The following is a 50,618-nucleotide window of genomic DNA, read 5'->3' as shown; positions in this document are numbered from 1 at the left end:
CGAGTACCATGCTGGCAGCATGCAGCTTGAACTCGCGGGTATAGACCTTTCTATCGTTCATGGAACCTCCAAGTTGGCGAAATCATATCGCCCTTAAGAGGTGTCCGGAATTATTAGACCAGTTCAGCTTGCTCGCGATGGACGTTAACGATAACGGGGACTGCCTGCATACACGCGGTGCCTGTGCGTCCATCGCGAGCAAGCTCGCTCCTACAAGGGGGGGCGAATTTGCTCTTACCAGGTCAGCACCGCCCCCACTGCAAAGGTATCGGTGTCTTCATTTTGCGCACTGGTGTCGTGACCGTTGATTTCGAACTGGTTGTACTCGGCCACCAGCTTGAGGTTGCTGTTGACGTCATGGAACAGCGCAATACCGCGGGTCTCGTAATCCGCGCCGCTGCCGACCACGCCATTGCCGTCGTCCTGGGTCTTGCCATAGGACAGCGCCAGGCGGTTCTTGCCGAGTTTGTAAGAGCCCTGCAGCAGGTAACCGTCGCTGTCGACGTTGCGCAACGTCGGCTCCCCGGCGTTGTTGGTAAAGAAAGGGTTGATGCCCTTGGCCTGGAAGCCGGAACCGGTCAGCGACAAGCCACCCATCTTCGCCTGCACACCGTAACCAACGCCCTTGGAGGTCACGGACTCGACGCTTGGGTCAGTGTTGTCCGAGGTCTGGTAGCTGCCGTTGACCCAGCTGTAGATCTGCGCACCGGCCAGGTCGAACTGGTAGGTGATCTCGCTCTCGGTTCGCGGGTTCTCCTGGTAGGCCTTGCCCGTCGGACTGCTGTCGTTGGTGTCCACCGGATCCATGATCCCCACCGCCACCCGCAAACCGTCCATCACCGGCGTACGGTAGGTGATCTGCGAAGTGGGGAACGGGTACGGATAACCACTGCCGATATTGCCGAACGACACGCCGCCTCCGTCCACCAGGCCCAGGGTATCGCTGACCTGGCCGTAACCGGCGAGCAGTTCGTCGAGCAGGATGTTGGAGCGGGCAAACAGGCCGAAGTCCTTGCCGATCAGCACCTCGCCCCATTCGGGATTGGCGACCGTGCCGTAGAACTGGCGGACGTCGATGGCCGTATCGGTGCCATTGGTTTGACTGTCGTTGATGGTTACCCAGAACGAGGCGCGCGCACCGAGCTTCAGGTCATCGATCTGCTTGCCCATGTTGAAGCCCAGGTAATTGGGCAGGAAGCCCATCTTGACCCGCGACTGGCGCCGGTCGTACTGCTCGCCCTCGCGGTCCACATCACTGTTGACGTAAAAGGCATTGATGTAACCGTCGGTGGAAAAAGTCGTCTGGTCCTTGTCGTACAGCACGATCTCGGCTTGGGCCATCGGGCTCAAGCCCAGGGCCGACAGGCTGGCGATCAAGGCAGGCAAATAACGATGCTTGAAGTTCTTATTGTTGTGCATGACGCGCTCCGCAGCGGGGACTGGATGTCGGAGGCGATTATCGAAAGTGCACCGGCGGCGTCATACGCTGCCTTTGGGGCGATCAGCAGGTGCTTTGGACTGGCTGGCGTGAGGCGGCAAGTTGGGCGTAAGACCGGCCCGCGCCTGGGCCCGCCACTTAGGGTGTAAGACGCTCAGACGCTTGCGCGCAGCAACATACAGGCCGCGATGACCAGGCACAGGCTGGCGAACCCGACCTGCAGGGCCCGGGCCGGGACCCGCGTACAGAATCGCCGGCCGATGATCATGCCGACGATGCTGGCGATAATGAAGCCCACGCCCAGGCCTTCGATGCGCACTCCCGCGTGGAATGCGCCGATCACACCGATGGCCGAGATCAGGCTGATCACCATCAGGGAAGTGGCGACGATGCCGCGCATCTGCACGTCGGTCAGTTGCTTGAACGCCGGGACGATCAGGAACCCGCCGCCAACCCCGAGCAAGCCGGACACCACTCCCGTGACTGCGCCTAACGCGGCCAGGGTCGCGGTGCATTTGGCGGTCCAGGAAAAGCGCCCGGTCTGCTGGTCGAGCATGCAGTTTTTCTGGCCCCAGTTGGCATGGCCGTGGTCGCTCGGCCCCTCGCCCTGGCGCTCGCGACGCAGCATGCGCCAGGCGACCATGATCATCAGCAGGCTGAACAGCATCATCAGGGCCTTTTCCGGAAGCTGATGAGCGAAAAAAATCCCCACCGGCGAAAAGATCGCCCCCAGCAGCGCAATGAGCAACGCTGCGCGATAACGCACCAGCCCGTGGCGCAGACCGTCGATGGCGCCCACTGCGGCCGCACTGCCCACGGCAAATAAGGCAATGGGCGCTGCCTGGGTCATGCTCAGGCCGAGCCCCAATACCAGCGCCGGCACCGCCAGAATGCCGCCCCCAGCCCCGGTCAACCCAAGGACCAGGCCCATCACCCAACCAAAAAAAATTGCCAGTAGCATAAAAAATCTTAATCCATGAAAAACCGGGAACGCCCAGTATCGATGGTGTACAGGATAGAGCCAGGGCGCGATTTTTCCTTCCCCCAATTGCCAGGGGCTGGCCAATCCGGGGCAAATGAATCTACGCTGACCGCTTGTTCAACGAAGAACCGGCCAACATGCCTGCCCTGATTGAAGCTTTTCTTGACCCTGCCTCATCGACCTGGAGCTACGTGATCCACGAGGGCGATGGCAGTGCCTGCGCCATCGTCGACCCGGTGCTGGATTACGACGCCGCGGCCGGTCGCACCGGTACGGTCCAGGCCGATCGCATCAGTGCATTTGTGCGTACTCACCAATTGCAGGTGCAGTGGTTGCTGGAAACCCACGCCCATGCCGATCACCTGTCAGCGGCGCCCTACCTGCGTCGCGAACTGGGCGGCAAGATCGCGATTGGCCAGTCGATCAGCAAGGTCCAGGACGTATTCAAGCGCCTGTTCAACCTGGAGCCCGGGTTTGCCGTCGATGGCTCGCAGTTCGATCACCTGTTTGCACCGGACGAGTCATTCATGATCGGCAATCTCAAGGCGACAGCCTTGCACGTGCCCGGGCACACCCCGGCGGACATGGCCTATCTGGTCGACAGCACGCTGATTCTGGCGGGCGATACGCTGTTCATGCCGGACGTAGGCACCGCCCGCTGCGACTTTCCAGGGGGAAACGCGAACCAGATGTTCGCTTCCATCCAGAAGCTCCTGGCGTTTCCGGCCGGCGTAAATTTGTACGTCTGCCACGATTACCCGCCAGAGGGCCGCGAGCCCAGCTGCGTGACCACGGTTGGTGAGCAGCGCCGAAGCAATATTCATGTGCGTGACGGCGTCGACGAAAGCGAGTTTGTGGTCATGCGCAACCAGCGCGATGCCGGTTTGGGCATGCCGAACCTCTTACTGCCGGCGATTCAGGTGAATGTGCGGGCGGGGAATTTGCCGCCGGCTGAAGACAATGGCGTGAGTTACCTGAAAATCCCGCTGAATACATTTTGACTGCGAAAGATCGCAGCCTCGTTTCTCTCGACAGCTCCTACGGGATTGAGGCGGCGCATAGGCTCAATGTAGGAGCTGGCGCAGCCTGCGATCTTTTGATCTTCAGGTAGCCAGCGTCAACCCATTCGCCGGCAACGGCAGCGCGGTCTTATAGCGCACCTGCTTGAGCGCAAAGCTGGAGCGGATGTTCGCCACCCCGGGCACCTTGGTCAGAAAATCCATCATGAAACGCTCCAGCGACTGAATGGTCGGCACCAGCACCCGGATCAAATAGTCCGGGTCGCCGGCCATCAGGTAGCACTCCATCACTTCCGGGCGATCGGAAATTGCCTCCTCGAAATGCTGCAACGCCTCCTCCACCTGTTTTTCCAGGCTGACGTGAATGAACACGTTGACGTGCAACCCCAGCAGCTCGGCGTCCAGCAGCGTGACCTGCTCGCGAATCAGGCCCAATTCTTCCATCGCCTTGACCCGGTTAAAGCACGGGGTGGGCGACAGGTTGACCGAGCGCGCGAGGTCGGCGTTGGTGATGCGCGCATTCTCCTGAAGGCTGTTGAGAATGCCGATGTCGGTACGGTCCAGTTTGCGCATGAGACAAAATCACCTGTTTTTTATGTTTATGCAGGTTTTTTATCCTCAAATGATCTTCGGCGCAACGAAACAGAGAGAAATATTCTTCTTGAGCCGGCCTATGATTGTTGTAGGACAAGATTTCTTCCACAGAAGAATGACCGTCAGCTCACTACAAGAAATTCACAAGATCGAGCGTAGAAGCCATGAATCAAGCGTACGAACCGCTGCGCCTGCACGTGCCCGAACCTTCGGGTCGCCCAGGCTGTAAAACCGACTTCTCCTACCTGCGTCTGACCGATGCCGGCACGGTGCGCAAACCCCCAATCGACGTTGAACCGGCCGACACCGCAGACCTGGCCAAGGGCCTGATTCGCGTGCTCGACGACCAGGGCAATGCCCTGGGTCCATGGGCTGAAGGCGTACCGGCAGAGATCCTGCGCACAGGCATGCGCGCCATGCTCAAGACGCGCATCTATGACAACCGCATGGTGGTTGCCCAGCGTCAAAAGAAAATGTCGTTCTACATGCAAAGCCTTGGCGAAGAAGCCATCGGCAGCGGCCAGGCCCTGGCGCTGAATGTCGATGACATGTGCTTCCCGACGTATCGCCAGCAGAGCATTCTGATGGCGCGCAACGTGCCGCTGGTGGACCTGATCTGCCAGCTGCTGTCCAACGAGCGCGACCCGCTCAAGGGACGCCAACTGCCGATCATGTACTCGGTCAAGGATTACGGCTTCTTCACCATTTCCGGCAACCTCGCCACCCAGTTCGTACAGGGCGTGGGTTGGGGCATGGCCTCGGCGATCAAGGGCGACACCAAAATCGCCTCGGCGTGGATCGGCGACGGCGCCACCGCTGAGTCGGACTTCCACACCGCCCTCACCTTCGCCCACGTCTACCGTGCACCGGTCATCCTCAACGTGGTCAACAACCAGTGGGCGATCTCGACTTTCCAGGCGATTGCCGGTGGTGAAGCCACGACATTCGCCGGTCGTGGCGTAGGTTGCGGCATTGCCTCCCTGCGGGTCGATGGCAACGATTTCGTCGCGGTCTACGCGGCTTCTGCCTGGGCCGCCGAACGCGCCCGCCGCAACCTTGGCCCAACCATGATCGAATGGGTCACCTACCGCGCCGGCCCGCACTCCACCTCCGATGATCCATCCAAATACCGACCTGCCGACGACTGGAGCTGCTTCCCGTTGGGCGACCCGATTGCGCGCCTCAAACAGCACCTGATCAAGATCGGCCAGTGGTCCGAAGAGGAACACGTCGCCGTCAGCGCCGAACTGGAAGCCGAAGTCATTGCCGCGCAGAAAGAAGCCGAGAAGTACGGCACCCTCGCCGGAGGCCAGATTCCGAGCGCCGCGACCATGTTCGAGGATGTCTACAAAGAGATGCCGGAGCACTTGAAGCGCCAGCGTCAGGAGTTGGGGATCTGACATGAACGATCACAACAACAATATCGAGCTGGAAACCGCCATGACCACGACCACCATGACCATGATCCAGGCCCTGCGCTCGGCCATGGATGTGATGCTTGAACGTGATGACAACGTCGTGGTCTTCGGCCAGGACGTGGGCTACTTCGGCGGCGTGTTCCGTTGCACCGAAGGCCTGCAAACCAAATACGGCACCTCGCGGGTGTTCGACGCGCCGATTTCCGAAAGTGGCATCGTCGGCGTAGCCGTTGGCATGGGTGCCTATGGCCTGCGCCCGGTGGCAGAAATCCAGTTTGCCGATTACGTTTACCCGGCCTCCGACCAGATCATTTCCGAAGCGGCGCGCCTGCGCTATCGCTCGGCGGGCGAATTCACCGCTCCGATGACCCTGCGCATGCCTTGCGGCGGTGGCATCTACGGTGGCCAGACTCACAGCCAGAGCATCGAAGCGATGTTCACCCAGGTCTGCGGCTTGCGCACGGTGATGCCGTCCAACCCCTACGACGCCAAGGGCCTGCTGATCGCGTCAATCGAGAACGATGACCCGGTGATCTTCCTGGAGCCTAAGCGCCTGTACAACGGCCCGTTCGACGGGCATCACGACCGCCCCGTAACCCCTTGGTCGAAACACCCGTCGGCGCAAGTGCCGGATGGCTACTACACCGTACCGCTGGACGTGGCCGCGATTGCGCGTCCGGGCAAGGATGTGACCATCCTGACCTACGGCACCACGGTCTATGTGTCGCAAGTTGCCGCGGAAGAAACCGGCATCGACGCTGAAGTCATCGACCTGCGCAGCCTGTGGCCGCTGGACCTGGAAACCATCGTCAAATCGGTGAAGAAGACCGGACGTTGCGTGATCGTTCACGAAGCGACCCGCACTTGCGGTTTCGGCGCCGAACTGGCCGCCCTGGTGCAGGAACACTGCTTCCACTACCTGGAAGCGCCCATCGAGCGCGTCACCGGTTGGGACACCCCCTACCCGCACGCGCAAGAGTGGGCGTATTTCCCTGGCCCGACCCGAGTGGGCGCGGCTTTGCATCGGGTTATGGAGGTCTGAATGGGCACGCACGTTATCAAGATGCCGGACATTGGCGAAGGCATTGCAGAAGTGGAATTGTCGGTATGGCACGTCAAGGTCGGTGACCTGGTCGTCGAGGACCAGGTGCTGGCCGATGTCATGACCGACAAGGCGATGGTTGATATTCCATCGCCGGTTCATGGCAAGGTGATTTCACTGGGCGGCGTGCCCGGGGAAGTCATGGCGGTCGGCAGCGTCCTGATCAGCATTGAGGTCGAAGGTGCCGGCAACGTCAAAGAGTCGGCCCAGCCGGTGGTTGCCGCTGTAAAAGAAGCACCGGCACCGAAAGTCGAAGCCGCTGTAGCACACAAACCGGTCGCCGCTGCGCCGCCACGAGCAGCTGTTTGCCAGGGCCCGATAGTCGCTCGCGAGGCCGATGAACGCCCGCTGGCCTCTCCGGCCGTGCGCAAACATGCGCTTGATCTGGGCATCCAGCTGCGTCTGGTGCGTGGCACCGGCCCTGCCGGTCGGGTGCTGCACGAAGACCTCGACGCCTACCTGGCGCAAGGTCAGTCGAGCGCATCGAGCGCCACCGCCGCGTACGCGCCGCGTAACGACGAAGAGCAAATCCCGGTGATCGGCATGCGCCGCAAGATTGCCCAGCGCATGCAGGACGCCACCCAGCGCGCCGCCCATTTCAGTTATGTCGAGGAAATCGACGTCACGGCCGTGGAAGAACTTCGCGTGCACCTGAACGAAAAACACGGCGCGACCCGCGGCAAGCTGACCCTGCTGCCGTTCCTGGTCCGCGCCCTGGTGGTTGCCCTGCGTGATTTCCCCCAGATCAACGCCCGCTACGACGACGAAGCCCAGGTCATCACCCGCCTTGGTGCCGTGCATGTCGGCATCGCCACCCAGGCCGACATCGGCTTGATGGTGCCGGTGGTGCGTCACGCCGAAGCCCGCAGCCTGTGGGACAACGCCGCAGAAATCTCGCGCCTGGCCAGCGCTGCACGTAATGGCAAGGCCAGCCGCGACGAGCTGTCCGGCTCGAGCATTACCCTGACCAGCCTTGGCGCGTTGGGCGGTATCGTCAGCACGCCGGTGCTGAACCTGCCGGAAGTGGCCATTGTCGGCGTGAACAAAATTGTCGAGCGCCCGATGGTCGTCAAAGGCCAGATCGTGATCCGCAAGATGATGAACCTCTCCAGCTCCTTCGATCACCGCGTGGTCGATGGCATGGACGCGGCGCAGTTTATCCAGGCCGTTCGCGGCTTGCTCGAACAACCCGCCACCCTGTTTGTGGAGTAGGTCATGCATCAGACTTTGAACACCACGCTGCTGATCATCGGCGGCGGCCCTGGCGGTTACGTGACCGCGATCCGTGCCGGCCAGTTGGGCATCCCGACCATCCTGGTGGAAGGCCAATCCCTGGGCGGCACCTGCCTGAACATTGGCTGCATTCCGTCCAAGGCACTGATTCACGTCGCCGAGCAGTTTCACCAGACTCGCCACCACAGCCAGCACTCGGCCTTGGGGATCAGCGTGGCGGCCCCCACCCTGGACATCGGCAAGAGCGTCGAGTGGAAGGACGGTATCGTTGATCGCCTGACCACTGGCGTTGCCGCGTTGCTGAAAAAGCACAAGGTCCAGGTCATTCAGGGCTGGGCCAAGGTCATCGACGGCAAAACCGTCGAGGTCGGCGACACGCGAATCCAGTGCGAGCATCTGGTGCTGGCCACCGGCTCCACAACCGTGAACCTGCCGATGCTGCCGATTGGCGGTCCGATCATCAGCTCGACTGAAGCCCTGGCGCCGACCTCGGTGCCCAAGCGCCTGATCGTCGTTGGCGGAGGTTATATCGGCCTGGAGCTGGGGATTGCCTATCGCAAACTGGGCGCTGACGTGAGCGTGGTCGAGGCGCAGGAGCGCATTCTGCCAGCTTACGATGCCGAGCTGACCCAGCCTGTGCATGAAGAGCTGAAAAAGCTGGGCGTGAAGCTTTACTTGAAGCATAGCGTCCAAGGCTTTGATTCTTCTAGCAATACCCTCCAGGTTCTTGAGCCGGGGGGCGACACGCTGAATCTGGAAATGGATCAGGTGCTGGTGGCCGTCGGTCGCAAACCCAACACCCAGGGCTGGAACCTTGAGGCCCTGAACCTGGACATGAACGGTGCAGCGATCAAAATCGACGGCCGCTGCCAGACCAGCATGCGCAACGTGTACGCCATTGGCGACCTGAGTGGCGAACCGATGCTCGCGCACCGCGCCATGGCCCAGGGCGAAATGGTCGCCGAGCTGATCAGCGGCAAATCCCGCGAGTTCAACCCGACCGCCATTGCTGCCGTGTGCTTCACCGACCCGGAGCTGGTGGTGGTCGGCAAGACCCCGGACGACGCCAAGGCTGCCGGGCTGGACTGTATCGTTTCCAGCTTCCCGTTCGCGGCCAATGGCCGGGCAATGACACTGGAATCGAAAAGCGGCTTCGTGCGGGTCGTGGCGCGTCGGGACAATCATGTGATTGTCGGCTGGCAGGCGGTCGGCGTCGGGGTTTCGGAGTTATCGACAGCGTTCGGCCAGAGCCTGGAAATGGGCGCTCGCCTGGAAGACATTGCCGGCACCATCCATGCGCACCCGACCTTGGGAGAGGCGGTGCAGGAAGCGGCGTTGCGTGCTCTGGGGCATGCGTTGCATCTGTAGTTCAGAACAATGGATGGCGGCAGAAATGGCCCCATCGCCAACAAGCTAGCTCCCACATTTGGAATGCGTTCTCCTGTGGAAGCTAGCCCGCTGGCGATTTCTTGAGGCCAACTCGATTTATCTGCCTGTCATCCGATAGTCCGGGCTGCGAAACAGGCCCGGAATGAAGTATTGTTGTCCCCATCCAAAAAACGTCAGAAGCCTTGAACCGCTTTGGCGGTTGTTCAGTGATAGAGGGTGTCATGGGTAACGAAAGCATCAATTGGGACAAGCTGGGTTTTGATTACATCAAGACAGACAAGCGCTATCTCTCGTACTGGCGTAACGGCGAGTGGGACAAAGGCACCCTGACCGAAGACAACGTGCTGCACATCAGCGAAGGCTCCACGGCACTTCACTATGGCCAGCAATGCTTCGAAGGCATGAAGGCCTATCGTTGCAAGGATGGCTCGATCAACCTGTTCCGCCCTGACCAGAATGCCCTGCGCATGCAACGCAGCTGTGCGCGCCTGCTGATGCCGTTCGTCGAAACCGAGCAGTTCATCGAAGCCTGCAAGGAAGTGGTTCGTGCCAACGAGCGTTTCATCCCGCCTTACGGTACCGGTGGCGCGCTGTACCTGCGCCCGTTCGTGATCGGCGTAGGTGACAACATCGGCGTGCGTACTGCGCCGGAGTTCATCTTCTCGATTTTCTGCATTCCGGTCGGTGCCTACTTCAAGGGTGGCCTGACGCCGCATAACTTCCTGATCTCCAGCTATGACCGCGCGGCCCCACAAGGCACCGGTGCGGCCAAGGTCGGTGGCAACTACGCGGCCAGCCTGATGCCAGGTTCCCAGGCGAAGAAAGCCCACTTCGCCGACTGCATCTACCTGGATCCGATGACCCACACGAAAATCGAAGAAGTCGGCTCGGCCAACTTCTTCGGGATCACCCACGACAACAAGTTCGTCACGCCGAACTCGCCGTCGGTGCTGCCGGGCATCACCCGTCTGTCGCTGATCGAACTGGCCAAATCGCGCTTGGGCATGGAAGTGATTGAAGGCGACGTGTTGATCGACAAGCTGTCGGACTTCAAGGAAGCCGGCGCTTGCGGTACTGCGGCGGTCATCACGCCGATCGGCGGCATCAGCTACAACGATCATCTGCATGTATTCCACAGCGAAACCGAGGTTGGTCCGGTTACCCAGAAGCTCTACAAGGAGCTGACGGGTGTACAAACCGGCGATATCGAAGCGCCCGCTGGCTGGATCGTCAAGGTCTGACCTGACGCTCGCGACACCCCGGCCCCCCATTGCTGGCGCAATGGGGGGCTTTTTTTGCCTGGGCTCCTACAGATTTGGATAGATCTGTAGAAGCTGCCGTAGGAGCTGACGAGTGAAACGAGGCTGCGATCTTTTGATCTGGCTTTTTCAGAAAACAAGATCAAAAGATCGCAGCCTCGTTTCACTCCGCAGCTCCTACGGGGCTCATGCGGGGTTCATAGGGGTTCATAGGGGTTCCACGGGACGACTCCATCTTGGTTTGACCAATCCGCTTGCCCTGGCGCCCCTTGATCCCGCTGGCCTGGCCATCCTGCTGCTTGCCCGTACGGGCCTGGGTGATCAACCCCGGGATCAACGCCCCCTCCGGCAGATTCTTCCAGAATCGGGCGGGCAAGTGCCCTTCCATGACCTTGGGGTTCAACCGCGCCGGGTTGAAAATATGGCTGTAGTAGGTCAGCCACATGTCACCGTGCGGATCGTCTACGTTCTGCGCCATCTGCTGCCATTGCACCGGGCATTGACGCAGGTAGTTCAACTGCTCGCCATCGTAATAGACCCCATCCCTGGGCGTGGCAATCATCCAGCGATGGCGCCCCATGCGGCCAATGAAATGTTCGCTGGCACTGTGCAGAATGTCGTGGGCGGGCTCATGCCAGGCGACATACTGCGGCCCGACGCAGTCGGGCAATTCAACGAACCGCACAAATGCATGTAAATGATGAGACTCACGCTGTACCTGTTTGATTCTTCTCTGTAATTCACTGCCCAGCTTGTCCCCGGACATCATTGCAGTGCGATCCCCATGACTGACTCGCCACAGCACCTCATACAACAGGCTCCAGCGCTGGTCACCGCGATAACGGGCGGCTTGTTCGAGGGTGTCGAGCAGCGTTCGCGGAATGCGCGCCAGGAACGGCCCCTGTGATTCGGGCAGCGCGTGATCGCTAGCGAACAGGTCCTGCACGCCTTCGCTGGCCCACGCCACCAGGCTTGGATCAACCTCATGGCTCAGGAGCCAGCGCGCTTGCAGGCGCCAGGTCTCGAACAAGTCGTCGCAATCGAGATTGATCATCCCCACAACCCCATTTGCTGCGGCTGCGGGCGGTCGCGCAGTTGTTGATACAGCAGATGGCTGGTGACTTCCGCTTGCTGCGGATGGTAGTCGCTGGTGATGAAGAACGGCTTGGCCTTGGCCAGCACACAGCGCATGCGCGCCAGGTCTTCGTAACGGATGCGACGCTGACGACGCAGTTCCACCAGACGCTCGGTCGTGCGCAGGCCAATGCCGGGAATGCGCGAGATCAGGGACGCCTCGGCACGATTGAGGTCCAGTGGGAAAATATCCCGATTCTCCAGCGCCCAAGCCAATTTAGGGTCGATGTCCAACGCCAGGTGGCCCGGGCCTTTGAACAGCTCCCCGGCGGTGTAGCCATAACTTCGCAGCAGGAAGTCAGCCTGGTACAACCGGTGCTCGCGCATCAAAGGCGGCGCGGCCAGGGGCACGCTTTTCGGACTGTCGGGGATCGGACTGAACGCCGAATAATAGACCCGGCGCAATTTGAAGTTGCCGTACAGCGACTGGGCGCTGTGGAGAATGGTGCTGTCATCGGTGTCATCGGCGCCCACGATCATCTGCGTGCTCTGACCGGCTGGCGCAAACCTCGGCGCTCGCGGCTCGTTGAGAACGGTTTGAACGCCCGTGTAGATCGTCTGCATCGCGCCTTTGATCGAGCCGATGTGTTTTTCCGGTGCCAGGGTTTGCAAGCTGGCGTCCGTGGGCAACTCGATATTGACGCTCAGCCGGTCGGCATAGCGCCCCGCTTGCTCGATCAGCGCCGGATCGGCCTCGGGAATCGTCTTGAGATGGATATACCCGCGAAACTCATGCTCTTCACGCAACAGCCGCGCCACCCGAATCAACTGCTCCATGGTGTAATCCGCCGAACGAATGATCCCGGAGCTCAGGAACAACCCACTGACGCAGTTACGACGATAGAAGTCCATAGTCAGCGTCACTACTTCTTCCGGCGTGAACCGCGCCCTTGGCACGTCGCTGGAGCGGCGGTTGACGCAGTACTGGCAGTCATAGAGGCAGAAGTTGGTCAGCAGGATCTTCAGCAACGACACACAGCGCCCGTCGGGGGTATAGCTGTGACAGATGCCCATGCCATTGCTAGCCCCGAGGCCGCTTTTGCCCTCGGAACTGCGCTTGGGCGCACCGCTGCTGGCGCAGGACGCATCGTATTTGGCGGCGTCGGCGAGAATGCTGAGTTTGTCGATGAGTTCCATGGGGGGCACGCCGCTGACTGTTTGGATATACAGTATAGGGTCGCTGGTCGGGGTTCAAGTTGTTAAACAGCCCTTGGTCCGATTTTTGGAGGGATCAGAGAAGGTCAAAAAATCGCAGCCTCGTTGCACTCGGCAGCTCCTACAGAGTTGAACACGCGGCCAGCGCTCAATCGTCCCGGGTCAGTACTTCCAGCAATTCGATCTCGAAAATCAGGTTCGAATTCGGCGTAATCGCGCCCATGGTCCGCTCGCCATAAGCCAGATGCGCCGGCACCAGCAATTTACGCTTGCCGCCCACCTGCATGCCGAGGATTCCCTGATCCCAGCCCTTGATGACTCGACCCGTGCCAATCACGCACTGAAACGGTTTGCCCCGGCTGTAGGATGAATCAAACTCCGTGCCGTCTTCCAGCCAGCCGCGGTATTGAGTGGTGATCAGGGCGCCCTTGACCGCCGCCTTGCCGTCGCCTGGCAACAGGTCAATGATCTGTAATTCGTCGTTCATGAATCTTGCTCGCTAGCGGTTAATCAGGGCGTTGTCGCAGAATTCGGCGTGGTTGGCAATCCATGGAACTGAAACGGCAACCGTCCGTCCACATGAGTATCGACTCCGTACTCAGGAAAGGACGCTCTGATGACCGACTCACCGCACAGTTTCATTCCGCCCTATATCCTCAACCGCATCATCGCCCGCGGCTCCGAGCGGCAGCGTTCCAGTGCGCAGAGCACCCTCACCCACGTGCGTACGCTGCGCCACACTCCTCGCCCGCCAACGCGCCCGCCTGCGACCACCTTGCTGCCACCGTCCACTCGGCCCGGCTTGGCCGAGCGCAGTATCCATGACGCCCAGGGCAAGATGCTCCTGCCGGGGATGCCGGTGCGCGTTGAGGGCCAGCCGGCGACAGGTGACCCAGCGGTCGACGAAGCCTATGACGCCTTGGGGGCGAGCTATGATTTCTTCTGGAAAGTGCATGGCCGCGACTCGATCGACAATCAGGGTTTTGCCCTGATTGGCACCGTGCATTACGGGCAGGAGTACGAGAATGCGTTCTGGAACGGTGCGCAGATGGTGTTCGGCGACGGCGATGGCGAAATCTTCGAGCGCTTCACTCGCTCCCTGGATGTGATCGGCCACGAATTGACCCACGGCGTGATCGAAAGTGAAGCCGGGCTCCTTTACGCCGATCAGTCCGGGGCGCTCAATGAATCGATATCGGACGTGTTCGGTGTATTGATCAAGCAGCATGTACTGGGCCAGACCGCCGAAGAGGCTGACTGGTTGATCGGCGCCGACCTGCTCGCGCCACAGATCAAAGGCGACGGCCTGCGCTCAATGGCCCACCCCGGCACCGCTTATGACGACCCGCTGCTCGGCAAAGACCCGCAACCCGGGCACATGCGCAATTTTGTCGTCACCGAGGAAGACAATGGCGGCGTGCACATCAATTCCGGCATCCCCAACCGGGCGTTTTACCTGGCGGCCCAGGCGCTGGGCGGATTCGCCTGGCAGAAAGCCGGCCATATCTGGTACGACACGTTGTGCGACCCGCGTCTGGGCACGCAAGCGTCATTCAGTGAGTTTGCCGCGCTGACCATTGAGCAGGCGCTCAAGCGCTTTGGCCCGGACGAACAGTTCGCGGTGGCGCAAGCCTGGGCTGATGTGGGTGTAGAACCGAATCGGGAGTCATTATGAAAACCCTGCCAACCTTGGGCGATGATGCCGTCGTCCACCTTTCCCGCCAGGGCGGCGTCGCCGCCATCCATGCCCTGACACGCCCGCGCAGCATCGAATTCGCGCAATGCGACATCGAGCAGCGCTCGCGCATCTGCAGCGTGCTGGAAGGCTGCCTGCCCTACACCGAACAGGCAGCAGGCCAGGGTGATCAGCGCTTTTATGAAATCGAAGTGCTCTACCGTAGCGGCGAGCAGGATGACCGGATGGTGATGAAAGTGCCTGAAGACCAGGCACCTGGAGATCTGGTGCACCTGTGGGACAAGGGCGAAGTGATTTAAGTCAGCCGAAGGCTGGCAACTCAACCTCCGGTTGCCTGGCAAGGGGCTTCAGAAGCAGCCTTTATCCCGCATTGCCGAAACTTTACCGCATGACCGGGCGTTTATTTTTCCACCGGCGTGATATCGACGATCGTACCGTTGGTGATCATCACCATCATGTACTTGTCATGCACCTGCACCCACTGAGCTTGCTCTACAGGGGCTTTCAGGCCTTTAGCTTTCCAGTTTTTCAGCGCTTTTTCAGGGCGCTGATAGATATCCGGGGCGCGGTCATTGACATTCAGTTCACGGGTATTGGTAGCACTTGGCTGCACGGTTTTTTCAGGTGAGTCAGCCGCTTGAACGATGGGACTGATTCCGGCAACGCCGGCGGCAATGGCCAGGGCGGCGATGAGGGTTTTGCTGTTCATGGTTGATCCTCCAGAAATGTCGTAATACCTGAACTCCGACTACGGGCGGAGAAAATCATTCACTCAGTACGCAACGATTCGCCAAGGCCGGCAAACAGGCTGCATTCATACAATCATGCCGGCCCATGGCTGACGCATTCGGTTACAGGCTTTATCCTTGTCGCCCCCGCCGTACCGAGTTCTGGAGTAAGCCATGCCCCATGAAGGCAATTTGTTGCAAGCCGCTGTCGTCTTTCTGTTTGCGGCGGTGCTGACCGTGCCCCTGGCCAAGCGCCTGCAACTGGGCGCGGTGCTGGGCTATCTGTTTGCGGGAGTGATCATTGGCCCGTCGGTGCTGGGCCTGATCGGCAATCCACAGAGCGTCAGCCATATTTCCGAGCTCGGCGTGGTGTTGCTGTTGTTCATCATTGGCCTGGAATTATCACCGAGACGGTTGTGGGTGATGCGCAAATCCGTGTTTGGCGTCGGCCTTGCACAGGTCCTGCTGACCGGGTCGGTGATTGGCGTGACCGCCTTGTTCATGTTCGGCCAGTCGCTCAACAGTGCCATAGTGCTGGGTCTGGGCCTCGCCCTGTCATCCACCGCCTTCGGCCTGCAGAGCCTCGCCGAGCGCAAGGAACTGACCAGCCCCCACGGCCGACTGGCCTTTGCGATCCTGCTGTTCCAGGACATCGCGGCGATCCCGCTGATCGCCATGGTGCCGCTGCTGGCGGGAGGCGACCACACCTCCACTGCAGCCGAAGATGTCAATCATGGGTTGCGGGTGCTCGGCAGTATCGCCGTGGTGGTGATCGGCGGGCGCTACCTGTTGCGGCCGGTGTTTCGCGTGGTGGCCAGGACGGGGCTGCCGGAAGTGTCCACCGCCACCGCGTTGCTGGTGGTGATCGGCACGGCGTGGCTGATGGACCTGGTGGGCGTGTCGATGGCCCTGGGGGCGTTTCTCGCCGGGCTGCTGCTGGCGGACTCCGAGTACCGTCATGAACTGGAAGCGCAGATCGAACCGTTCAAGGGTTTGCTGTTGGGCCTGTTTTTCATCAGCGTCGGCATGGGCGCCAACCTGAGCCTGCTGCTGAGTGCACCGATCACCGTGCTGGGCCTGACCCTGTTGCTGATCGCCATCAAGTTGCCGCTGCTGTTTGTTGTCGGGCGGCTGGCCGGCGGCCTGGGCAAGGTCAGTGCGATTCGCCTGGGTATCGTGCTGGCGGCGGGCGGTGAATTCGCCTTTGTCGTGTTCAAGATCGGCCGCGACCAGGGCCTGTTCGAGCCGCGCCTTTACGATTTGCTGGTGTTGACCATCACCTTGTCCATGGCCGTGACGCCGCTGCTGTTGCTGGTGTGCGCACGCCTGGTGAGCCCGAAGGTGCAGCCGGTGGTGGTGCCGGAGAAGTTTCGTGAGATCGACACCGACGCCCCGCGAGTCGTGATCGCCGGCATGGGCCGCATGGGGCAGATCGTTGCGCGGATCCTGCGGGCGCAGAACATCAAGTTCGTCGCCCTCGACACTTCAGTGGAAACCATCGAATTGTCCCGCAGTTTTGGCGGCGTGCCGGTGTTCTACGGCAACCCTATGCGCCCGGAAATCCTCAGCGCCGCCAAGGTCGAACAGGCGGAATACTTTGTGATTGCCACCGATGACCCCGACGCCAACATCAAGACTGCCGAGGTGGTGCACAAGCTCTACCCGCACATCAAGATCATCGCCCGCGCCCGTAACCGCCAGCATGTGCACCGCCTGGTGGACCTGGGAGCCGAGGCGATTCGGGAAACCTACTATTCGAGCCTGGAAATGAGCCGCCGCACGCTGGTAGGGTTGGGCCTGACCCAGGCCCAGGCCGACGCCCGCATCAAACGCTTCAAGCATCACGATGAACAGGTGCTGGAAGCCCAGCATGCGATTTATGACGATGAGGCCAAAGTGCTGCAGACGGCGCAGGAAGCCAGGGCGGAATTGGCGAAGCTGTTTGAGTCGGATCAGCTGGAGGAGGAGAAATTGGGTAAGGTTTGAGTTGTTGTTGTGTGGACGACCGCTATCGCGAGCAGGCTCACTCCCACATGGGATTAGTGCATTACCTGGGCCGCCGGTGGTTGCTCCGGGCAGCGTTTCGACGATGAACGATGCTGCCGCAGATTCAGATAAGTAATGAATTCAAAGGAACCCACAATGGCTGCTGATCAACCCGCTCCTGCGCTCAAGGAAATCTTCAACGCCGAGCGCCTCCGGCACATCGCGACCGAGATGAGCGCGGTGTATCCCGAGTTCAATGCCAAGGCATTCATGAAGATGGCCAACGAAGGCCTCGCCGAATTGTCGATCATGCAGCGCATGGCCCGGGTCAGTGAATGCCTGTATGCGGTGCTGCCGTTGAGCTACGAGGAAACCCTCGGCGTGCTGCGGGCCTTGGCGCCTCGGTTGAACAGCGGTTTCGTCAGCATTTCATTGCCGCATTATGTCGCGACCTACGGCAGCCATGCGTTCGAAGAGTCGATGGCCGCCCTCAAATACTTCACCACGTTCGGTTCATCGGAGTTTGCAATCCGATATTTCCTGCGCAGCGATTTCGAGCGCACCCTGGCGGTCATGCACCAGTGGTCGCTGGATGACAACGAACACGTCCGCCGCCTGGCGAGCGAAGGCAGCCGGCCGCGACTGCCCTGGTCTTTCCGGCTGGAGCGGATTCAGGCTGATCCGGGCCTGGCCGCGGCGATCCTCGACAACCTCAAGGCCGACGACAGCCTGTACGTGCGCAAGTCCGTGGCCAATCATTTGAACGACATCACCAAGGAGCATCCCGACTGGGTGCTGGACCTGATCGAGGGCTGGTCGCTGGAGAACCGGCACACTGCCTGGATCGCCAAACACGCCCTGCGCAGCCTGATCAAGCAAGGCAATCGACGGGCGCTGGCGATCATCGGCGCAGGCGGCAAGGCCGAGGTCCAGATCACGGACGTTCGGATTGAGCCTCCAGTCATTACGCTTGGTGAGAAGATCACTCTGTCGTTTGCCGTGCAATCCACGGTCGAGCACGGCCAGCGGCTGGTGATCGATTATGCGATCGACTACGTCAAGGGCAATGGCAGCACCTCGGCGAAGGTGTTCAAGCTCAAGGCGCTGACCCTGCCGGGCAAGGCTTGCGAACGAGTGGCGCGCAGACAGCAGATCAAGGAGCTCACCACCCGCCGCCATTACGCGGGCAAGCACGCGGTGCATGTGATGGTGAACGGCGAGCGGTTGGCCACAACGGCCTTCGAGATCCTGCCGTGAAACACCAACCCCTTGTTCGCGATGGAGGTACACGATAAGGCGGGGCAACAGGTTACCCGCCGCGACCTTAAGACCATCGCGAGCAAGCTCGCTCCTACAGTGCAGCTTGATCCGTGCCCAGCAACAGGCCCTGCTCGCTCTCACACAACGCCACCACGTAGTCCCACAACACCCGCAGCCGCACCGATTTGTGCAGCTCGCGGCGGGTGCTGATCCAGTAGCTGCGCAGAAGGCTTTCATCCGGCAGTAGCGCCACCAATCCCGGGTCGGCACTGGCCATGTAGCACGGCAGCACCGCTATCCCCAGCCCCGAGCGTGCCGCCTGCTGCTGGGCGATGACGCTGGTGCTGTGGAACACCACCTGGGGGTTGCGGCAGAAACTGTTGAGAAACATCAGTTCCTGGCTGAACAGCAGGTCGTCGACATAGCCGATCCACGCATGCCGGCCGAGGTCTTCGCGGCTGCGCAGCGGGGGCGCACGATTCAGGTAGTCCTGGCTGGCATAGAGCGCCAGGCGGTAGTCCGTGAGCTTGCGGGTGACCAGCATGTCGGCCGCCGGCCGTTCCAGGTGGATGCTGATTTCGGCTTCGCGGTTGAGGATGCTGACAAAACGCGGCACCGCGACCAGCTCCACTTCCAGACCGGGGTAACGCTCGAAGAGGTCATTCATGCGGCTGGCGAGAAACATGATGCCCAGCCCTTCGGTGACACCCACGCGGATCTTGCCAAGGGGCGCCGTCGATTGGGTCATTTCTTCCTGGGCCAGCAACGCGACGTTTTCCATGGCCTCGGCGTGTTTGAGCAGCGCTTCGCCAGCAGGCGTCATCTGGTAACCCTGGGCATGCTGGACGAACAGCGCGGTCCCCAGGCTTTTTTCGATGGCTTCGATATGCCGGGCGACGGTGGCATGGGTGGTGTTCAAACGACGCGCGGCGGTGAGCAAGCGCCCGCTGCGCTGGAGTTCAAGAAAAAACCGCAGGTCATTCCAGTCGAACATCGATCGTCCCCAAGGCCGCACTGTTTAAAAACGCACAGCGGCTGCGCAAAAATTAACATTCTTTAAACGAAAGCTAACAACTAGGATGTCTGACAACAAGAACAACAATACGAGGTCAGGGATGTCGACTTCCCTTGATGAATACGACTATGTAGTGGTCGGGGCCGGTCCGGCCGGTTGTTTGCTGGCCAATCGACTCTCGGCCAACCCGCAGCATCGGGTGTTGCTGCTCGAAGCGGGCGGGCGCGATAACTATGCGTGGATTCACATTCCGGTGGGTTACCTGTTCTGCATCGGCAACCCGCGTACCGACTGGTGCTTCAAGACCGAAGCGCAAGCCGGGCTGCAAGGGCGCGCCCTGAGCTATCCACGGGGCAAGGTGCTGGGCGGCTGCTCCTCGATCAACGGCATGATCTACATGCGCGGCCAGGCGGGCGATTACGACAGCTGGGCCGCCGACGGCAACCCCGGCTGGGGTTGGGACCAGGTGTTGCCGCTGTTCAGGAAAAGTGAAGACCACTTTGCCGGCGACTCACAGTTTCATGGCGCTGCCGGGGAATGGCGGATCGAACGCCAGCGCCTGTCCTGGCCGATTCTGGACGCGTTCCGTAGCGCCGCCGAACAGAGCGGAATTGCCAGCGTCGATGACTTCAACAAGGGCGACAACGAAGGCTGCGGGTATTTCCAGGTCAACCAGAAAGCCGGGGTTCGCTGGAATGCGGCCAAGGCGTTTCTCAAGCCCGTGCGGCACCGGCCCAATCTCACGGTACTGACTGACGTCGAAGTTGATCGCGTACAACTGGACAATGGCCGCGCCTCGGCGGTCATCAGCCGCTGCCAGGGCCAACCGAGAACCTTCAGGGCTCGCCAGGAGATCATCCTGTGCGCAGGCGCCGTCGGCTCGCCAAGTATCCTGCAACGCTCGGGCATCGGCCCTCGCCCACTCCTGCAATCACTCGGCATCGGTGTGGCCCATGAACTACCGGGGGTTGGCGGCAACCTGCAGGATCACCTGCAACTGCGGCTGATCTACAAGCTGGAAAATGCCCGCACCCTGAACCAGATCGCCGGCAGCGTGTGGGGCAAGATGGGCATGGGCCTGCGTTACCTTTACAACCGCAGCGGGCCGCTGTCGATGGCGCCGAGCCAGTTGGGCGCTTTTGCCCGGTCGGGGCCGGAGCAGACCTCGGCCAACCTCGAGTACCACGTGCAGCCGCTGTCGCTGGAGCGCTTCGGCGAGCCGTTGCATGCCTTTCCCGCCTTCACTGCGTCGGTGTGTGATTTGCGCCCCCAAAGTCGTGGTCGCGTGGAAATCCGCAGCGCCATTGCCCAGGACGCGCCACTGATCCAGCCCAACTACCTGAGTCATCCGCAAGACCTGCGGGTCGCGGCGGATGCCATTCGCCTGACCCGGCGCATCGTGTCGGCACCCGCCCTCGCCCGCTTCAACCCGGTGGAATATCTGCCCGGGGACAGTTTGCAAAGCGAGGAAGAACTGCACGAAGCGGCCGCGCGCATCGGCACGACGATTTTTCACCCGGTGGGTACCTGCCGCATGGGCAACGATCGGGACGCGGTGGTCGACGCGCAGCTCAAAGTCCACGGCATCCCCGGTCTGCGGATTGCCGACGCTTCGATCATGCCAAGAATTACCTCGGGCAACACCTGTTCGCCTACGCTGATGATTGCGGAAAAGGCCGCTGAATTGATCCTCAATCCAACCTTAAGGAGCACCACCACGCCAAAGGAACGGGTCACCACCACCTGAAACCCCCGCGCCCCCCCGTAGGAGCTGCCGGAGGCTGCGATCTTTTGATGTTGCTTTTCAAGATCAAAAGATCGCAGCCTTCGGCAGCTCCTACAGGGGCGGCGGGGCCTGCACGCACTACCTACATCGAAGTACCGGCACCCGCCCACAAGGCAGGCGCCGACAGTGGAACAAAAAAAACAATCACTGTAAGGGATACCGATATGTCAGAACATGTTCAGCCGCTGGAGACCGTGGGCCGCGCCGAGATCGGTCACGACACCCGCAAGGTCATCTTCGCCTCGTCACTTGGAACGGTCTTCGAGTGGTACGACTTTTTCCTCTACGGCGCGCTCGCCGCAGTGATCAGCAAGCAGTTTTTCTCGGGGGTCAATGACACCACGGCGTTCATCTTTGCCCTGATGGCCTTCGCGGCAGGCTTCATCGTGCGGCCGTTCGGCGCGCTGGTGTTCGGCCGACTGGGCGACATGATCGGGCGCAAGTACACCTTCCTGGCGACGATCGTGCTGATGGGCGTGGCGACCTTCTGCGTCGGCCTGTTGCCCACCTACGCCAGTATCGGCATTGCCGCGCCCATCATCCTGGTGGTGCTGCGCATGCTCCAGGGCCTGGCACTGGGCGGTGAATATGGGGGGGCGGCTACCTACGTGGCGGAACACGCACCGATCGGCAAGCGCGGCTTCCACACCAGCTGGATCCAGTCCACCGCAACCCTCGGCCTGCTGCTGTCGCTGCTGGTGGTACTGGGTTGCCGCTATTTCACCGGCGACCAGTTTGAAGTCTGGGGCTGGCGGATTCCGTTCCTGTTTTCCATCGTGCTGCTGGGGATTTCCACCTGGATTCGCCTGAGTCTGCACGAGTCCCCCTCATTCGTGAAAATGAAAGAGGAAGGCAAGCTGTGCAAGCAGCCGATTCGTGACTCCTTCGGCAAATGGGAAAACCTCAAGGTGGTGCTGATTGCCCTGTTCAGCATCAACGCCGGTCAGGCCGTCACCTTCTACGCGGCGCAATTCTATGTGCTGTTCTTCCTCACCCAGTTCCTGAAAATGGACCCGGCCCTGGCCAACAGCCTGCTGATCATCAGCGTGATCATCGGCGCGCCGTTCTTCATCTTCTTCGGCTGGCTGTCGGACAAGGTCGGGCGCAAACCGGTGCTGATGCTTGGACTGCTGCTGGCCACGGTCCTGTACTTCCCGATCTTCAAATCCCTGGCGCACTATGCCAACCCGGCCATTGACCTGGCCAGCCAACAGGCGCCGATCACCGTGCTGGCTGACCCGGCCACCTGCACCTTCCAGTTCGATCCAGTGGGCAAAGCGAAATTCGACAGCCCATGCGACAAGGTCAAGACCTTCCTCGTCAAGCAAGGGCTGCCCTACAGCAGCGCCGCAGCCCCCGCTGGCAGCGCCGTGCAGGTCAGCGTCGGCGACGTGAAGATCGACGGCTACGACGAAGCCGCCCTGCGCGGTGCGATCACCCTGGCCGGTTATCCGTCACAGGCAGACACCCAGCTGATCAACAAGCCGATGATCGTGGCATTGATCGTCGGGCTGATCATCATCTCCGCCATGTGCTACGGCCCGCTGGCAGCGCTGATGGTCGAGCTGTTCCCGACGCGCATCCGCTACACCTCGATGTCCCTGCCCTATCACATCGGCAACGGCTGGTTCGGTGGCTTCCTGCCGACGGTGTCGTTTGCGCTGGTGGTGTACACCGGGGATATTTTCTACGGGCTCTGGTACCCGGTGCTGATCACCGGGGTGAGCCTGGTGGTCGGCTTGATCTGTTTGCGTGAGACGAAAAACGTCGACCTGGACACCAACTGACAGCAGACGAAAAAACGCCCCGCACACGCGGGGCGTTTTCGTTAACCTGAGCACATGGGTCATCGCAATCACCAGACCGAGGCAGCGTCTTCATGATCATTTCATCTGCATCCGACTATCGCGAGGCGGCGCGGCGCAAACTCCCGCGCTTTTTGTTCGATTACATCGACGGCGGGGCCTATGCGGAGCATACATTGCGGGCCAACAGCGCCGATCTTAGCGGCATCAGCCTGCGCCAGCGGATCCTGAAAAACGTCGAGACCCTGAGCCTGGAGACCACCCTGTTCGAACAGAAACTCGCAATGCCAATCGTGTTGGCGCCGGTCGGCCTGACGGGCATGTTTGCCCGCCGGGGTGAAGTCCAGGCCGTCAGGGCTGCGCAAAACAAAGGCATCCCCTTGTGCCTTTCGACGGTATCGGTGTGTTCGATCGAGGAAGTCGTCGCCCAGAGCCAGCAACCGATCTGGTTTCAGCTGTACGTGCTCAAGGACCGCGGTTTCATGAAAAACGCCCTCGAGCGAGCCAAGGCGGCCGGCGTGAAGAACCTGGTATTCACCGTGGACATGCCAACGCCCGGCGCGCGTTATCGCGATGCGCATTCGGGGATGTCCGGCCCGTATGCTTCGACACGGCGCATGCTGCAAGCCATGACCCGGCCCGACTGGGCTTTCAACGTCGGCCTCATGGGCCGTCCCCATGATCTGGGCAACATTTCCAGATACCTCGGCAAGGCCGTGACCCTGGAGGATTACATGGGCTGGCTGGCGAATAATTTCGACCCGTCGATCAGCTGGAGTGACCTGGAGTGGATACGCGATTTCTGGCAAGGACCGATGATCATCAAGGGCATCCTCGATCCCCAGGATGCCAGGGACGCGGTCAGCTTCGGGGCTGATGGCATCGTCGTGTCGAACCATGGCGGCCGCCAACTGGACGGCGTGCTCTCGACCGCCCGGGCATTGCCGCCGATCGTGCAAGCCGTGGCGAATGACCTGACCGTGCTGGTCGACTCGGGCATTCGTTCGGGACTGGACGTGGTGCGCATGCTCGCGCTGGGTGCCAAAGGCGTCCTGCTGGGACGATCAATGGCCTACGCGCTGGCCGCCGACGGTCAACGCGGAGTGGAAAACATGCTGGATATCTTTGCCAGGGAAATGCGCGTGGCCATGACCTTGACCGGGGTGACGTCGATCGATCAGATCGACGAAACCACCTTGGTCCAGGCACAGCGGCTATCGGACCTGGTTTAACTGGCGTTTTATCAGACCTCGGCGTCCAGCAATTCGAACTTAACCTGATTCGGGTAGAACGCGACGTAATCCTTGATCTGCGCCACCGACACCTTGGGCTTCTCGTAACTCCACACCGCGTTGGCCCCCTCATGCCCGGGAACCTGCAGGCTGAAATAGCTGGCGTCGCCCTTGTACGGGCAATAACTGGTGTGATCGGTGCGGGCGAAGTACTTCTCGTCGATGTCTTCGCGCGGGACGTAATACACCGGCGGGTAATTGGCCTCCAGCAGCACCAGCGCGCGCGAGGACGCGGCCACCTGGATGCCGTGGAATTTCACCAGAAGACAGCCCGGTTGTTCAGCAATGGTAATGACAGCGGGGGGAGTTGACATGGAGTGGATTCCTCTTGGAAGACTTGACTCAATCGGTGCGAAAGCTTGTACCCGCGGGGGGGCGAGCATCCTCATAAAGGGCAGCTTGGCGTGGTCAAAACCTGCATCACCAGCTATCAGGTATAACCCAAGTTACGCCTGCACGAACGCTTCACAGCCGAACGGAAGCTTCACTCCAGGCCCTTCGGTGACGGGCTCGGCCCAACGGCAGTGTCTCAGGGCAACGTACGGAAACTCATCTGCTGTACATCCATACAGATAAAGGTTGATCCCTCGCCCGTCAACCGCCATTCTGTGCACCTCTCGTACACTGAACATCGATGGTGGTCATGCGGCTGTACCTCTGTGAAAAACCTTCCCAGGCCAAGGATATTGCGGCCGTGCTCGGCGCCCGGCGTCGCGGCGATGGCTGCTGGCTGGGTACGGACGTCACGGTGACCTGGTGCATCGGCCACCTGCTGGAAACCGCGCCACCGGATGCCTACGACGCACGCTACAAGCGCTGGGTGCTGGCAGACCTGCCGATCATTCCTGATAAATGGAAGATGACCGTCAAGCCGCGCACTGCCAGCCAGTACAAGGCAGTCAAACGTTTGCTGGGCGAAGCCGATGAGCTGGTGATCGCCACGGACGCCGACCGAGAAGGCGAAATGATCGCTCGGGAGCTGGTCGAACATTGCCGGTATCGCGGGCCGATTCGTCGCCTCTGGTTATCGGCGCTGGATGACGCATCAATTCGCAAGGCGCTGGCGGCGCTCAAGCCGGGAGCCGAGACGTTCAGCCTGTACCACTCCGCCCTGGGCCGCTCCCGGGCCGACTGGCTGATCGGCATGAACATGAGCCGCTTGTTCACCCTGCTGGGACGGCAGTCCGGTTATCAGGGAGTGTTGCCGGTCGGTCGAGTGCAAACGCCCACCTTGCGCCTGGTGGTGGATCGGGATCGCAGCATTGCCGATTTCGTCCCGGTCGCCTATTGGGCGATTGACGTGCAACTGCTGCACGACGGCACACCATTCACCGCGCAATGGCGCGCAGCTTCCGAGGTTTGCGACGACCAGGACCGCTGCCTGAACCCGGAACTGGCCCGGCAGGCCGCAGCAGCTATCAGCCAGGCGGCCAGCGCCCGGGTGGTCAAGCTGCGTACCGAGCGCCTGCGTGAAGTGGCCCCCCTGCCCTTCGACCTGGGCACTTTGCAGGAGGTCTGTTCGAAGAAACTGGGCCTCGGTGCCCAGGAGACGCTCGACATCGCCCAGGCACTCTACGAAACCCATAAAGTCATCACCTATCCTCGAAGCGACTGCGGCTACCTGCCGGTCAGTCAGCACGGCGAGGCGCCCGGCATTCTGGCAGCGTTAAGGCAGGCCGATCCCGGCCTGAACGCATTGAATGATCACCTTGAACCGCACCGACGCTCCCGCGCCTGGAACGATGCCAAGGTCAGCGCTCACCACGGGATCATCCCCACGGCGGCAGCAAAGAACCTCGAGCGACTGGTCGGCAAGCAGCGGGCGGTGTACACATTGATTCGCGCACGCTACCTGGCGCAGTTCCTGCCCAACCACGAGTATGACCGGACCCAGGCCGACTTCGACTGCGCCGGGCAAGCGCTGCGAGCTGTTGGCAAGCAGATCGTCGAGCCTGGCTGGAAACGCGCCCTGCCCGAGGCCCTGGCCCCGGCCAAGGGACGCGAAGCGCCGGTTCCGCAAACCTTGCCGGCCCTGGCCGAAGGTCGTGAATGCAAGGTTGTCGACGTCAAGCTCAAGGACCTCTGGACTCAGCCGCCCAAACCCTTCACCGAGGGCGACCTGATCAAGGCGATGAAAAATGTCGCCAAGCTCGTGGAAGATCCGCTGCTCAAGCAAAAACTCAAGGACACTACCGGCATCGGTACCGAAGCGACTCGCGCGTCGATCATCCAGGGGCTGCTCGACCGCGGCTACCTGATTAAAAACGGCAAGGCGCTGGCCGCGACCCCGGCGGCATTCAGCCTGATCGACGCCGTGCCCCGGGCCATTGCCGACCCGGGTACCACGGCGATCTGGGAACAGGCGCTGGACATGGTGCAGAGCGGCGAGATGAGCCTGGAAGAGTTTGTCACCAAACAGGCCGCCTGGATGAGCAAACAGGTGGCCCGCTGCGCAGGCCTGAGCCTGACCATCAGCGGGCCTGCAAGCCCGGCAGGGCGCGGAGCCACGCCGTGGAAAAACAAACGCAAACCGGCCAAGCGCAAACCGGCCACCAGCACCCGGCGCACGGCAAAACCGGCAAACAAACCATAAGGGCACTTCGCGCGGACTGTGATGGTCTAGTGTTGTTCAAGCCCGGCGCCAGCCCTACTACCTGAAAAGGCCAAGAACATGATTATCGTCCATCACCTGAACAACTCTCGCTCGCAACGGATTCTCTGGCTGCTGGAAGAACTGGGCATCCCCTATGAGCTCAAGCGCTACCAGCGTGACCCGAAGACCAACCTGGCACCGCCGGAGTTGAAGGCAGTCAATGCCCTGGGCAAATCCCCGGTCATCGAAGACGGTCAACAGACGTTGATCGAGTCTGCGGCCATCATCGATTACCTGATCCGACGCCACGGCCAGGGCCGCCTGCAACCTGACCCCGCCACAGCCGCCTATGATCAATACGTGCAGTGGCTGCATTTCGCCGAAGGTTCGGCGATGCTGCCACTGATGCTGAACCTGTACGTGGGTCGACTGGGCGAGGCTGGCGCGCCATTGCATCCACGGATCAACTCGGAAGTGGCCAACTACCTGGGTTACCTCGACACGGCGCTGAGCCAGGGCGACTACCTGCTGGGCGCTGAATTCAGCGCCGCGGATATCCAGATGAGCTTTATCGGCGAGATCGCCAGGGCGCAAGGCAAACTCGGTCAGTACCCGCACGTCGCCGCCTGGGTCGACCGCTTCCAGAAACGCCCAGCCTACGTTGCCGCACTGAAGACCGGTGGCCCATACGATTTCGCGCCCCACTGATCGACCCGGTCAGGAGCCGCTTTTAATGCCCGTGATAGAACTGCACGCCGCCCAACGCGACGATCTGGACACCATTGAAAACCTGATGCAGTTCTACCTGTACGACTTCAGTGAATGGCTCCCGCTGAAGCTCGCAGGGCACGGTTTCTTCAGTATCCAGCCCCAGGTGGACTACTGGAGAAAGTCGGCCACCCGGCCCTTCCTGATTACGGTTGACGGCGAACTGGCCGGCTTCGTGACCGTCGACGACCAGACCCACCTCGATGGCGCGCAGTTGAACTTGGGTTATCTGTTCGTCACTCGACGTTTTCGTGGCCAGGGCGTCGCGAAGTTTGTCGTCTCTGCCCTCTTGAGCGGCCACCCGGGCCAATGGCAAATTTTCCATATCGATGCAAACCAGCCGGCAAGGCGGTTCTGGGCCGGACTCATACCGATTCTCACAGGCCACCAGTACAGCCTGCACCAGCGACCGGTGGATGGACATCCCTGCACCTTTTACCGCTTCGAAACCCCGCCCCAGGCCGTCTGAACGGGGCGCGCTGCCTCGCCCTGCTCATTCCAAACCGCTTTGTCCGACAATATGTAGTGAACAAAAATAATCACTACATAACCATTGACGCCTCCGATTTGCCCTTGCATGATGCAGACATCTCCCCGATCGGGAGTACGGCAACATGATTGAGCAAGCTCGTCTGACCGCCGAGCTGTTATTCCCGGATACACGCTGCCCACAAGGCAGATTGAAGAAGCTGACCTGGCCCGAACGTCCAGTACAAGGACGAGAAGCGCTGGCGATCAATCCTCATGAAGCTTGTGGCCGACCCTGAAAAGTCGGCAGTGGCCTCCAGGTTTTCGCTGCTTCTCTTCGTTGTGACGCTATTGCGTAGCAGTTATTCAACACGACTACATGCAACAGACGCGGGACCTCGCCACATTCGGCGAATGAACGCTGACGTCCTGGTTTCGGTGCCAGGGATCAACTAACCGATGGGCTACCTGTATTAGCGAACCAACTTTGAAAGATCACCAAATGGTCAAGGGGCAAATCATGAATCTGAACAATCAACCCACTATCGAAGAACTGGCTCGCATGTTCGCTGCGCAAAAAGACAGCCACGACAGCCATATTCTGTGGATCAGCAAGTCGGGCCAGGTTCATATGGACTGCCTGGCAACGCACGCCGATGAGACGGAATTCGACAAGAACAACCAGAACCTGCTTGCCCGACTGAAGATGTACCGTCGCGGCCAGGGCTACGTTGGCAAGAAAGCCGCCGCTGATAAAGACTTCATCGGCAGTGTTCTGCAAACGCTGAAACAGGCGTGGGCGTCGATGCAGAACCAGAACGAAGTTCGGGTGATTGACCGGTTCTACTGATACTTCACACCTCTAATATAAAAAGGGCCTGCTCTCGCCAAAGAGCAGGCCCTTTTTTGTAGCCAGCTTTTTTAGCGTTTAACGCCCAGATCAATCTGGGTCATGCGACTGCGAATGGTGAACACCCCATCCCCCGAGAGAATCGCGCTGCGTGCAAACAGGCGACCGCTCTCCCAGTTCGAAAGGCCCAGCTCCGGCTTGCTCAATGCGTACTGGCCATCCACCCAACGGGTGATTCCGTTACCCACGAAAGGCGCATTCACCGCGTTGTAGAAGCGCTCCTGGGTGCTGGCGTCCTCACTGATCAACGACACCGTGAATTGCGGGCTGTAGCGGTTGAACAGGTCGATGGACTGATCCAGGTCATCCACGATTTGCAGACTGACTTCGGGCGTTTCCTCCCATTCCCATTCACGCCCCAGTTGAGCCTCGGGCAATGGCTCAGCCAGCGCTTCGGTGCGGTAGCCATCGGCGCGATAGACCTCGACGCTCGCCGTTTGCCACTCCGGCGGCAAGCACCCTTCGCTGCCCTCGACAATGTGCAATTTGCAGCCTTGGCCACGGCTGTTGCCGGCCTGCTGCAGGGCGTCGAGAAACAACGGCACCAATTCAGCGGCCCGGTCGCGGTGAATCAGGCAGACGTTCAGGGTGTTGCAGACCTTACGGTCAAGGGAGTTGCGCACCACGGCGGCAAAACGCCGGGCGTCGGCGTCCTTGTCCGCTATCAGCCAGGCACCTCCGGTGCCGTGCAGGCTGACGGCGGTGCCGGCCTGCTGGGCGATACTGCCCAGCTGGCTGACTGCGCGGCCAGAACCTCGGGCCACGGCCAGCGACAGGCGCCGGTCGGCGAACATGGCCCAACCCGCTGCGTGATTGACACTTTCCACCAGCGACACAGCGCCGGCGGGCAAGCCGGCATCCGCCAGCGCCGGGTTCAATGCATGGGTAACGATGGCCTGGGCAGTGCCCAACGCATCACTGCCGATGCGCAGCACGGCGGTGTTGCCCGTACGCAGAACGCCAGCAGCGTCGGCAAAGACATTCGGTCGACCCTCGAATACAAACGCAACAATGCCCAGCGGTGAGACCACCTGTTCGACCTTCCAGCCGTCATGCTCGACGCAACTGATGACTTTGCCGCGAGACGCCGACGCATCGCGCCAGGCCTTGAGTCCGGCGATCATGTCGCGGCGCATCGGCTCATTGGCCAGCAGTCGCGTGGTGGAACGTCCACGGGCCTTGGCCCGCTCGATATCGGCCAGGTTCGCCGCCTCGATCAACGCCCAGGCCTGCGGGCTTTCCAGGCGCTGCGCGAAGTGGTCGAAAAATTCGCTGATCGCCTCATCCGACACGGCCGACATCGCCTTGAAAGCCGCTTCGGCGCGCTCGATCGCCACGGCTGCCGCTTGCTGGTCAGCCACCGGAATCAAGAGCAATTCACCACTGACCTGCTCCACCAGAAGGTGGTCACCGGGCTGGAACCGCTCAGCCAGTTCGGGGCTGACGACAGTGACACGATTCCCGGCGAATGGAATGGGCGTGCCAGCGACTAGACGATCGAGCGCAAGAGACATGAAGCGGTTTCACCATGCAATGGAGGGGCAGAAAAGGTACCGGAAAATCCCCGAAGCGTCATTCCCGGCATTTCAACCAGCTCAAGCGTATCCATGTGTATCCACCCCCATCCCCGACACACTAACCCTCCAATCTCCCTGGCCCACGACACATCGCTGATACACCCGGCTGATGAAATCCGCCGGTCGATTGGCCAGGCCGATCAAAACGCGCAACGGAGATCCCGCCCATGAACACCTCACTCTCTTCGGCCGTCAAAGGCCTGCACTTCAACCTCGACCGCGCCGGCAGCTGGATGGCGCCGCTGACCTTGCGGGTGTTCCTGGCCTGGGAATTCTTCGAGTCTGGCCTGGAAAAGTGGAACGGCCAGAACTGGTTTGCCGACATTCAGGAGCGATTTCCGTTTCCGTTCAACCAGGTCCCCGCCACCTTCAACTGGGAACTGTCGATGTGGGCCGAGCTGATCTGCGCCCTGGCCCTGCTGGTGGGCCTGGGCACGCGAGTCTCGGCGCTCATCCTGATGGTGGTGACCGTCGTCGCCACCGCAGCGGTCCACTGGCCGGCCGATTGGTCTACATTGAGTGAGCTGGCCCAGGGCTACGCCATCAGCAACAAGGGACATGGCAACTTCAAGCTGCCGCTGATTTACCTCGCCGCTCTCCTTCCGCTGGTATTGACCGGCGCAGGCAAACTCAGCCTCGATGCGCTGCTGGCATGCACTTTCTGGCGCCGTAACATTCGTTGAAATGTTACCGTGGCAAGCTACACCCCCCTCACTCGCGTAGACAGGAGCCACCATGAGCGTAACCACCCAATGGATCGAGATCGACAGCGCCGACGGTAAATTCGGTGCTTACCTGGCGATTCCCCACACGCAAAAAGGCCCGGGGATCGTATTGATCCAGGAGATCTTCGGCGTCAACGAGCACATCCGCTCGGTCGCCGAACAATACGCTGCCGACGGCTACCTGGTGGTCGTGCCGGATCTGTTCTGGCGTAGCGGCGCGCGCATCGAGTTGACGTACGACGAAGCCGGCTGGAAACGCGCCGTCGAACTGATGAATGCCACGGACATCACCAAAGCCCAGGACGACATCAAGCTGGCCATTGCCGCTCTCAAGGACCAGCCGGGCCTGGATGGCGGCGTGGCCTCCATTGGCTACTGCTTCGGCGGCCTGCTGTCCTACCTGACCGCCGCCAACGGCCTGGTGGACGTGGCGATCACCTACTACGGTGGCGGTATCCAGGACCAATTGGACCGCGCCGACGAAATCACCGTGCCGCTGTTGATGCACTTTGGTGAAGAGGACAGCCACATTCCACTGGAAGCGGTGGAAAAAATCGCCGAGCGCTTCGAGAACAACGACTTCGTGGAAATCGTCATCTATCCGCAAGCCGAACACGGTTTCAACTGCTCGCACCGCGACAGCTACAACCAACGGGCTGCGGCTGAAGCCCATGGCAATACGCTGATCTTCCTGGGTCAGGAACTGTAAGACGGCGGCACACGAAAAAGGCACCTGGGAAGGTGCCTTTTTTGTCGCCCATTCCTGAAGCTCGTCTCCACGCCCCTATTTCGCGTCCCCGCCCCGCGGCTTGTAGAACCTGAACCTGCCGATATCCGCCGTCTTGATGTACTTGCCCGCCCAATCCGGCCGCACCGTTTTGTCATGGAAATACATTGCCCCCAGTGTCCGGTCATTGAGCGTGCGGTTCAGCGCCTTGCGCGCGATTTCCTTGGCGACCGCGTACTCGGCATCCTCCCTGACCTGATCCGAACGCCCGTCGCACCACCAGGAAAACTGACAGTTACGGCTTTCCGAGCCCTCCTTGACCACTGCGCATACCGTGTCGGGAAAACCTTCGTGCCCCAGGCGGTTCATGACCACGCTGGCCACGGCTTCCATTTCCCGGGTCTGCCTGCCCTTCGCCTCCCAGTAGATGGAACGCGCAAGGCAGGTTATGGCGTCATCCAGCGGCGCCGAGCCGGCGGGATCGACCGCCTGCACCTCCGAGGTGGTGATCGCCTCGGCTTTGGGCACCGGTACGTCGGGGCCTTTTTCCGCCGCCTTTTGCTCAAGCACCTCAGCCTTGTCCTCGGCTTTTTGCTGTTCAAGTTCAGTGGCCATCACCTGGCCGCTGACCAGGGAGAGTGCCAGGCAGGTTGCAGTCCACATCAAGCGCATGATCGACCCTTCTCAAAGAACCGGATGGGGCAGCGCATTATCGACGCTGTTACGCGCTAATCGGCGGCCTGGCTTGATTATAGTCGCCCCAATTCATTTCATCCGGCGGCCAATAAAACTGTTTCAGGCGCAAAAAAGGCATTGCGCAAGCGGGGGTGAAATCGCGCATCATGGGCGCAGTCTGCCCAAGGGGATTTTCATGCGCTTCATTTCATCCGTTATGCGCCTCGCCGCGTTGTCGCTGGGCCTGTCATTCGCCGCCCAGGCGCTGGCGGTCGATGAGAAACAACTGATCGATTCGATCAACCTCTACCGCGCCCAGCCCCAGCGTTGCGCCGACCAGGTATCACCGGAACTGCCGCCACTGGCAGGTGATCCACGCCTGGCACTGTCGGCAACAAACGTGCGCAACCTGCAGCAAGCCATGGCCAGTGCCGGCTACCCGATGGTCAATGTGCAGGCGATCACCCTGTCCGGCCCGCGCGATGCGCAATCGGCCATGCAAGCCATTCGGGAAAGTTTCTGCCACGTGGTGCTCGACCCGCAGTTTGTCGACATCGGCGTGAGTCGCGACGACCGCGATTGGCGCATCGTGCTGGCGCGGCCGCTGATGTCCGCACGCCTGGGCGATTCCCAGGCCGAAGGCCAGAAAGTCCTGACCCTGCTCAACAACGCCCGCAGCCAGGCTCGCCAGTGCGGCACGCAATCGTTCGCTGCTACCACCCCGCTGGCCTGGAACGCGACATTGGCGAGCGCCGCCGAGACCCATTCGCGAGCCATGGCCAACAACAATTTTTTCGACCACAAGGATCGCGACGGCCGCACGCCGGGTGACCGCGCGGAACTGGCCGGCTACATCGGCCAGCAGATCGGCGAAAACATCGCCGCAGGGCAAGACACCGTGGGCAAGGTCGTCGACGGCTGGATCGCCAGCCCTGGTCACTGCGCCAACCTGATGAACCCCGCGTACAAGGAACTGGGCGCGGCCTACGCGGTAGACCCGAAGAGCGATGCGGGGATTTACTGGACGGCGATGTTTGGCACCCAGTAATGACCGAGGTATCAATTGCTTCGATCTTTCAAATCATGAAGGCGAATTTTTTATTTCTGCGCGACCTGTTCAAGATGGCTGCACTTTTAGCACTTTACGGAACAAGCCCTCATGAACCTCAATTTCGCGTTTGCGTGCATGATCGTCGTGTCGTTTGCGATCGCGTTGGGTCACGGTTAAGTCATTCGGGAGCACCTGTTTGAGCCGTCCCCCCTGCTCCGCCGACGAACAGGCTCAGGCATCACCCCGGGCGGTCCCGCTACGGGAAGCCTTCGGGTTCTGGCTCAAACTGGGGTTGATCGGTTTTGGCGGCCCGGCCGGGCAGATCTCGATCATGCACGAGGAACTGGTGGAGCGCCGGCGCTGGATCTCCGAGCGCCGGTTTCTGCACGCCCTCAACTACTGCATGTTGCTACCGGGCCCCGAAGCTCAGCAACTGGCGACCTATCTCGGCTGGTTGATGCACCGCACCTGGGGCGGCGTGATTGCCGGCGCGCTGTTCGTGCTGCCGTCGTTGTTCATCCTCATTGCATTATCCTGGGTCTACATTGCTTTCGGCGAAGTGCCGGTCGTGGTCGGGGTGTTCTACGGGATCAAGCCGGCGGTCACCGCCATCGTGCTGCAAGCCGCGCACCGCATGGGTTCCAGGGTGTTGCAGAACAACTGGCTGTGGAGCATTGCCGGCGCCTCCTTTGCCGCTATCCTGTTGTTGAACGTGCCCTTCCCTTTGATTGTGCTGGCCGCAGCACTCATCGGGTACGTCGGCGGACGCCTTGCCCCCGGAAAATTCACGGTCGGCACAGCGCTGGCCAAGGGTAAATCGTTTGGGCCCGCGCTGATCGATGACGATACCCCGCCCCCCGCACATGCCCGCTTCAGCAGCCTGAAATTGCTGCGCCTGGCGTTTATCGGGGCAATCCTGTGGACGCTGCCGATGGGCGCGCTCACCCTCCTGTTCGGTTGGCACGGCACCTTCACCCAGATGGGCTGGTTCTTCACCAAGGCCGCGCTGCTGACCTTTGGTGGCGCCTATGCGGTGCTGCCCTATGTGTACCAGGGCGCGGTCAGTCATTACGGATGGCTGACACCCACCCAGATGATCGACGGCCTGGCGCTGGGCGAGACCACCCCAGGTCCGTTGATCATGGTGGTGGCGTTCGTCGGCTTCATCGGCGCCTACGTGCAACAGGTATTTGGCCCGGACCAGGCGTTCCTGGCGGGCGCGCTCGCGGCGGCGCTGGTGACCTGGTTTACGTTCCTGCCCTCGTTCCTGTTCATCCTGGCTGGCGGTCCCCTGGTCGAATCGACTCACAACCAACTTAAATTCACCGCGCCGCTGACCGCCATCACCGCAGCGGTGGTCGGGGTGATCCTCAACCTCGCGGTGTTTTTCGGCTATCACGTGCTTTGGCCAGGCGGGTTCAGTGGCGGGTTCGACTGGGTGTCGCTGTTGCTTGCAGTGGTGGCGGCGATCGCGCTGCTGGTTTTCAAGCGCGGTGTGATCGAAGTACTGCTGGCATGCGCGCTGGCGGGCGTGCTGGTGCATTGGCTGCGCTAAGGTGATTCAGCAATGACCGGATGTAAACATTTGATCACCGGCTTTTGCATTCTGGCAAACTCTCGCCGCGCCCCCTTTCAGAGCAGCCAGCAATGCTTTTCTCCCTTATTTCCAACGGTACACCCCTGACCCCGGATCGGTCCGATGCGACGATCCCTTGGTGGAGCTTTACCAAGACCGTGCTGGCGGCTGCCGCCCTGACGCTGGTGCGCGATGGCCTGATCGAGCTGGATCAGCCACTGCCCGAAGGCCCCTTTACCCTGCGCCAATTGTTGCGCCATGAAGCAGGCCTGGCGGACTACAGCGAACTGGCCGATTACCACGGCGCAGTCGCCCGCGGCGACGTTCCCTGGCCGGCGGATGAAATGCTGCAACGCCTTGACGCAAGCCGCCTGCGTTACGCACCGGGAGATGGCTGGCACTATTCGAATGTCGGTTATCTGTACGTGGCGCGACTGATCGAGCGCTTGACTGGCCTTGCCCTGGATGAAGCCCTGGCGCAACGGGTGTTCGTACCGCTTGGCCTGTCCCGGGTCCGTCTCGCCAGGCGTGAAGTCGATCTGCACGGGGTAAACATGGGCGCTGTCGCCACCTATGACCCGGGCTGGGTGTACCACGGGCTGCTGGTAGGGCCGTTGGTGGAGGCCGCCTCGTGCCTGTACCGTTTATACGCTTCAGACTTCCTGGCGCACTCCTTGCTTGCTCAAATGCAGGCAGTGCGCACGCTCGGTGGACCGATCCCGGGACGTCCCTGGATCGCCCCCGGTTACGGCCTCGGCCTGATGCACGGGCCGGTCGAGGGTGGACGCATCCTCAGTGGTCATACCGGCGTCGGCCCCGGCAGTGTCGTGGCGGTTTATCGCAGTGTTTGCGGCCCGGATATCACCACCTGCGCGGTCTTTTCCGATGGCACCGACGAAGGCGCCGTGGAGGCCGAGGCCGTGCGCCTGTTGAGCGAGCACTGGGTGTAATATTCAAGCATTCGGTACCTGCACATGACCCTCATGAAAACGCGATGATGCCGCAACAGGTTGCTACCTGCGCAGAACGCGTCAATGGTACAGCGGAGAGTATTGATGAAGGCGAACACGCCGCCCGTGGACGGCCCGGCAGGTGAACAACGGCCGGTGAAAACCGTTGGCTTTCTGGTCATTCCCAATTTCACCACTATTGGCTTTGCCTCCTCCGTGGAAACCCTGCGCATGGCCAATATGGCGGCGCGCCGGCCGATGTTTCGCACGGTGGTGATCGGCGCCACACTGGACCCGGTCACCGCCAGCAACGGGATGCGCATCCTGCCTGATTACTCGATCGTCGACGCCCCCGAGCTGGACATTCTGTTCGTGGTCGGCGCAAACCCGATAGTCTCCAATCACAGCAGCCGGCCACTGCTCAACTGGCTGCGCAAGCTTGCCCATCAGCAGGTCACGCTGGGCGGCATCTGCACCGGCAGCCACCTGCTGGCGCGCGCGGATCTGCTCAAGGGTTACCGCTGCACCATTCACTGGGAAGATATCGAGGCACTCAAAGAGCGGTTTCCCGGGATCATCATCTCCAATCAGCTGTTCGAACTGGATCGCGATCGCTACACCTGCTCCGGCGGCGTGGCGTCCATGGACATGACCTTGCAACTGATCGCCCGCGAACCTGGTGGCCGCGACATCGCCGCCCATGCCGCCGAGTTGCTGCTGTGCGACCGGGTGCGCGGGGCGCAGGAGCAGCAGCGCGTGCCTTTAAGGCAGAAGCTGGGGACCTCGCAGCCCAAGCTCAGCCAGATGGTGGCGATCATGGAAGCCAATCTTGAAGAGCCGGTCAGCCTGGAAGAGCTCGCGCGTTTGAACGAAGTGTCGGTGCGCCAGCTGGAGCGCCTGTTTCACAAACACCTGCAGCGCACCCCCAGCCAGTACTATCTGGAGCTACGCCTGTCGCGGGCGCGGCAATTGCTGCTGCGAAGCGAGTCGCAGGTCCGCGATATCGCGCTCGCCTGCGGCTTTGTGTCCCCGGCACATTTTTCCAAATGCTATAGCCGGTTTTTTGGAGTGTCGCCGATCGGTGAGCGCAAGCAGTTGGCAGTGCATTGATGCAAGGACGCCATCGCGGGCAAGCCTTGCTCCCACATTAATCCTGCAAAGCCTTGTGCGCCGTCTCCCGGCTAGCCAGCATGGCCACCAACGCTACCGCTGCAGCGGCCAGCAGATACCAGGCCGGTGCCATCTTGTTACCGGTCATCTGGATCAGCCAGGTCGCGATAAACGGTGCGGTCCCGCCAAACACCGCGTTGGCGATATTGAAGCTGAAGGCAAACCCGCTGAAGCGCACGCGAGTGGGAAATATCTCGGCGAGGAAACACGGCAAGGTGCCGTCATTCATGGCCAGGATTGCACCGAATGTGATCTGGATCATCAACACCACCAGCAGTGGCTGATGATCGAGCATTCCGAACAGCGGGAAGGTCAGCAACAGGAACAATACCGAAGCCGTCAGCAGCATGGTCTTGCGCCCAAAGCGGTCCGACAACCTGCCCATCAGGAAAATCAGGCCGATGTAGGTCGCCAGGGACACCGTTGACGCCAGGAACGAATCACTTTCGCTCATGCCCATTTCAGTCGACAGGTACGTCGGCATGTAGCTGAGCAGCAGGTAAAACGCCACGGCGTTCAGGCAGGTCACGCCGATGCCGATGATCACGCTGCGCCGGTGCACGGTCAGCAGCTCGCGAACCGGGGCATGGGTCGCACACTCCTTGGCTTCGAGGCGCTTTTCCATCTCCAGGAACTTGGGCGTGTCCTGCAGGCTCATGCGGATGTAACGCCCCACCAGGCCAAACGGCGCCGCCAGCAGAAACGGCAAGCGCCAGCCCCAGCTGTGCAGGTCCTCGACGCTGAGCCAGGCATGCAGGCCCGCCACGAAGACCGCGCCAAACAACAAACCGGCGGCGGTACTGGCCGGGACAATGCTGGTGTACAGGCCGCGCTTGCCTTCCGGGGCGTACTCGGCGAGGAATGCCGACGCACCGGCGTATTCACCGGACGCAGAGAACCCCTGGAACAGGCGGATCACCAGCAGCAACGCCGGTGCCCACAGGCCGATGTGATTGTAGGTGGGCAGGATGCCGATGCAGAACGTCGAGACCGACATAATCAGGATCGACCAGGACAACGCGCTGCGCCGCCCATACTTGTCACCAAAATGTCCCCAGACCAGGCCACCCAGGGGACGGACGATGAACGACAGGGCAAACACCGCGAACGTCGCCAGCAAGGCGCTGGGCTTGTCGGTCTGCGGGAAGAATGTCAGGGCGATGACGGTGGCCAGGTAACCGTAGGCGGCGTAGTCGAACCATTCGACGAAGTTACCCATGAAGCTGGCACTGGCCGCGCGCCGCAGGGCTTTGCGCTCGGAAGTTCTTTCGTGGGTCTGCGCGAGGGTGAGGCTTGCGGTGCTCATTGCGCACCTCCCGGGGTGGAGGTGCAAAAACGGGGAAGAACAGTCGAGACATGTGACATGACAAATACCCTCTATTGTTTTACTTGGCAGGGATCAAGGTCAGTAAGTGCTGCACGTTCTTGGGCGCGCATGCCGTATGGTGTCCAGCAATGGTCGATAAACAAGCGTGGGAGCGGCGAAGCTCCCACGACGGTCTGTTACGCCGTTACTTGCGAATGATGTTGTGCTCCGGCCCGTACGGGAATTGGGTGATGTTCTCGCCGCCCTGCTCGTTGACGATCAGGATATCGTGCTCGCGGTAACCGCCAGCCCCCGGCAGGCCTTCGGGCAGCATGATCATCGGTTCGATGGACACCACCATCCCCGGCTCCAGCACCGTGTCGATGTCTTCACGCAGTTCCAGCCCGGCTTCGCGGCCATAGTAATGGCTCAGGGTGCCGAACGAGTGTCCGTAACCGAAAGTGCGGTACTGCAGCAGATCGTGTTCAAGGAAAATCTCATTGAGTTGCTCGGCGATATCGCAGCAGCGCATGCCCGGCTTGATCAGCTTCAGCCCGGCTTCGTGGACCTTGACGTTGACTTCCCACAGGCGCAGGTGCTCATCGGAACAGTGGTCGAGAAACAGCGTGCGTTCGAGCGCCGTGTAATAGCCGGCGATCATCGGGAAGCAGTTGAGGCTGAGGATATCGCCCTTGTTGACCTTGCGCGAGGTCACCGGGTTGTGTGCGCCATCGGTGTTGATGCCGGACTGGAACCAGGTCCAGGTGTCCATCAGCTCCGAGTCCGGGAAGGTCCGGGCGATCTCGCGCACCATGGCCTGGGTCGCATGCAGCGCCACTTCATATTCCGGCACCTGGTCACGCAGTGCTTCGACGATCGCGGCGCCGCCAATGTCCGCCACCCGTGCACCGTGACGGATAATCGCGTGCTCTTCGGCCGACTTGATCATACGCATGCGCATGCAGGGTGCAGCGATGTCCACCAGCTCGGCCTGGGGGTAGCGGCTGGCCAGTTTGTCGCGGTTGAGCAGGTTCAAGTGATCGAACTCGATGCCAATGCGCCCCGCCTTGGGCAAGGCTTGCTGGATGGCGACGAAGTAGTTGTCGCGCTGCCAGTCGGTGTAGACGATGTTCTCGGTGCCCACGGTCCGGCGCCAAGGCTGGCCGCCATCGATGTTGGCGCTGATGGTGACGGCGCTGTCCTGAGTCACGACCAGGGCGTAGGGGCGGCCGAACGAGCAATAGAGGAAATCGCTGTAGTAGTTGATGTTGTGATAGGAAGTGAAGACTGCCGCGTCGATGTTGTTTTGCGCCAGATAAGCGCGCAGTTTGCCCTGGCGGTTGGCGTATTCCTGAGCCGAGAAGGTCGGACTGACTTTTTCGCCGTTCTTGATCTGGATGGTTTTGGGCATTTGCATGTCATTGATCCTTGTCAGTGATTGAGCGACAGAGGGCGCCACTCTGGTGGGCCGCTGGAGATCATTCGAACAGATGCAAGACGAGGTTTTTTGCGCGAATCCGACCTGTAGTTGGTCAGATCCGCTGTGCACGCAACCACATGTTCACGCGGATGCGCGCCGAAACATGGCTTGTCAGGAGTCGACTGCGGATTGTCCGTCGCTACCCATCTGGCCAAACACGTCTATAACCAGTGTTGGCATGATTCAGGTCAGGGAACCTTGATGGTTCCCTCGGTACATTGATTTCTTGCAAACGGTGGACAAGTGAGTGTCCGCCAGGAGATTTCCCCCGCATGAAAATTTTGAAAATTGCTGCCAGTGATTCCGCGATCGACTGCTTCCAGACTTATCGGCAAGTGGTGCCGCTCAGTCAGACCGACTACACCGACATCGCCGTCGCCGTGTTCTCGGTGGAAGACGTGATGGCCGGAGCCCTGGAATCGCTCCAGCGCACCGGCTTCGATATCCCGATTTTCCTCGCCACCTCCCCGGGTACAGGCAACCGCGCGCGTGATGTGTACAAGCACCTGGAAGAGGTGCTGCTGCAGGTCAACGGCATCTTTGACCGTTCGCGCAACAATGCCGAATACCATGGCAACCAGCTGGAAACCGCGGCCAAGGCCTATGAAGAAAGCCTGTTGCCGCCATTCTTCGACTCGCTCAAACGCTATACCGAATCAGCCAACGTCACCTTCGCCTGCCCGGGCCATCAGGGCGGCCAGTTCTTCCGCAAGCACCCGGCCGGCCGACAGTTCTTCGACTTTTTCGGCGAGACGCTGTTTCGCGCCGACATGTGCAACGCCGACGTCAAACTGGGCGATCTGCTGATTCACGAGGGCCCTGCGCTGCTGGCGCAGAAACACGCGGCCAAGGTGTTCAACGCCGACAAGACCTACTTCGTGCTCAACGGCACCTCCGCCTCCAACAAGGTGGTAACCAATGCCCTGCTGACGCCCGGCGACCTGGTGCTGTTCGACCGTAACAACCACAAGTCCAATCACCAGGGCGCACTGATCCAGGCGGGCGCCACGCCGGTCTATCTGGAGACCGCGCGTAACCCTTACGGCTTTATCGGCGGCATCGACGCCCATTGCTTCGAAGAGAGCTACCTGCGCGAATTGATCGCCGAAGTGGCACCGGACAAGGCCCAGGTCGCCCGCCCGTTCCGCCTGGCGATCATTCAGCTCGGCACCTATGACGGAACCGTCTACAACGCCCGCCAGGTGGTCGATCGCATCGGCAAGCTGTGTGACTACATCCTGTTCGACTCGGCCTGGGTCGGCTACGAGCAGTTCATCCCGATGATGAAGGACTGCTCGCCACTGCTGCTGGACCTGCACGAAGACGACCCGGGCATCTTCGTCACCCAGTCGGTGCACAAGCAGCAGGCCGGTTTTTCCCAGGCCTCGCAGGTGCACAAGAAAGACCGGCACATCAAGGGCCAGGCCCGCTACTGCAACCATGCGCAGCTGAACAATGCATTCATGGCCCAGGCCTCTACCAGTCCGTTCTATCCGATATTCGCCTCGCTGGATGTCAACGCACGTATCCACGCCGGCCGCAGTGGCCTGAAGCTGTGGGATGACTGCGTGAAATTCGGCATCGACGCGCGCAAGCTGATCCTCGAAGCCTGCACCATGGTCCGCCCGTTCGTGCCCGCGACCATTGAAGGACGTGCGTGGGAAGACTACCCGACCGAAGAAATCGCCAATGACCTGCGGTTCTTCGAGTTTCATCCCAAAGACCGCTGGCATGCCTTCCAGGGCTACGGCGAGAAGCAGTACTTCATCGACCCCTGCAAGTTGCTGTTTACGACCCCGGGCATCGACCCGGTGGATGGCAGCTACACCGACTTCGGCATACACGCCGGCATCCTCGCCAACTTCCTGCGCGAAAATGGCATCGTTCCGGAAAAGTGCGACCTGAACTCGATCCTGTTCCTCCTGACTCCGGCGGAAGACTGGGCGAAGATGACTCATCTGGCCGCGCAGATCGCGCGTTTCGAGCGCTTCGTCAATGACAACGCGCCGATGAGCCGGGTCTTGCCGGCGATCTATGCGCGGTACGAGGAGCGTTATCGCAACTACACGATCCGCCAGCTGTGCCAGGAAATGCACGACCTGTATCGCAGCCACAATGTGCAGCAATTGCAGAAAGCGATGTTCCGCAAGGAACACTTCCCGGTGAAGGCGATGAACCCGCAAGCGGCGCAGTTCGAATTCATCCGCGGCAACATCGAGCTGGTGGCGCTCGCCGATGCCGATGGTCGCATCGCCGCCGAGGGTGCGCTGCCCTACCCGCCTGGCGTGCTGTGCGTGGTGCCCGGGGAAATCTGGGGCGGCGCGGTGCTCAAGTACTTCCTGGCGCTGGAAGAAGGCATCAACTGCCTGCCAGGCTTCACCCCGGAACTTCAGGGCGTGTATTTGAAGGAAGTTGAAGGGCGTATTCGCGCGTATGGGTACGTGATCAAGAACTGACCGGGGTGTACGCAGCGGACTCGCCGCGATCTGCCGCTGCGTTATCCAGAATGACGCCAAGGGTGTTGAGAAACAGATCACTGCTTCGCCGAAAACGCGGCGTCGATTGAGTGATGCTTCTCGGGGTGGGAACCGGTTGGGGCATGCGGCGGCGTGATGGTTCAGAAACAGCCCCCTCCCTTACGAGAGAGGGCCTCGCGGGATCAGTCGTTGAGGATGTCGCGATCCTTGGTTTCCGGCAGGAAGAAGGTGCCCAGCACAGCAGTCATTACGGCAATGACGATCGGGTACCACAGCCCGTAGTAGATATCACCCGTGGCCGCGACCATGGCGAACGCCACCGTCGGCAGGAAGCCGCCGAACCAGCCGTTGCCGATATGGTATGGCAGCGACATCGAGGTGTAGCGGATGCGCGTGGGGAACAGCTCCACCAGCCAGGCGGCAATCGGGCCATACACCATGGTCACGTAGATCACCAGGATGGTCAGCAGCAGCAACACGATGGGGTAGTTGGTCTTCGCCGGGTCCGCCTTTTCAGGGTAGCCGGCCTCCTTGAGCGAAGTGCTCAGCGATGCGGTGAAGGCGTCGTTGCGGGTCTTGAAGTCGGCAGCCGGCATGCCGGTGCCTTCGAAGCTGGTGATCACCTTGTCGCCAATACGCACCTGCGCCACCGTTCCCGGCTCGGCCTTCTCGTTCTTGTAGGGGATGGCCCGCTTGGCCAGCAGGGTCTTGGCCAGATCGCAGGAGCTGGTGAATTTGGCCTTGCCCACCGGGTCGAACTGGAACGAACACTGCTCGGGATCAGCCACCACCGTGACCGGATTGCGCGCCTGGGCGGTGAACACGTCGGGGTTACCGTACTGAGTCAGCGCATGGAAGATCGGGAAGTAAGTGAGCGCGGCCAAAATGCAGCCAGCCATGACGATGCCTTTGCGCCCGATACGGTCGGACAGGCTGCCAAATATCACGAAGAACGGCGTACCGATCAGCAGCGAACCGGCGATCAGCAAGTTGGCAGTCTGCGGGTCGATCTTCAGCGTCTGCAGCAGGAAAAACAGCGCGTAGAACTGCCCGGTGTACCAGACCACAGCCTGCCCTGCCGTGCCGCCCAGCAACGCCATGATAACGATCTTGAGGTTGTCCCAGCGGGCGAAGGACTCGGTCAGCGGCGCCTTCGACGCCTTGCCTTCGGCCTTCATTTTCAGGAACGCTGGCGACTCGCTCAGTTGCAGGCGGATGTACACCGAGATGACCAGCAGCAGGAGCGACAGCAGGAATGGAATCCGCCAGCCCCAGGCCTCAAAGTCTTCGGTGCCCAGAATGGTGCGGCAGGCCAGGATCACCAGCAAGGACAGGAATAGCCCCAGGGTGGCCGTTGTTTGAATCCACGAGGTGAAGAAACCCCGCCGGCCTTTCGGCGCATGTTCGGCCACATAGGTCGCCGCGCCCCCGTACTCACCACCCAGCGCCAGGCCTTGCAACATGCGCAGGGTAATCAGGATGATCGGTGCGGCCACGCCGATAGTCGCGTAACCGGGCAGGAAACCCACCACGGCCGTGGAGATCCCCATGATCACAATGGTGATCAGGAACGTGTGCTTGCGCCCGATCATGTCGCCCAGGCGCCCGAACACGATCGCGCCGAAAGGCCGTACGGCAAACCCGGCGGCGAACGCCAGCAGCGCGAAGATAAAGGCGGTGGTCTCGTTGACCCCGGCGAAAAAATGCTTGGCGATGATCGCGGCGAGCGAGCCGTACAGGTAAAAGTCGTACCACTCGAATACCGTGCCCAGGGAGGACGCGAAGATGACCTTGCGCTCCTCCCTGGTGATCCCCTGATTGGGCGGGCTGCCCGTGGTGGTGTTGTCGATTGCGGCCATGAGTGTTCTCCGTGTGTCTCTTGTTGTAGGCCGGAGTACCCCACTACCAAAACGCCGCACCCAGGCCCTGGGGCTGATGTCGTAACGCATGCGAACAGGCTGACGACCTCGCATCGCTGCAAGGTTTCCTACAGCATAATCAGCTTCGCGCAGTTATCCACTCGACTGCGCGATAAAGCTGGCCTGGCGACTAACCGCGGGCGCCTGTCTGCGGCATCAGGCTGCTATCGACCCGACGATTGAGTTGTTGATCGATCAAACGCATATCCTGCAAATCACCTCAAGCCAAAGCTTCTGCCTCAGTTATTTGTACTCAAATGCCAGCTTAATAATATTTTACCGATACCAGGGTCATCCCTAGTCTTGAGCCCAACAGATGGCAGGCCATCAGCGCCTGAATCCCATGTCGAAGGGTAGAGAGATGACCACTGAAATAACAAAAACAGACACGCTGATTGTCGGCGCCGGTCAGGCTGGCGTGGCGATGAGCGAGCACTTGAGCAAACTCGGGGTGCCGCACCTGGTGCTGGAACGTGAGCGCATTGCCGAACGCTGGCGCACTGGCCGTTGGGATTCGTTGGTGGCCAACGGCCCGGCCTGGCACGATCGGTTTCCCGGCCTCGAATTTGATGACCTGAGCCCCGATGGCTTTGCGCCGAAAGAACGGGTTGCCGACTACTTCGAAGCCTACGCGAAAAAATTCAATGCCCCCGTGCGTACCGGGGTGGAGGTGTTGAAGGTCGAGCGCAATGTCGGTCGCCCTGGCTTCACCATCGAAACGTCCCAAGGCGTGATCGAAGCCAACCGGGTCGTCGCGGCCACCGGGCCGTTCCAGCGCCCGGTCATTCCGCCCATCGCACCGCAAGATACACCGTTGCTGCAGATCCACTCCGCTGATTACCGCAACCCTGGGCAACTGCCGGAAGGCGCAGTGCTGGTGGTGGGCGCCGGCTCGTCCGGGGTGCAGATCGCCGATGAACTGCAACGTGCCGGGAAAAAGGTCTACCTCTCGGTGGGCGCCCACGACCGCCCGCCTCGCGCTTATCGCAACCGGGATTTCTGCTGGTGGCTGGGGGTGCTCGGCGAGTGGGACCAGGCGGCGATGAAGCCCGGTCGGGAGCATGTGACCATCGCCGTCAGTGGTGCCCATGGCGGGCGGACGGTGGATTTCCGCGGCCTGGCTCATCGCGGCATGACGCTGGTGGGGTTGACCCAGGCCTTCAACGGCAGCGTGGCGACGTTTCGGCCGAACCTGGCCGAGAACCTGGCCCGCGGCGACGAGAACTACCTGGCGCTGCTTGACGCGGCCGACGCCTACATCGAACGCAATGGCCTGGACCTGCCCCAGGAACCCGAGGCGCGCCACACCTTCCCCGATCCGGACTGCGTGACCACGCCGATTCTCGAGCTTGACCTGGCCCGGGCCGGTGTGACCTCGATTATCTGGGCCACCGGGTTCGCCACCGATTACAGCTGGCTGCACGTCGACGCGTTCGATGAGCACGGCAAGCCCAGGCATCAGCGCGGTGTGTCCAACGAGCCCGGCGTGTATTTCCTCGGCCTGCCGTGGCAGTCCCGGCGCGGTTCGTCGTTTATCTGGGGGGTGTGGCATGACGCCAAATACGTCGCGGACCACATCGCCATCCAGCGCTCATACCTCGACTACCACCATGCCGCACAGCGCCAGGCCGAGACCCTTTCGATCGCGTCCAAAACGCCGATCAGTGCCTAATTCCCTGTTCAGGAGCTCCACATGTCCACGCCAACTCATACCCGTATTCGCATGTTCAACACCAAGGAAACCTACCCCAACCAGAGTTTGGACAACGACCTGTGCCAGGCCGTGCGCGCCGGCAATACGGTGTATGTCCGGGGTCAGGTCGGCACCGATTTCGAGGGCACCCTGATCGGCCTCGGTGACCCGCGGGCGCAGACCGAGCAGGCCATGCGCAACGTCAAGCAGTTGCTGGAAGAGGCCGGCAGCGACCTGAGCCACATCGTCAAGACCACCACTTACCTGATCGACCCGCGTTACCGCGAGCCGGTCTATCAAGAGGTGGGGAAATGGCTTAAAGGCGTATTTCCAATTTCCACCGGGCTGGTGGTGTCGGCGCTGGGGCAGCCGCAGTGGTTGATGGAGATTGATGTGATTGCGGTGATTCCGCAGTAAAGACCGCGGCGCAGCCATCGCGAGCAAGCTTCGCTCCCACAGCTAGTCACTCTGGGATTCCCCCTGTGGGAGCAAAGCTTGCTCGCGATGAGGCCAGCTCAGACACCACCCTAAAAAAGGCCAACCTAGGAGCCCCCCCATGACCTTCTCCATCGCCGCCCGCTGCCCCGAAACCGGCCAGTTCGGCATCGCCATCAGCTCCTCCAGCATCGCCGTCGGCGCCCGTTGCCCCTGGCTGCTGCCAGGTGTCGGTGCCGTCTCGACACAGAACATCACCCTGCCCTCCCTCGGCCCGGAAACCCTGGCCCTGATGGAACAGGGCCTGGCACCCGCAGAAGCCCTGGACAAGGTGCTGACAAGCAATGGCTACAGCCAGTACCGGCAAATCACCGCCATCGACCACCTGGGGCGCACCGCCCATTTCAGCGGCAGCGAAACCCTCGGCAAGCACAATGCAGTGTCCGGTGAGCAATGCGTTGCTGCCGGCAACATGCTCGCGGACCGTTCGGTGATCGAGGCCATGGTCAGCGCATTTGAACACGGTGAAGGGCAACTGGCAGACCGCCTGATCACCGCCATGAACGCCGCGATCGAAGCAGGCGGTGAAGCCGGGCCGGTGCATTCCGCAGCGCTGGTGGTGGTCGGTGAACTGACCTGGCCGATCATCAACCTGCGGGTCGATTGGGCTGACGAAGCGCCGATCGCGCAACTGGAAAAGCTCTGGGAAGCCTACCGCCCCCAGGTCCAGGACTACATCGACCGCGCCCTCGCCCCCGACAGGTCCCCGGGCTATGGCGTCGCTGGAGATGATCGATGAGTCACAGCGTCGACCTGCTCAAAACCCTGGTGGCGTTCGACACCACGAGCCGCGAATCCAACCTGCAGCTCATCGAGTTCGTGCGCGACTACCTGGCGAATTTTTCAGTGCCCTGCGAGCTGATCTACAACGAACAGCGCAGCAAGGCCAATCTGTTCGCCAGCATCGGCCCGGCGGATGTGCCGGGCATCGTCCTCTCCGGCCACACCGATGTAGTGCCGGTCGACGGCCAGCCGTGGACCCTGCCGCCGTTTGCGCTGACCGAGCGCGAGGGCAAGCTGTACGGTCGTGGCACCGCAGACATGAAAGGCTACATCGCCTGCGTCCTCGCCCTGGTGCCGGCCCTGGTGCAGGCGGATCTGCGCATGCCGGTGCACATTGCCCTTTCCTACGATGAAGAAGTCGGCTGCCTGGGTGTTCGCTCGTTGCTCAAGGCGCTGCAGCAGCGACCGGTCAAACCCAGGCTGTGCATCATTGGCGAGCCGACGGAGTTGAAACCGGTGCTGGGTCACAAGGGCAAACTGGCGATGCGCTGCGATATCCACGGCGAGGCCTGCCATTCCGCGTATGCGCCGCTCGGGGTCAACGCGATTGAATACGCCGCCGAGTTGATCGGCGAACTGGGACGGATCGGCAATCGGCTCAAAGCCCCCGAGCATCAGGACGCCCGTTTCGACCCGCCTTTCAGCACCGTGCAGACCGGCGTCATTAGCGGCGGCAAGGCGCTCAACATCGTCCCCGCCGATTGCCGTTTCGACTTTGAGATTCGCGCGCTGCCGGCCCAGGATCCGAGCGAGGTTGCGCAGCAGCTGCAGCTGTACGCCGAGCAGCAACTGCTGCCGCGCATGCGCGCCGTGAGTGAGCACAGTGGTATCAGCTTCAGCGAACTGTCGGCGTACCCGGGATTGGCGACCGACGCACACAGCGAAGCGGCAGAACTGCTCGCCGCATTCTGCGGGTCCCGCGAATTCGCCACCGTAGCCTTCGGCACCGAGGGCGGCCTGTTCGACGCCGCTGGCATACCCACCGTCGTCTGCGGCCCGGGCAGCATGGACCAGGGCCACAAACCCGACGAATTCGTCAGCCTCGACCAACTCGCTGGCTGCGATCAAATGCTGCAACGAATGCTGCTATCCATTTGCAGATAAAGCCCGGCTCGAGCAACTTTCTTCCCTGCAAAAATTCCCTGTGGGAGCGGGCTCGCTCGCGAAGATGGCCTGACATTCAACACCCATAGCGACTGTCAGTCCGCCTTCGCGAACAAGCCCGCGCCCACATTTTTACCGCGCCCGCAGACCTACTTTTTTTAACGTCTATACCAACAAACTTACTAATTTATCTATCCCGCCCGACCGCACATCATCGACTCCAACAAGAAAAGCGTTGCCCTCGGGAAGCGCTCACCGAAGTACGTCCACGTACTCAAATTGCCTTGGAGTTCCTCATGGTCACCTCTGCAGCAACCTCCGCTCCGCTCATTGAAAAACACACGATCGGCTACGTGCCTCCCGAAGATCGGCATGGAAAAACCCGGGACCTGTTTACCCTCTGGTTCGGCGGCAACATAGCGCCGCTGCCCATCGTCACCGGCGCCCTTGCCGTGCAAATGTTCCACCTCAACCTGGTGTGGGGCATCGTTGCCATCCTCGTTGGGCACCTGGTCGGCGGCGTACTGATGGCGCTGCACTCGGCCCAGGGGCCGCAGATGGGTATTCCGCAAATGATCCAGAGCCGCGCCCAGTTCGGCTCACTGGGTGCGCTGCTGGTGGTGCTGATCGCCGGCATCATGTACATCGGCTTCTTCGCCTCCAACATCGTCCTCGCCGGCAAGTCCCTGCACGGCGTGGTCGACAGCGTGCCGGTGCCGGTGGGCATCGTCATCGGTGCGCTTGGCTCAGGCATCATCGGCATCATTGGCTACCGCTTCATCCACGTGCTCAATCGCATCGGCACCTGGGTGCTCGGTGCCGGCATCGTGCTGGGTTTCGGCTACATCTTCACCCACGTGCAGACCGCCGATTTCCTCACCCGCGGCAGCTTCAACATCTCCGGCTGGCTGGCAACCGTATCCCTGGCCGCGCTCTGGCAGATCGCCTTCGCGCCCTATGTCTCCGACTACTCGCGCTACCTGCCGGCCAACGTGCCGGTAGCCGCCACGTTCTGGACCACCTACCTGGGCACCGTGCTCGGCTCCAGCCTGTCGTTTATCTTCGGCGCCGTGGCTGTGCTGGCCACGCCCGCAGGCATGGACACCATGGACGCGGTCAAACTCGCCACCGGCTCCATCGGCCCACTGATGCTGGTGCTGTTCCTGCTCAGCGTCATCAGCCATAACGCCCTTAACCTCTACGGCGCCGTGCTGTCGCTGATCACCCTGGTGCAAACCTTCGCCTACCGCTGGATCCCCACCGCCAAAAGTCGCGCCGCCATCTCGATCATCGTCCTCGCCGGCTGCTGCTTCGCCGCCGTCGGCGCCTCGGCGGACTTCATCGGCCACTTCGTCGACATGGTGCTGGTGCTGCTCGTGGTGCTGGTGCCGTGGACCGCGATCAACCTGATCGACTTCTACGCGATTCACCAAGGCAAATACGACATCAACTCCATCTTCCAGGTGGATGGCGGAATCTACGGCCGCTACAACCCACAGGCACTGCTGGCCTACGCAATCGGCATCGTGGTGCAGATTCCGTTCATGAACACGCCGCTGTACGTCGGGCCGATTTCCGAGCACATCAATGGCGCGGACTTATCATGGCTGGTCGGTTTGCTGATCACTTCGCCGCTCTATTACTGGCTGGCCAATCGCGACACCGCTTACAAGCGCCGCCTCTCCACCGGCAAACTGGCCAACTCGATCTAACCCGCACTGCTGGCTCCCTCTGGAGCCACCCTGTGGGAGCGAGCCTGAACTGGTCAAGCAATCCCGGACACCGTTTACGGTGCTTATGCCGCTTTTTGCTCCATAGCTATTGGCGACAGGTAGTTGTTGTAGCTGTGGAGCCTGGTGCGGTTGTAGTACATGAAGAAA

The 50,618-nt window shown here is 61.1% G+C and carries 43 protein-coding genes; 29 read left to right on the top strand and 14 right to left on the bottom strand.

Annotated elements, in window-relative coordinates; translation table 11 throughout:
• Positions 1–234: 234 nt before the first annotated feature.
• Both IMW75_RS22075 and IMW75_RS22070 read right to left on the bottom strand, forming a co-directional pair.
• Positions 235–1,419 carry a porin gene (locus tag IMW75_RS22075; RefSeq protein ID WP_205893763.1) on the bottom strand — a complete coding sequence of 395 codons (1,185 nt, stop codon included), beginning with the start codon at positions 1,417–1,419 and terminating at the stop codon, positions 235–237.
• A gap of 173 nt (positions 1,420–1,592) precedes the next feature.
• A complete protein-coding gene (locus IMW75_RS22070; protein WP_205893762.1) occupies positions 1,593–2,399 on the bottom strand; it encodes a sulfite exporter TauE/SafE family protein in 807 nt (268 codons plus the stop codon).
• Positions 2,400–2,557: 158 nt separating this feature from the next.
• Here IMW75_RS22070 and IMW75_RS22065 point away from each other — a divergent pair, with 158 nt between their 5' ends.
• Positions 2,558–3,421, top strand: coding sequence for an MBL fold metallo-hydrolase (locus IMW75_RS22065; protein WP_205893761.1), 864 nt, complete (start codon positions 2,558–2,560; stop codon positions 3,419–3,421).
• A gap of 102 nt (positions 3,422–3,523) precedes the next feature.
• Here IMW75_RS22065 and bkdR read toward each other — a convergent pair whose 3' ends face one another.
• Complete coding sequence (gene bkdR, locus IMW75_RS22060) at positions 3,524–4,012, bottom strand: Bkd operon transcriptional regulator BkdR (protein ID WP_122839594.1); 489 nt, start codon at positions 4,010–4,012, stop codon at positions 3,524–3,526.
• Positions 4,013–4,197: 185 nt separating this feature from the next.
• Here bkdR and IMW75_RS22055 point away from each other — a divergent pair, with 185 nt between their 5' ends.
• The 5 genes from IMW75_RS22055 to IMW75_RS22035 all read left to right on the top strand — a co-directional run bounded on the left by IMW75_RS22055 (position 4,198) and on the right by IMW75_RS22035 (position 10,416).
• Positions 4,198–5,433 (top strand): 3-methyl-2-oxobutanoate dehydrogenase (2-methylpropanoyl-transferring) subunit alpha, encoded by a 1,236-nt coding sequence (locus IMW75_RS22055; RefSeq protein ID WP_045057696.1) that lies wholly within the window; start codon positions 4,198–4,200, stop codon positions 5,431–5,433.
• A gap of 1 nt (position 5,434) precedes the next feature.
• Positions 5,435–6,493 carry an alpha-ketoacid dehydrogenase subunit beta gene (locus IMW75_RS22050; protein ID WP_045057695.1) on the top strand — a complete coding sequence of 353 codons (1,059 nt, stop codon included), beginning with the start codon at positions 5,435–5,437 and terminating at the stop codon, positions 6,491–6,493.
• On the top strand, positions 6,494–7,765 hold the full coding sequence (locus IMW75_RS22045) for a dihydrolipoamide acetyltransferase family protein (protein ID WP_205893760.1): 1,272 nt from the start codon (positions 6,494–6,496) through the stop codon (positions 7,763–7,765). It begins immediately after the preceding gene.
• Between the two features lie 3 nt (positions 7,766–7,768).
• Positions 7,769–9,154 carry a dihydrolipoyl dehydrogenase gene (gene lpdA / locus IMW75_RS22040; protein WP_205893759.1) on the top strand — a complete coding sequence of 462 codons (1,386 nt, stop codon included), beginning with the start codon at positions 7,769–7,771 and terminating at the stop codon, positions 9,152–9,154.
• Between the two features lie 242 nt (positions 9,155–9,396).
• Positions 9,397–10,416 carry a branched-chain amino acid aminotransferase gene (locus tag IMW75_RS22035; protein ID WP_045057692.1) on the top strand — a complete coding sequence of 340 codons (1,020 nt, stop codon included), beginning with the start codon at positions 9,397–9,399 and terminating at the stop codon, positions 10,414–10,416.
• Between the two features lie 181 nt (positions 10,417–10,597).
• Here IMW75_RS22035 and IMW75_RS22030 read toward each other — a convergent pair whose 3' ends face one another.
• The 3 genes from IMW75_RS22030 to IMW75_RS22020 form a co-directional block, all read right to left on the bottom strand.
• Positions 10,598–11,488, bottom strand: coding sequence for a TIGR03915 family putative DNA repair protein (locus IMW75_RS22030; RefSeq protein WP_205893758.1), 891 nt, complete (start codon positions 11,486–11,488; stop codon positions 10,598–10,600).
• The gene (locus IMW75_RS22025; protein ID WP_122839587.1) at positions 11,485–12,705 is read right to left on the bottom strand and encodes a putative DNA modification/repair radical SAM protein; all 1,221 of its coding nucleotides are present in this window, start codon (positions 12,703–12,705) and stop codon (positions 11,485–11,487) included. Before IMW75_RS22025 ends, IMW75_RS22030 begins: the two co-directional genes overlap by 4 nt.
• A gap of 166 nt (positions 12,706–12,871) precedes the next feature.
• The gene (locus tag IMW75_RS22020) at positions 12,872–13,210 is read right to left on the bottom strand and encodes an FKBP-type peptidyl-prolyl cis-trans isomerase (protein WP_045057689.1); all 339 of its coding nucleotides are present in this window, start codon (positions 13,208–13,210) and stop codon (positions 12,872–12,874) included.
• Positions 13,211–13,339: 129 nt separating this feature from the next.
• Here IMW75_RS22020 and IMW75_RS22015 point away from each other — a divergent pair, with 129 nt between their 5' ends.
• Together IMW75_RS22015 and IMW75_RS22010 are read left to right on the top strand one after the other, a co-directional pair.
• Positions 13,340–14,398: a M4 family metallopeptidase gene (locus IMW75_RS22015; RefSeq protein WP_205893757.1), complete on the top strand. Its 1,059-nt coding sequence runs from the start codon at positions 13,340–13,342 to the stop codon at positions 14,396–14,398.
• Positions 14,395–14,718: a protealysin inhibitor emfourin gene (locus IMW75_RS22010; protein WP_205893756.1), complete on the top strand. Its 324-nt coding sequence runs from the start codon at positions 14,395–14,397 to the stop codon at positions 14,716–14,718. The genes IMW75_RS22015 and IMW75_RS22010 overlap by 4 nt, the downstream gene beginning before the upstream one ends.
• A 101-nt stretch (positions 14,719–14,819) precedes the next feature.
• Here IMW75_RS22010 and IMW75_RS22005 read toward each other — a convergent pair whose 3' ends face one another.
• Positions 14,820–15,128: an RcnB family protein gene (locus tag IMW75_RS22005; protein WP_205893755.1), complete on the bottom strand. Its 309-nt coding sequence runs from the start codon at positions 15,126–15,128 to the stop codon at positions 14,820–14,822.
• A gap of 193 nt (positions 15,129–15,321) precedes the next feature.
• Between IMW75_RS22005 and IMW75_RS22000 the strand changes: the two genes are divergently transcribed.
• Positions 15,322–17,133 carry a monovalent cation:proton antiporter-2 (CPA2) family protein gene (locus IMW75_RS22000; protein ID WP_205893754.1) on the top strand — a complete coding sequence of 604 codons (1,812 nt, stop codon included), beginning with the start codon at positions 15,322–15,324 and terminating at the stop codon, positions 17,131–17,133.
• Between the two features lie 156 nt (positions 17,134–17,289).
• Entirely contained in the window at positions 17,290–18,390 is a 1,101-nt protein-coding gene (locus IMW75_RS21995; protein ID WP_205893753.1) for a DNA alkylation repair protein, read from the top strand.
• A 94-nt stretch (positions 18,391–18,484) separates the two neighbouring features.
• On the opposite strand, the gene IMW75_RS21990 is transcribed toward IMW75_RS21995, so the two are convergent.
• Positions 18,485–19,387, bottom strand: a complete 903-nt coding sequence (locus tag IMW75_RS21990; RefSeq protein WP_045057683.1) for a LysR family transcriptional regulator — start codon at positions 19,385–19,387, stop codon at positions 18,485–18,487.
• Between the two features lie 121 nt (positions 19,388–19,508).
• On the opposite strand from IMW75_RS21990, the gene IMW75_RS21985 reads away from it, so the two are divergent.
• From IMW75_RS21985 to lldD, 3 genes are all read left to right on the top strand, one after another.
• Entirely contained in the window at positions 19,509–21,155 is a 1,647-nt protein-coding gene (locus IMW75_RS21985; RefSeq protein WP_205893752.1) for a GMC family oxidoreductase, read from the top strand.
• 203 nt (positions 21,156–21,358) lie between these two features.
• Positions 21,359–22,981, top strand: coding sequence for an MFS transporter (locus tag IMW75_RS21980; protein WP_045057681.1), 1,623 nt, complete (start codon positions 21,359–21,361; stop codon positions 22,979–22,981).
• Between the two features lie 92 nt (positions 22,982–23,073).
• Complete coding sequence (gene lldD / locus IMW75_RS21975) at positions 23,074–24,231, top strand: FMN-dependent L-lactate dehydrogenase LldD (protein ID WP_045057680.1); 1,158 nt, start codon at positions 23,074–23,076, stop codon at positions 24,229–24,231.
• An 11-nt stretch (positions 24,232–24,242) separates the two neighbouring features.
• Here lldD and IMW75_RS21970 read toward each other — a convergent pair whose 3' ends face one another.
• Positions 24,243–24,605, bottom strand: coding sequence for a DUF427 domain-containing protein (locus IMW75_RS21970; RefSeq protein ID WP_045057679.1), 363 nt, complete (start codon positions 24,603–24,605; stop codon positions 24,243–24,245).
• Positions 24,606–24,934: 329 nt separating this feature from the next.
• Between IMW75_RS21970 and IMW75_RS21965 the strand changes: the two genes are divergently transcribed.
• From IMW75_RS21965 to IMW75_RS21950, 4 genes are all read left to right on the top strand, one after another.
• The gene (locus tag IMW75_RS21965) at positions 24,935–26,884 is read left to right on the top strand and encodes a DNA topoisomerase III (protein ID WP_205893751.1); all 1,950 of its coding nucleotides are present in this window, start codon (positions 24,935–24,937) and stop codon (positions 26,882–26,884) included.
• Positions 26,885–26,962: 78 nt separating this feature from the next.
• Entirely contained in the window at positions 26,963–27,592 is a 630-nt protein-coding gene (locus IMW75_RS21960; protein WP_205893750.1) for a glutathione S-transferase family protein, read from the top strand.
• 25 nt (positions 27,593–27,617) lie between these two features.
• Positions 27,618–28,121, top strand: coding sequence for a GNAT family N-acetyltransferase (locus IMW75_RS21955; RefSeq protein WP_205893749.1), 504 nt, complete (start codon positions 27,618–27,620; stop codon positions 28,119–28,121).
• 519 nt (positions 28,122–28,640) lie between these two features.
• Positions 28,641–28,970 carry a hypothetical protein gene (locus IMW75_RS21950; RefSeq protein ID WP_045057705.1) on the top strand — a complete coding sequence of 110 codons (330 nt, stop codon included), beginning with the start codon at positions 28,641–28,643 and terminating at the stop codon, positions 28,968–28,970.
• Positions 28,971–29,041: 71 nt separating this feature from the next.
• Here the strand turns inward: IMW75_RS21950 and IMW75_RS21945 are convergent, their stop codons facing one another.
• Positions 29,042–30,544, bottom strand: coding sequence for an aldehyde dehydrogenase family protein (locus IMW75_RS21945; RefSeq protein ID WP_205893748.1), 1,503 nt, complete (start codon positions 30,542–30,544; stop codon positions 29,042–29,044).
• A gap of 230 nt (positions 30,545–30,774) precedes the next feature.
• Here IMW75_RS21945 and IMW75_RS21940 point away from each other — a divergent pair, with 230 nt between their 5' ends.
• Positions 30,775–31,290 (top strand): HvfX family Cu-binding RiPP maturation protein, encoded by a 516-nt coding sequence (locus IMW75_RS21940; protein ID WP_205893747.1) that lies wholly within the window; start codon positions 30,775–30,777, stop codon positions 31,288–31,290.
• A 52-nt stretch (positions 31,291–31,342) separates the two neighbouring features.
• Positions 31,343–32,041, top strand: a complete 699-nt coding sequence (locus tag IMW75_RS21935; RefSeq protein WP_045057673.1) for a dienelactone hydrolase family protein — start codon at positions 31,343–31,345, stop codon at positions 32,039–32,041.
• 75 nt (positions 32,042–32,116) lie between these two features.
• Here IMW75_RS21935 and IMW75_RS21930 read toward each other — a convergent pair whose 3' ends face one another.
• Positions 32,117–32,731 carry a cell wall hydrolase gene (locus tag IMW75_RS21930; protein WP_205893746.1) on the bottom strand — a complete coding sequence of 205 codons (615 nt, stop codon included), beginning with the start codon at positions 32,729–32,731 and terminating at the stop codon, positions 32,117–32,119.
• A gap of 199 nt (positions 32,732–32,930) precedes the next feature.
• On the opposite strand from IMW75_RS21930, the gene IMW75_RS21925 reads away from it, so the two are divergent.
• The 4 genes from IMW75_RS21925 (at position 32,931) to IMW75_RS21910 (ending at position 37,421) form a co-directional block, all read left to right on the top strand.
• Entirely contained in the window at positions 32,931–33,782 is an 852-nt protein-coding gene (locus tag IMW75_RS21925) for a CAP domain-containing protein (protein ID WP_205893745.1), read from the top strand.
• Between the two features lie 199 nt (positions 33,783–33,981).
• Positions 33,982–35,340 carry a chromate efflux transporter gene (gene chrA, locus IMW75_RS21920; RefSeq protein ID WP_205893744.1) on the top strand — a complete coding sequence of 453 codons (1,359 nt, stop codon included), beginning with the start codon at positions 33,982–33,984 and terminating at the stop codon, positions 35,338–35,340.
• Between the two features lie 92 nt (positions 35,341–35,432).
• Positions 35,433–36,311, top strand: coding sequence for a serine hydrolase domain-containing protein (locus tag IMW75_RS21915; protein ID WP_205893743.1), 879 nt, complete (start codon positions 35,433–35,435; stop codon positions 36,309–36,311).
• Between the two features lie 105 nt (positions 36,312–36,416).
• The gene (locus IMW75_RS21910; RefSeq protein ID WP_045057668.1) at positions 36,417–37,421 is read left to right on the top strand and encodes a GlxA family transcriptional regulator; all 1,005 of its coding nucleotides are present in this window, start codon (positions 36,417–36,419) and stop codon (positions 37,419–37,421) included.
• 37 nt (positions 37,422–37,458) lie between these two features.
• Here IMW75_RS21910 and IMW75_RS21905 read toward each other — a convergent pair whose 3' ends face one another.
• The gene (locus tag IMW75_RS21905) at positions 37,459–38,787 is read right to left on the bottom strand and encodes an MFS transporter (RefSeq protein WP_205893742.1); all 1,329 of its coding nucleotides are present in this window, start codon (positions 38,785–38,787) and stop codon (positions 37,459–37,461) included.
• A gap of 205 nt (positions 38,788–38,992) precedes the next feature.
• Complete coding sequence (locus IMW75_RS21900) at positions 38,993–40,204, bottom strand: M24 family metallopeptidase (protein WP_045057666.1); 1,212 nt, start codon at positions 40,202–40,204, stop codon at positions 38,993–38,995.
• A gap of 335 nt (positions 40,205–40,539) precedes the next feature.
• On the opposite strand from IMW75_RS21900, the gene speF reads away from it, so the two are divergent.
• Positions 40,540–42,723: an ornithine decarboxylase SpeF gene (gene speF, locus IMW75_RS21895; protein WP_205893741.1), complete on the top strand. Its 2,184-nt coding sequence runs from the start codon at positions 40,540–40,542 to the stop codon at positions 42,721–42,723.
• A gap of 203 nt (positions 42,724–42,926) precedes the next feature.
• Here the strand turns inward: speF and IMW75_RS21890 are convergent, their stop codons facing one another.
• Positions 42,927–44,603, bottom strand: a complete 1,677-nt coding sequence (locus IMW75_RS21890; RefSeq protein WP_205893740.1) for an MFS transporter — start codon at positions 44,601–44,603, stop codon at positions 42,927–42,929.
• A gap of 421 nt (positions 44,604–45,024) precedes the next feature.
• On the opposite strand from IMW75_RS21890, the gene IMW75_RS21885 reads away from it, so the two are divergent.
• The 5 genes from IMW75_RS21885 (at position 45,025) to IMW75_RS21865 (ending at position 50,450) form a co-directional block, all read left to right on the top strand.
• Complete coding sequence (locus IMW75_RS21885) at positions 45,025–46,335, top strand: flavin-containing monooxygenase (RefSeq protein ID WP_045057703.1); 1,311 nt, start codon at positions 45,025–45,027, stop codon at positions 46,333–46,335.
• A gap of 21 nt (positions 46,336–46,356) precedes the next feature.
• Entirely contained in the window at positions 46,357–46,773 is a 417-nt protein-coding gene (locus tag IMW75_RS21880) for a RidA family protein (protein WP_205893739.1), read from the top strand.
• Between the two features lie 139 nt (positions 46,774–46,912).
• A complete protein-coding gene (locus IMW75_RS21875) occupies positions 46,913–47,590 on the top strand; it encodes a DUF1028 domain-containing protein (protein ID WP_045057662.1) in 678 nt (225 codons plus the stop codon).
• Complete coding sequence (gene argE / locus IMW75_RS21870) at positions 47,587–48,738, top strand: acetylornithine deacetylase (RefSeq protein WP_045057661.1); 1,152 nt, start codon at positions 47,587–47,589, stop codon at positions 48,736–48,738. Before IMW75_RS21875 ends, argE begins: the two co-directional genes overlap by 4 nt.
• Before the next feature lie 296 nt (positions 48,739–49,034).
• The gene (locus IMW75_RS21865; RefSeq protein ID WP_045057660.1) at positions 49,035–50,450 is read left to right on the top strand and encodes a purine-cytosine permease family protein; all 1,416 of its coding nucleotides are present in this window, start codon (positions 49,035–49,037) and stop codon (positions 50,448–50,450) included.
• Positions 50,451–50,618: the final 168 nt, after the last annotated feature.

The organism is Pseudomonas gregormendelii, assembly GCF_017114825.1.
Taxonomy (GTDB): domain Bacteria; phylum Pseudomonadota; class Gammaproteobacteria; order Pseudomonadales; family Pseudomonadaceae; genus Aquipseudomonas; species Aquipseudomonas gregormendelii.
Note: the sequence above shows the minus strand (reverse complement) of the source record. Positions and strands in the feature narration are given on the sequence as shown.

Bases quoted from the DNA above. Each gene is read 5' to 3' on its own strand.
- IMW75_RS22050 (WP_045057695.1), top strand. From the start codon at position 5,435: ATGAACGATCACAACAACAATATCGAGCTGGAAACCGCCATGACCACG.
- IMW75_RS21890 (WP_205893740.1), bottom strand. From the start codon at position 44,603: ATGGCCGCAATCGACAACACCACCACGGGCAGCCCGCCCAATCAGGGG.
- IMW75_RS21915 (WP_205893743.1), top strand. From the start codon at position 35,433: ATGCTTTTCTCCCTTATTTCCAACGGTACACCCCTGACCCCGGATCGG.
- IMW75_RS21955 (WP_205893749.1), top strand. From the start codon at position 27,618: ATGCCCGTGATAGAACTGCACGCCGCCCAACGCGACGATCTGGACACC.
- IMW75_RS22010 (WP_205893756.1), top strand. From the start codon at position 14,395: ATGAAAACCCTGCCAACCTTGGGCGATGATGCCGTCGTCCACCTTTCC.
- IMW75_RS22025 (WP_122839587.1), bottom strand. From the start codon at position 12,705: ATGGAACTCATCGACAAACTCAGCATTCTCGCCGACGCCGCCAAATAC.
- IMW75_RS22075 (WP_205893763.1), bottom strand. From the start codon at position 1,419: ATGCACAACAATAAGAACTTCAAGCATCGTTATTTGCCTGCCTTGATC.
- argE (WP_045057661.1), top strand. From the start codon at position 47,587: ATGAGTCACAGCGTCGACCTGCTCAAAACCCTGGTGGCGTTCGACACC.
- IMW75_RS22005 (WP_205893755.1), bottom strand. From the start codon at position 15,128: ATGAACAGCAAAACCCTCATCGCCGCCCTGGCCATTGCCGCCGGCGTT.
- IMW75_RS21980 (WP_045057681.1), top strand. From the start codon at position 21,359: ATGTCAGAACATGTTCAGCCGCTGGAGACCGTGGGCCGCGCCGAGATC.
- lpdA (WP_205893759.1), top strand. From the start codon at position 7,769: ATGCATCAGACTTTGAACACCACGCTGCTGATCATCGGCGGCGGCCCT.
- IMW75_RS21995 (WP_205893753.1), top strand. From the start codon at position 17,290: ATGGCTGCTGATCAACCCGCTCCTGCGCTCAAGGAAATCTTCAACGCC.
- IMW75_RS22000 (WP_205893754.1), top strand. From the start codon at position 15,322: ATGCCCCATGAAGGCAATTTGTTGCAAGCCGCTGTCGTCTTTCTGTTT.
- IMW75_RS22055 (WP_045057696.1), top strand. From the start codon at position 4,198: ATGAATCAAGCGTACGAACCGCTGCGCCTGCACGTGCCCGAACCTTCG.
- IMW75_RS21965 (WP_205893751.1), top strand. From the start codon at position 24,935: ATGCGGCTGTACCTCTGTGAAAAACCTTCCCAGGCCAAGGATATTGCG.
- IMW75_RS21945 (WP_205893748.1), bottom strand. From the start codon at position 30,544: ATGTCTCTTGCGCTCGATCGTCTAGTCGCTGGCACGCCCATTCCATTC.
- IMW75_RS21940 (WP_205893747.1), top strand. From the start codon at position 30,775: ATGAACACCTCACTCTCTTCGGCCGTCAAAGGCCTGCACTTCAACCTC.
- IMW75_RS22045 (WP_205893760.1), top strand. From the start codon at position 6,494: ATGGGCACGCACGTTATCAAGATGCCGGACATTGGCGAAGGCATTGCA.
- IMW75_RS21875 (WP_045057662.1), top strand. From the start codon at position 46,913: ATGACCTTCTCCATCGCCGCCCGCTGCCCCGAAACCGGCCAGTTCGGC.
- IMW75_RS21935 (WP_045057673.1), top strand. From the start codon at position 31,343: ATGAGCGTAACCACCCAATGGATCGAGATCGACAGCGCCGACGGTAAA.
- IMW75_RS21910 (WP_045057668.1), top strand. From the start codon at position 36,417: ATGAAGGCGAACACGCCGCCCGTGGACGGCCCGGCAGGTGAACAACGG.
- IMW75_RS22015 (WP_205893757.1), top strand. From the start codon at position 13,340: ATGACCGACTCACCGCACAGTTTCATTCCGCCCTATATCCTCAACCGC.
- IMW75_RS21960 (WP_205893750.1), top strand. From the start codon at position 26,963: ATGATTATCGTCCATCACCTGAACAACTCTCGCTCGCAACGGATTCTC.
- IMW75_RS21970 (WP_045057679.1), bottom strand. From the start codon at position 24,605: ATGTCAACTCCCCCCGCTGTCATTACCATTGCTGAACAACCGGGCTGT.
- bkdR (WP_122839594.1), bottom strand. From the start codon at position 4,012: ATGCGCAAACTGGACCGTACCGACATCGGCATTCTCAACAGCCTTCAG.
- IMW75_RS22035 (WP_045057692.1), top strand. From the start codon at position 9,397: ATGGGTAACGAAAGCATCAATTGGGACAAGCTGGGTTTTGATTACATC.
- IMW75_RS22020 (WP_045057689.1), bottom strand. From the start codon at position 13,210: ATGAACGACGAATTACAGATCATTGACCTGTTGCCAGGCGACGGCAAG.
- IMW75_RS22030 (WP_205893758.1), bottom strand. From the start codon at position 11,488: ATGATCAATCTCGATTGCGACGACTTGTTCGAGACCTGGCGCCTGCAA.
- lldD (WP_045057680.1), top strand. From the start codon at position 23,074: ATGATCATTTCATCTGCATCCGACTATCGCGAGGCGGCGCGGCGCAAA.
- speF (WP_205893741.1), top strand. From the start codon at position 40,540: ATGAAAATTTTGAAAATTGCTGCCAGTGATTCCGCGATCGACTGCTTC.
- IMW75_RS21985 (WP_205893752.1), top strand. From the start codon at position 19,509: ATGTCGACTTCCCTTGATGAATACGACTATGTAGTGGTCGGGGCCGGT.
- IMW75_RS22065 (WP_205893761.1), top strand. From the start codon at position 2,558: ATGCCTGCCCTGATTGAAGCTTTTCTTGACCCTGCCTCATCGACCTGG.
- IMW75_RS21990 (WP_045057683.1), bottom strand. From the start codon at position 19,387: ATGTTCGACTGGAATGACCTGCGGTTTTTTCTTGAACTCCAGCGCAGC.
- IMW75_RS21880 (WP_205893739.1), top strand. From the start codon at position 46,357: ATGTCCACGCCAACTCATACCCGTATTCGCATGTTCAACACCAAGGAA.
- IMW75_RS21885 (WP_045057703.1), top strand. From the start codon at position 45,025: ATGACCACTGAAATAACAAAAACAGACACGCTGATTGTCGGCGCCGGT.
- IMW75_RS21900 (WP_045057666.1), bottom strand. From the start codon at position 40,204: ATGCAAATGCCCAAAACCATCCAGATCAAGAACGGCGAAAAAGTCAGT.
- IMW75_RS21930 (WP_205893746.1), bottom strand. From the start codon at position 32,731: ATGCGCTTGATGTGGACTGCAACCTGCCTGGCACTCTCCCTGGTCAGC.
- IMW75_RS22070 (WP_205893762.1), bottom strand. From the start codon at position 2,399: ATGCTACTGGCAATTTTTTTTGGTTGGGTGATGGGCCTGGTCCTTGGG.
- IMW75_RS21865 (WP_045057660.1), top strand. From the start codon at position 49,035: ATGGTCACCTCTGCAGCAACCTCCGCTCCGCTCATTGAAAAACACACG.
- IMW75_RS21905 (WP_205893742.1), bottom strand. From the start codon at position 38,787: ATGAGCACCGCAAGCCTCACCCTCGCGCAGACCCACGAAAGAACTTCC.
- IMW75_RS21950 (WP_045057705.1), top strand. From the start codon at position 28,641: ATGAATCTGAACAATCAACCCACTATCGAAGAACTGGCTCGCATGTTC.
- IMW75_RS21925 (WP_205893745.1), top strand. From the start codon at position 32,931: ATGCGCTTCATTTCATCCGTTATGCGCCTCGCCGCGTTGTCGCTGGGC.